This window comes from Paenibacillus sp. RUD330 (assembly GCF_002243345.2).
Classification (GTDB): domain Bacteria; phylum Bacillota; class Bacilli; order Paenibacillales; family Paenibacillaceae; genus Paenibacillus_O.
In genome coordinates this window covers 999,122-1,056,792 of record NZ_CP022655.2, presented here as the reverse complement: position 1 = coordinate 1,056,792, position 57,671 = coordinate 999,122, and the positions used below count along the sequence as shown (strand labels likewise).

Annotated in this window: 45 protein-coding genes, 1 riboswitch and 1 other annotated feature (1 of these 47 cut by a window edge); of the genes, 16 read left to right on the top strand and 29 right to left on the bottom strand. The window is 58.5% G+C overall.

Going from position 1 to position 57,671, the window contains the following annotated elements:
• On the top strand, positions 1-894 hold the 3' portion of the coding sequence (gene tdh / locus CIC07_RS04665) for an L-threonine 3-dehydrogenase (protein ID WP_076358756.1). 153 nt of this gene lie to the left of the window's left edge; only the last 894 of its 1,047 coding nucleotides appear in the window; its start codon lies beyond the left edge, outside the window; it ends in the stop codon at positions 892-894.
• A 134-nt stretch (positions 895-1,028) separates the two neighbouring features.
• Complete coding sequence (locus CIC07_RS04660; protein WP_076358755.1) at positions 1,029-2,207, top strand: glycine C-acetyltransferase; 1,179 nt, start codon at positions 1,029-1,031, stop codon at positions 2,205-2,207.
• Between the two features lie 927 nt (positions 2,208-3,134).
• Here CIC07_RS04660 and CIC07_RS04655 read toward each other — a convergent pair.
• The 4 genes from CIC07_RS04655 to CIC07_RS04640 form a co-directional block, all read right to left on the bottom strand.
• Positions 3,135-4,430, bottom strand: coding sequence for a glycoside hydrolase 5 family protein (locus CIC07_RS04655; RefSeq protein ID WP_076358754.1), 1,296 nt, complete (start codon positions 4,428-4,430; stop codon positions 3,135-3,137).
• Positions 4,431-4,933: 503 nt separating this feature from the next.
• Entirely contained in the window at positions 4,934-5,404 is a 471-nt protein-coding gene (locus tag CIC07_RS04650; protein WP_157742016.1) for a GNAT family N-acetyltransferase, read from the bottom strand.
• A 44-nt stretch (positions 5,405-5,448) separates the two neighbouring features.
• Positions 5,449-6,087, bottom strand: a complete 639-nt coding sequence (locus CIC07_RS04645) for a hypothetical protein (protein WP_076358753.1) — start codon at positions 6,085-6,087, stop codon at positions 5,449-5,451.
• A gap of 219 nt (positions 6,088-6,306) precedes the next feature.
• On the bottom strand, positions 6,307-7,407 hold the full coding sequence (locus CIC07_RS04640; protein WP_076358752.1) for a LacI family DNA-binding transcriptional regulator: 1,101 nt from the start codon (positions 7,405-7,407) through the stop codon (positions 6,307-6,309).
• 251 nt (positions 7,408-7,658) lie between these two features.
• Here CIC07_RS04640 and CIC07_RS04635 point away from each other — a divergent pair, with 251 nt between their 5' ends.
• Positions 7,659-8,162 carry a hypothetical protein gene (locus CIC07_RS04635; protein WP_076358751.1) on the top strand — a complete coding sequence of 168 codons (504 nt, stop codon included), beginning with the start codon at positions 7,659-7,661 and terminating at the stop codon, positions 8,160-8,162.
• 156 nt (positions 8,163-8,318) lie between these two features.
• Here the strand turns inward: CIC07_RS04635 and tyrS are convergent, their stop codons facing one another.
• The 5 genes from tyrS to CIC07_RS04610 form a co-directional block, all read right to left on the bottom strand.
• Positions 8,319-9,608 (bottom strand): tyrosine--tRNA ligase, encoded by a 1,290-nt coding sequence (tyrS, locus tag CIC07_RS04630; protein ID WP_076358750.1) that lies wholly within the window; start codon positions 9,606-9,608, stop codon positions 8,319-8,321.
• A 105-nt stretch (positions 9,609-9,713) separates the two neighbouring features.
• Positions 9,714-9,943: a binding site (T-box leader), on the bottom strand.
• A 283-nt stretch (positions 9,944-10,226) separates the two neighbouring features.
• Positions 10,227-10,982, bottom strand: coding sequence for a class I SAM-dependent methyltransferase (locus CIC07_RS04625; RefSeq protein WP_076358749.1), 756 nt, complete (start codon positions 10,980-10,982; stop codon positions 10,227-10,229).
• Positions 10,983-11,094: 112 nt separating this feature from the next.
• Positions 11,095-12,117, bottom strand: a complete 1,023-nt coding sequence (locus CIC07_RS04620; protein WP_083688571.1) for a GNAT family N-acetyltransferase — start codon at positions 12,115-12,117, stop codon at positions 11,095-11,097.
• A 137-nt stretch (positions 12,118-12,254) separates the two neighbouring features.
• Positions 12,255-12,626 carry a glyoxalase superfamily protein gene (locus CIC07_RS04615; RefSeq protein ID WP_076358747.1) on the bottom strand — a complete coding sequence of 124 codons (372 nt, stop codon included), beginning with the start codon at positions 12,624-12,626 and terminating at the stop codon, positions 12,255-12,257.
• A gap of 39 nt (positions 12,627-12,665) precedes the next feature.
• Complete coding sequence (locus CIC07_RS04610; RefSeq protein WP_139334450.1) at positions 12,666-12,911, bottom strand: hypothetical protein; 246 nt, start codon at positions 12,909-12,911, stop codon at positions 12,666-12,668.
• On the opposite strand from CIC07_RS04610, the gene CIC07_RS04605 reads away from it, so the two are divergent.
• Positions 12,819-13,049 (top strand): MBL fold metallo-hydrolase, encoded by a 231-nt coding sequence (locus CIC07_RS04605; RefSeq protein WP_121235026.1) that lies wholly within the window; start codon positions 12,819-12,821, stop codon positions 13,047-13,049. The two genes, CIC07_RS04610 and CIC07_RS04605, sit on opposite strands and share 93 nt — an antisense overlap.
• 617 nt (positions 13,050-13,666) lie before the next feature.
• On the opposite strand, the gene CIC07_RS04600 is transcribed toward CIC07_RS04605, so the two are convergent.
• A complete protein-coding gene (locus CIC07_RS04600; protein WP_165895295.1) occupies positions 13,667-18,880 on the bottom strand; it encodes an S-layer homology domain-containing protein in 5,214 nt (1,737 codons plus the stop codon).
• 247 nt (positions 18,881-19,127) lie between these two features.
• Complete coding sequence (locus CIC07_RS04595) at positions 19,128-19,643, bottom strand: DUF6886 family protein (protein ID WP_076358745.1); 516 nt, start codon at positions 19,641-19,643, stop codon at positions 19,128-19,130.
• Between the two features lie 72 nt (positions 19,644-19,715).
• Here CIC07_RS04595 and CIC07_RS04590 point away from each other — a divergent pair, with 72 nt between their 5' ends.
• Positions 19,716-20,198: a hypothetical protein gene (locus CIC07_RS04590; protein ID WP_076358744.1), complete on the top strand. Its 483-nt coding sequence runs from the start codon at positions 19,716-19,718 to the stop codon at positions 20,196-20,198.
• Here the strand turns inward: CIC07_RS04590 and CIC07_RS04585 are convergent.
• From CIC07_RS04585 to CIC07_RS04570, 4 genes are all read right to left on the bottom strand, one after another.
• Positions 20,162-21,433, bottom strand: a complete 1,272-nt coding sequence (locus CIC07_RS04585; protein ID WP_076358743.1) for an ATP-binding protein — start codon at positions 21,431-21,433, stop codon at positions 20,162-20,164. The genes CIC07_RS04590 and CIC07_RS04585 overlap by 37 nt on opposite strands.
• 24 nt (positions 21,434-21,457) lie before the next feature.
• A complete protein-coding gene (locus tag CIC07_RS04580) occupies positions 21,458-23,101 on the bottom strand; it encodes a hydroxysqualene dehydroxylase (RefSeq protein WP_234993036.1) in 1,644 nt (547 codons plus the stop codon).
• Between the two features lie 323 nt (positions 23,102-23,424).
• A complete protein-coding gene (locus CIC07_RS04575) occupies positions 23,425-24,366 on the bottom strand; it encodes a DNA-3-methyladenine glycosylase family protein (RefSeq protein ID WP_076358742.1) in 942 nt (313 codons plus the stop codon).
• A 64-nt stretch (positions 24,367-24,430) separates the two neighbouring features.
• On the bottom strand, positions 24,431-26,533 hold the full coding sequence (locus CIC07_RS04570; RefSeq protein WP_076358741.1) for a beta-galactosidase: 2,103 nt from the start codon (positions 26,531-26,533) through the stop codon (positions 24,431-24,433).
• A 133-nt stretch (positions 26,534-26,666) separates the two neighbouring features.
• Between CIC07_RS04570 and CIC07_RS04565 the strand changes: the two genes are divergently transcribed.
• From CIC07_RS04565 to CIC07_RS04540, 6 genes are all read left to right on the top strand, one after another.
• Entirely contained in the window at positions 26,667-27,503 is an 837-nt protein-coding gene (locus CIC07_RS04565) for an AraC family transcriptional regulator (RefSeq protein WP_048745749.1), read from the top strand.
• 80 nt (positions 27,504-27,583) lie between these two features.
• Positions 27,584-27,904 (top strand): hypothetical protein, encoded by a 321-nt coding sequence (locus CIC07_RS04560; protein WP_076358740.1) that lies wholly within the window; start codon positions 27,584-27,586, stop codon positions 27,902-27,904.
• A gap of 103 nt (positions 27,905-28,007) precedes the next feature.
• Positions 28,008-28,400, top strand: coding sequence for a MerR family transcriptional regulator (locus CIC07_RS04555; RefSeq protein WP_076358739.1), 393 nt, complete (start codon positions 28,008-28,010; stop codon positions 28,398-28,400).
• Positions 28,401-28,495: 95 nt separating this feature from the next.
• The gene (locus CIC07_RS04550; RefSeq protein WP_076358738.1) at positions 28,496-28,987 is read left to right on the top strand and encodes a DinB family protein; all 492 of its coding nucleotides are present in this window, start codon (positions 28,496-28,498) and stop codon (positions 28,985-28,987) included.
• Between the two features lie 7 nt (positions 28,988-28,994).
• Positions 28,995-30,053: a helix-turn-helix transcriptional regulator gene (locus tag CIC07_RS04545; RefSeq protein ID WP_327205399.1), complete on the top strand. Its 1,059-nt coding sequence runs from the start codon at positions 28,995-28,997 to the stop codon at positions 30,051-30,053.
• Positions 30,050-30,352 (top strand): putative quinol monooxygenase, encoded by a 303-nt coding sequence (locus CIC07_RS04540; protein WP_076358737.1) that lies wholly within the window; start codon positions 30,050-30,052, stop codon positions 30,350-30,352. Before CIC07_RS04545 ends, CIC07_RS04540 begins: the two co-directional genes overlap by 4 nt.
• A gap of 395 nt (positions 30,353-30,747) precedes the next feature.
• Here CIC07_RS04540 and CIC07_RS04535 read toward each other — a convergent pair whose 3' ends face one another.
• The 5 genes from CIC07_RS04535 to CIC07_RS04515 form a co-directional block, all read right to left on the bottom strand.
• Positions 30,748-31,332 carry a YdeI/OmpD-associated family protein gene (locus tag CIC07_RS04535; RefSeq protein ID WP_076358736.1) on the bottom strand — a complete coding sequence of 195 codons (585 nt, stop codon included), beginning with the start codon at positions 31,330-31,332 and terminating at the stop codon, positions 30,748-30,750.
• Positions 31,333-31,594: 262 nt separating this feature from the next.
• On the bottom strand, positions 31,595-32,344 hold the full coding sequence (locus CIC07_RS04530) for an amino acid ABC transporter ATP-binding protein (protein WP_076358735.1): 750 nt from the start codon (positions 32,342-32,344) through the stop codon (positions 31,595-31,597).
• Positions 32,345-32,364: 20 nt separating this feature from the next.
• Positions 32,365-33,084 carry an amino acid ABC transporter permease gene (locus tag CIC07_RS04525; protein ID WP_076358734.1) on the bottom strand — a complete coding sequence of 240 codons (720 nt, stop codon included), beginning with the start codon at positions 33,082-33,084 and terminating at the stop codon, positions 32,365-32,367.
• A gap of 66 nt (positions 33,085-33,150) precedes the next feature.
• Entirely contained in the window at positions 33,151-33,981 is an 831-nt protein-coding gene (locus CIC07_RS04520; RefSeq protein ID WP_076358733.1) for a transporter substrate-binding domain-containing protein, read from the bottom strand.
• 101 nt (positions 33,982-34,082) lie between these two features.
• Positions 34,083-34,265: riboswitch (Lysine riboswitch) on the bottom strand.
• Between the two features lie 324 nt (positions 34,266-34,589).
• A complete protein-coding gene (locus CIC07_RS04515) occupies positions 34,590-36,047 on the bottom strand; it encodes a DHA2 family efflux MFS transporter permease subunit (protein ID WP_076358732.1) in 1,458 nt (485 codons plus the stop codon).
• Between the two features lie 159 nt (positions 36,048-36,206).
• Here CIC07_RS04515 and CIC07_RS04510 point away from each other — a divergent pair, with 159 nt between their 5' ends.
• A complete protein-coding gene (locus CIC07_RS04510) occupies positions 36,207-36,905 on the top strand; it encodes a TetR/AcrR family transcriptional regulator (RefSeq protein ID WP_076358731.1) in 699 nt (232 codons plus the stop codon).
• 99 nt (positions 36,906-37,004) lie between these two features.
• Here the strand turns inward: CIC07_RS04510 and CIC07_RS04505 are convergent, their stop codons facing one another.
• Positions 37,005-37,421 carry a GNAT family N-acetyltransferase gene (locus CIC07_RS04505; RefSeq protein ID WP_076358730.1) on the bottom strand — a complete coding sequence of 139 codons (417 nt, stop codon included), beginning with the start codon at positions 37,419-37,421 and terminating at the stop codon, positions 37,005-37,007.
• 66 nt (positions 37,422-37,487) lie between these two features.
• Here CIC07_RS04505 and CIC07_RS04500 point away from each other — a divergent pair, with 66 nt between their 5' ends.
• On the top strand, positions 37,488-38,912 hold the full coding sequence (locus tag CIC07_RS04500) for an aminotransferase-like domain-containing protein (RefSeq protein WP_083688542.1): 1,425 nt from the start codon (positions 37,488-37,490) through the stop codon (positions 38,910-38,912).
• A gap of 78 nt (positions 38,913-38,990) precedes the next feature.
• On the opposite strand, the gene CIC07_RS04495 is transcribed toward CIC07_RS04500, so the two are convergent.
• From CIC07_RS04495 to CIC07_RS04475, 5 genes are all read right to left on the bottom strand, one after another.
• Positions 38,991-43,607, bottom strand: a complete 4,617-nt coding sequence (locus CIC07_RS04495; protein ID WP_234993048.1) for an InlB B-repeat-containing protein — start codon at positions 43,605-43,607, stop codon at positions 38,991-38,993.
• A gap of 311 nt (positions 43,608-43,918) precedes the next feature.
• Positions 43,919-45,562, bottom strand: coding sequence for an extracellular solute-binding protein (locus CIC07_RS04490; protein ID WP_076358727.1), 1,644 nt, complete (start codon positions 45,560-45,562; stop codon positions 43,919-43,921).
• 762 nt (positions 45,563-46,324) lie between these two features.
• A complete protein-coding gene (locus CIC07_RS04485; protein ID WP_076358725.1) occupies positions 46,325-47,212 on the bottom strand; it encodes a carbohydrate ABC transporter permease in 888 nt (295 codons plus the stop codon).
• 12 nt (positions 47,213-47,224) lie between these two features.
• A complete protein-coding gene (locus CIC07_RS04480; RefSeq protein ID WP_076358724.1) occupies positions 47,225-48,139 on the bottom strand; it encodes an ABC transporter permease in 915 nt (304 codons plus the stop codon).
• Between the two features lie 15 nt (positions 48,140-48,154).
• Positions 48,155-49,201 carry a LacI family DNA-binding transcriptional regulator gene (locus CIC07_RS04475; protein ID WP_076358866.1) on the bottom strand — a complete coding sequence of 349 codons (1,047 nt, stop codon included), beginning with the start codon at positions 49,199-49,201 and terminating at the stop codon, positions 48,155-48,157.
• 307 nt (positions 49,202-49,508) lie between these two features.
• Between CIC07_RS04475 and CIC07_RS04470 the strand changes: the two genes are divergently transcribed.
• On the top strand, positions 49,509-50,525 hold the full coding sequence (locus CIC07_RS04470) for a LacI family DNA-binding transcriptional regulator (protein ID WP_076358723.1): 1,017 nt from the start codon (positions 49,509-49,511) through the stop codon (positions 50,523-50,525).
• Between the two features lie 245 nt (positions 50,526-50,770).
• The gene (locus CIC07_RS04465) at positions 50,771-52,276 is read left to right on the top strand and encodes a glycoside hydrolase family 30 protein (protein WP_076358722.1); all 1,506 of its coding nucleotides are present in this window, start codon (positions 50,771-50,773) and stop codon (positions 52,274-52,276) included.
• 119 nt (positions 52,277-52,395) lie between these two features.
• Here CIC07_RS04465 and CIC07_RS04460 read toward each other — a convergent pair whose 3' ends face one another.
• The gene (locus tag CIC07_RS04460) at positions 52,396-53,172 is read right to left on the bottom strand and encodes a DUF4362 domain-containing protein (RefSeq protein WP_076358721.1); all 777 of its coding nucleotides are present in this window, start codon (positions 53,170-53,172) and stop codon (positions 52,396-52,398) included.
• 610 nt (positions 53,173-53,782) lie between these two features.
• Between CIC07_RS04460 and hflX the strand changes: the two genes are divergently transcribed.
• A complete protein-coding gene (gene hflX / locus CIC07_RS04455; RefSeq protein ID WP_076358720.1) occupies positions 53,783-55,069 on the top strand; it encodes a GTPase HflX in 1,287 nt (428 codons plus the stop codon).
• A 170-nt stretch (positions 55,070-55,239) separates the two neighbouring features.
• Here the strand turns inward: hflX and CIC07_RS04450 are convergent, their stop codons facing one another.
• Both CIC07_RS04450 and CIC07_RS04445 read right to left on the bottom strand, forming a co-directional pair.
• Positions 55,240-56,172: a manganese-dependent inorganic pyrophosphatase gene (locus tag CIC07_RS04450; RefSeq protein ID WP_076358719.1), complete on the bottom strand. Its 933-nt coding sequence runs from the start codon at positions 56,170-56,172 to the stop codon at positions 55,240-55,242.
• Between the two features lie 175 nt (positions 56,173-56,347).
• Positions 56,348-57,508: an MFS transporter gene (locus CIC07_RS04445; protein WP_076358718.1), complete on the bottom strand. Its 1,161-nt coding sequence runs from the start codon at positions 57,506-57,508 to the stop codon at positions 56,348-56,350.
• Positions 57,509-57,671 lie beyond the last annotated feature (163 nt).

Sequence of the window (57,671 nt, the reverse complement as noted above, 5' to 3'; positions counted from 1 at the left end):
GATGAATGGGCGGAGCAGAATGTCGTGACTCCGAATGTGTTCGGCCACGAATTCTCCGGCATCGTCGAATCGGTCGGAAGCGCTGTCACGAATGTCGCCGTCGGCGACCATGTGTCGGCCGAGGGCCATATCGTCTGCGGCACCTGCAAGCAATGCCGCTCCGGCAACGCGCATGTATGCCCGAATACGCGCAGCTTCGGCATCAGCGCTCCGGGCTGTTTCGCGGAATACGCCGTGACCAAGGCGGTCAACATCATCCACAACGATCCTTCGCTGCCGCATGAGCTGGCCTGCCTCCAGGATCCGCTCGGCAACGCGGTCCACACCGTCATGGCGGGAGACATCGTCGGCAAGTCCGTCGCCGTCATCGGCTGCGGCCCGATCGGCCTTATGGCGATCCAGGTCGCCAAAGCCGTCGGCGCGGGCAGGATCATCGCCGTCGACCTGCATGACTACCGGCTCGGCATGGCGGCCAAGCTCGGCGCGGACGCCTGCATCAAGTCGGAGCCGGGCAAGGATGTCGCGGCGGAGCTGCGCGGCCTGACGGACGGCGCAGGCGTCGAGGTCGGCCTCGAGATGTCGGGCAACGGCCACGCGATCAACAGCCTGCTCGAAGCGATGGCGAACGCCGGACGCGTCTCGCTGCTCGGCATTCCGTCCAAGGCGGTGCCGATCGACCTGGCCCGCCACATCATTTTCAAGGGCTTGCAGGTATACGGAATCACGGGCCGAAGAATGTACCAAACCTGGCATCAGATCAAGGGCCTACTCGACGCGGGCCGGATCGACCTGCGGCCGCTCGTCGACCATACGTTCACGCTGGACCGCTTCGAGGAAGCGTTCGAGCTGATGGGCTCCGGGCAATGCGCCAAGATCGTGTTCAAGCACGAGTAGATTTTTCCGCCGCATTTGATCATGAAACGCTATCCCAGCAACCAGCGTCAACCCTGGTAACCAGCGTCAACCCGTGACCACCAGGGACAACTAAAGGGCCGACGCGGCCCCGTTCAAAAAGGAGAGATCCGCCAATGGCTGGACTAGACGGACTGAAGGACGAACTGGAGGAGCTGAAGCGGCAGGGGCGCTATCGCCTGCCCGCCGTTTGGGAGAGCGGCTCCGGCCCGTGGATGGAGATGGGCGGCCGCCGCATTCTGCAGATGGCCTCCAACAACTACCTGGGCCTGACCGATCATCCCCGGATGAAGCAGGCCGCGATCGAGGCGATCGAGAAGTACGGCGTCGGCAGCGGCTCCGTCCGCACGATCTCGGGCACGCTCGACATCCATGACCAGCTGGAGCGGGAGCTCGCCGAATTCAAGGGAACGGAGGCCGCGCTGGTGTTCCAGTCCGGCTTCACGACCAACCAGGGCGTGTTCGGCACGCTGCTGCAGGCTGAGGACGTCGTCATCAGCGACGAGCTCAACCATGCCAGCATCATCGACGGCATCCGCCTGACCAAGGCGGCCCGCCGCATCTTCAAGCACAAGGACATGAACCAGCTGGAGGAAATCCTGAAGGAATCCGGCTCGTTCAGCCGCCGCTACATCGTCACCGACGGCGTCTTCAGCATGGACGGCGACATCGCTCCGCTGCCGGACATCGTCGAGCTGGCCGAGCGTTACGACGCGATCGTCTGCGTCGACGACGCCCATGCGAGCGGCGTGCTCGGCAAGAACGGCAAGGGCACGACCGACCACTTCGGCCTGAACGGCCGCGTGCACATCCAGATCGGCACGCTGTCCAAGGCCGTCGGCGTCGTCGGCGGCTACGCGGCAGGCAGCCTCGCGCTCAAGGAGTACCTTATCCACAAGGCGCGGCCGTTCCTGTTCAGCACGTCGCAGACTCCGGCCGTCGCAGCCAGCTGCCTCGAGGCGATCCGCGTCCTGCGCAGCAGCCCCGAGCTGGGCGAGCGCATGTGGGCGTCGGCGAACTCGTTCCGCTCGCAGCTGCAGGGCGACGGCTTCGACACCGGCGCCAGCGAGACGCCGATCATCCCGATCGTCATCGGCGATGCGGCCCGCACGATGGAATTCTCGGCTCGCCTGCTCGAGGAGGGCGTATTCGCTCCGGCGATCGTGTATCCGACCGTAGCGGCCGACAAGGGCCGCGTCCGCTTCATCATCACGGCGTCCCACTCGGCCGAGGATCTCGAGTTCGCCCGCCAGGCGCTGCTCAAGGTCGGCCGCGAGTTCGGCCTGCTGGGCTGATCGTTTCGGTATTGAAAAAGCTGTCCCCCGTCCTTCGACGGCAGGGACAGCTTTTTTTGGGCTATCGGACATAGGTTCCGCTATTTCCCTATTTTCAGGCATTAAAAAAAATTTAACGGACATCAGATCCGCTAATTGAGGCTTTAAGTGACCAAAAAGTCCATTTTGATCTAAATAACGGATCTGATGTCCGATAGAAAGCCTTTTCCAGCAAAACAGGCGAAATAACGGATCTGATGTCCGATAGCACACAGCAGCCCAAAGATTAGTTGGTTGGTGCGGTCCGAAATGATGTTCGAGGGGTGGATAGATTCCCTTGAAAAAGATGTTGCTGATTTTAGGTGATTATGCGTAGTTCAGGGAAAGCTCAGCGGCCTCTCTGCACCCTAGCTGGCTGACTAGTCCGTTTCAGGCTTGGTTTCTCACTGCCATGGAGGACTTCATTTGTTGCTGACCGTGAGCACAGCATGATCACATAGCCGCTTATGCCTGTTCCCGGCGTTGCATTAAGAAATGGCTGTTGGTTCCAATTCATGTGGAGCTGGTTGGTTTCAATTCATGTGGAGCTGGTTGGTTTCAATTCATTTGCGGCTGGTTGGCTCCATGCATGTGGAATTAGAGAAGGCTGGCTCCTGCTCTTTGACGTCAACGTCGCTCACTCTTCCCCATCCATTTTCCGGCGTGGACTCTCCGACTCTTATATGGACTCTCATATGGACTCTCCGACTCTCATACGGACTCTCCGACTCTTACATGGACTCTCCGACTCTTACATGGACTCTCCGACTCTCATACGGACTCTCCGACTCTTACATGGACTCTCCGACTCTCATACGGACTCTCCGACTCTCATACGGACTCTCCGACTCCTATATGGACTCTCCGACTCTCATATGGACTCTCCGACGCGAGAGCCTCCACTCCACCCTACCCGCTCTCCGGCGTAAAAGCCTCCGACTCAAAGACCAGCGAGCAAGCTCCCGGCCGACCGTCCGGCGCATGAGCCTTGACGCGGTACCACGCCTTGGCGGAATGAGCCCGCAGCGGGTCGCGCCAAGGCATGTCATTATCGGCCGGCCGGGCTGCGAATACCGTCTGCCACGGCCCATCGGCTCCGCGGCTGGAGCGCTCGAGCGTGTACATCGCCGCACCGGTGACGCCGCGGAATGCGATCCGCTCCTTGGCCGCCAAGATGGCCGGCGCCTCCGGAATCGGATGCTCCGGGACGTCCCTGCCGCTCATCCGGAAGGCATGCTCCCGCAATCGCAGCACGCGCCTGCCGATCTCTTCGTTGACGCCAGTGCCGGGATAATGAAGCGAGAACCCATCGTAATGCGGCACGTATCCGCCCTTGTCGCCGAGCCCGAACAGCGACCAGAACAGAGTTCCCGCCACTCTCTCATCCTCTTCGGCATGGCGGAGAAAGCCTTCCAGATCGCCATCCGGCCATCCGAACTCCCCGGCGATATACACCTTGCCGGCCTCTGCGGTAGCAGCGGCATCAGCAGCAAGCTTGCCCGCATCGGCCGGGTAATAGTGGACGTCGATAATGTCCAGCTCTTCAATGCCGAGCTTGTCTCGGTCAAGCTCGAACTGCTTGCCGTGTGCGACCAGGTGGCGGCTGTCCTCGGACTTGATATGGCGGGCGATCTCCCGCACCCATTCGGCCGGAGCGCCGTTCAGCTCATTGCCCAGCTCCCAGGCCATGATCGTCGGATCCTCCTTGTAGGCCGTGCCCGTCAGGCTGTTCACTCTGTCCAGCACGAAGCTGATATACGACTTGAAGTCCTCGATGACGGACCGATCCCTATAGAACAGCTCGGGGTCATCGAGCCCTCTCCAGGAAGTGAAGGTTTCCCTCCCCCCATGGTAATAAGCCCAATTGCACACAAAAGGAACCAGCAGCCGGAGTCCCCGGCGGCCTGCCTCTGCGATGGCAAAGTCAACGCGGCGGAACGCTTCTTCATTGTACTCCCCGCGCTTTGGCGAGAGTGCCTTGGGACATCCCTGGGAAGCTGCCAGCGTGTGCGAGCGGACGACGGCGGCACCCATCTGAACCGCGGTATCCAGCGCGTCGAGCACCCGGAATTCGGTCGGCCAATCCACTCCGCCTACATTTTCGTCGAGCCCAAGCCAATAGATATTGGGTCCCCCGAACCGGAACGGCTTGCCGCCAAGCATCAGCCGGCTGCCTTCGCGGCTTATGAATTCCTTGCTCGTCATGGATGCATCCCTGCCTTTTCCTCAAGAAATGAGAGCGATTTCAAAGAAAAGCATACCATGAGCCACATTTTCATTCAACATAAATAAACTTTTTATTATATGTTAAAAATTGTTCACTTAGTTTGCATTTTCACTTCTCTTTCCTTTTTAGTTTTGGAACGATGGATTCGGTGATATCCGGAGGAGTCCGCCGTATCCTTGTCGGCCGTCAGCGCGAACGATTGCGCCGAGTTGGACAATACTTCCGATCGGGTCCTGGAATTCCGGGAGACCAATCCCCCGATTGTATCCGCAACAGCGCACAGCGGCAGGAGCCGGGCCGTTATCGACTTTGGCTCCGGCTTGCCATACTATCATTTCATAGAAACAGGCATAGAAAGGAGACAGCGCCGAAGCGCTGTCCCCCGTCGCAGACCAATCAGAGCTTGGAAACCTGCTTCCCTTCCGAGTTCATTGACCGTCCATCGAGTCTCCCATCCCGTGTGTGAAGGGGCCGGTTCTGCTCAAAGCTCGAGCTCCCACAGCTCCTCCGCGAGCTCGCGGCCGGAATGAACCGCAACCCTCGTTTCCTTCAGGGCAAATCCAAAGGACGCATACAGCGCCCTCGCCCGGAACAGATCCCGATTCGTCCAGAGAATGATTCGGGCATAGCCGTGGTCCCTGCAAAATTCCAACGCCGTGCGGATGAGCTCCCGTCCGTATCCTCCGCCCCTTGCGTCAGGATGAATCAGGAACAATCCCAGCTGGGCGCTTGCCTCATCCGCTTTGTTGATGCAGATCGAGCCGAGATGCCGCCCGCCGGATTCCAGAACCCAGATCCCTTCATGCGAATCTTTGCGCTCCGCGATCCCTCTTACTCTCTCGTCGACGAACTCCCGAAACGACTCGTCATAACCGTGCTCCTGCCCGTATAGCTCGGCGTGGGCATCGACGATGGCCCGGGCATCCTCGTCCTTATATGCTCTCAGGTCCACTTTCCGCATCTTCTCCAACCAGCTTTCCTTCAATTACATGCACCTCAGCTTTCCTTCAAATACATGCCGACCGCAGAAACGATCTCCCGAAGAATATCCAGCGACTGCCCGACATCCGGCAGCTCCAGTGCATGGTCGCCTCCGTCGATCGCCAGCAGCCGGACCCCATTGCCCGCCGCTGTGCGCCGCATGTCCTCCGGACCGAACACCGGGTCCGCTGTCCCGACTGCAACCAGACCTCCATCCCGCAGCATGGAGGGAATAGCCGGACCGATCGGGGTCAGGAAGATGTGGCGGAATTCCTTGCCTCTCAAATCTTCCGCAAGAGCCTCCCGCGTATGGCTGGAGACGACGGTTCCCACGCTTTTGCCGATGAAGGCAAGGCGGTCATAGCGCTCCAGCAGCGGCCTGAGGACGGCTGCGCAATCGGCGCTTGCCGCGGCGATCGCATCCTCGAAGGGACCGGGCTCCCGGCGCGCCGCCTGATAGCCGTATTCCAGCAGCAGAAGATCGTCCCCCTCCTGCATCGCCGACTTGCCGGCATAGTGCAACAGCGGCATTTCGCAGGAATAGCCTTGCCCTGGAAACAAGACAGCCAAGGAGATGGCGCCCTCCCTCCGAATCCAGCGGCAGCGGATGTCCGTTCCCCAGGCGGAGGGGGAATGAATCCAGCTCATAGGCATGCCGAAGCCCTCCTTGTTCTTCCATATTATCCTTACTATTCTATTATATGTGTTCAGAAAACTGTCTGCATCCCCTGCAGCAGCAGGCTGACGGCATCAAAAATAGACAGGGCTGAATGTACCGACCCTGTCTTCCTGTTTTCCTGTTTTCCTGTCTTCCTGTCTTCCTGTCTTCCCCGACTTGCCCGGCCCTTGCCGGACTTCTTCCTGGCCTGCCCGCTACGCTTCGGCCGTCTCCGTCTCGCCCGCTGCGGCAACGGCCGCCCCGGCCGGCGGAGCTGTCGACTCCCTCTTGATCAGCGACGTCGACAGCATGACGAGCTCCGGCAGCCGCTCGGGCTCTCCGATTCTCCCCAGCACGAGCTGGGCCGCCCTCGCACCGATCTCTTCCTTGGGCACGCTGACGGTCGTCAGCTTGGGCTGGTTGAGCTCGGCGAGCGTAAGGTCGTCGAAGCCGACGACGGACAGATCGCGCGGACAGGACAGCCCCATCTTGCCGATCAGGTTGAGCGCGTCGAAGGCGATGAGATCGTTGGCGCAGAAAAGCGCCGTAAGCCTGCGCTCCGCGTGCAGCTCGGCGCCCAGCTCGGCGGCGAACGCCGGCTGGGTATACATGCCGCTGCCGCTGACGCCCATGCCCTCGATCATGACGGCCTCGGCCTGGTCGGCCGGCTGGCGGCGGTTGTGCACGGCGATCGCTTCCGCGAAGCCCCGCTGGCGCTCCGAGAAGCTCCAGGTCGTAAAAGCGTCTCCGGCAAAGCCAAGCCTGCGGTGGCCCTCCGCCAGCAGCGCCTGCACGGCCTGGTAAGCACCCAGGTAGTTGTTCGCAAGCACCTGGTCCATGTCGGGATGCTGCGCGTCCGGATCGACCAGCACGAACGGAAGCTTGCGCTTGGTCAACTGATCGGTGTAGGCTTCCGGCAGCTGGCCCAGCACGATGACCCCGTCGACCTTGCGCTCGGTGATGGCGGCGGGCATGCCGTCCTTCACCCGCATCGTCACGTCGATGCTGGAGAGCACCATGCTGTACGTCTGCTTGGCGAGCTCGGCGTCGATGCCCTTGATGATCTTGCCCCAATACTCAGGGTCGTCCAAATAGGCGCGGGGCATGAGAACCGCGAGATTGCCCGTCAGGGAGGAGCTGCCGAGCCGCTTGCTCCCCTTGATCCGGTAGCCCTCCTCCTCGGCCGTTTTCCAGATGATCTCGCGCGTCACCTCGTTGACGGCGCTGTCTCCGGAGAGCGCCTTGGACACCAAGGCTTTGGAGACGCTCAATTTATCGGCAATCATTTGCAGCGTGACCTTTTTGATAATGCCCACCCCTTAGGTTTACGACCCTATCCGGTTCGTCTTCATTCCTTTAAGTGTAAGGGTTCCTTCAACTTTTTTCAAATTTTTTCAGACGCTTTTCCCACCCCCATCTCTTATAGGTTAAACATTCGGCAGCAAGAAATCGCAACCATTCCTATTCGGCCGCCGTAAACATGGGATAAAATGGAATATAATTTCAAGAGGGGCATCGGAATCGCAGTTCTTCGGTACGTTTCAATTCAAATCGGGGAGGACATCCAATGAAAACGAAACGCATCCTGCTGGTCTTGGGCCTGACTGCAGCTCTATTGACCGCCTGCTCCGGAGCTCGGTCAGATGAAGCGGAAGCCATATCCGTCCTGGATAAGGCCATTCACATTCAGTACGGCGTCAAGCATGGCGATATTCCGGAAATTGATTATTCGATGATTAAAGAACGAGGCAGCCTGCTCAAGCCTCTTGTCACCGGGGAGCTGCTCAAAAAGCTGGAGGCCAACATGGATACGGCTATGCCTGTCCGGATTGCAGCCTATAACAAAGCCGATCTGGAAGCAAAGGTCACACAGATGAAGATCGAAGCGGTCAAGGATGCGAAAGACTCCTACGACCTGAACTATACCGTTGTTGTAAAGGTGGCCGAAGACAGCGGAAAGGTCCAGTCCTGCAACGTCCCCGGAGAAGCGACCGCCGTCCGGACAGCGGAGGGCTGGGTTCTGAGCCGCCTCTGGTCCGATTACCGCGAGATGGCTAAGCTGTATCCTTGACCGGGCCGGCAGCCCGGCTTCACGCAGCAAGGCATTCGGCGAGCTTCGCGAGGCGGAGGAGAAGTCTGCACCCGAGAGCCGCCTTTTGCCGAAAGCGGATTTTGGGACATGGAAAAAGCCCGCCCCGGCTGAATGCCGGTGCGGGCTGAAGCCGTTCTATTCGAACTTCACGAGGTAGTAATTCTTCTTGCCGCGGCGAAGCACGACGTAACGTCCGTGCAGGCGCTGATCCGACGTCAGCATCGTGTCGATGCCCGTCTGCTTGACGCCGTTCACGTAGACGGCGCCGCTCTCGATGTCCTGCTTGGCCTGGCGGCGGGAAGGAGCGGCCTTCGCCTCGACGAGCAGGTCGATCAGCCCCGTTTCGGCGGCCTCGCCCATTACGGTCGTCGGCATGTCCTGCAGCGCCTCGACCAGCTCGTCCTCGCTGAGCTGCGTGACGTCGCCCGAGAACAGCGCAGCCGTGATCTTCTCAGCGCTTTCGACGGCATCCGCTCCGTGCACGAGTCTGGTCACCTGGCGGGCGAGCTCGCGCTGGGCCTCGCGCTTCTCCGGCTGCGACGCGACGGCCTGCTCCAGAGCGGCGATCTCCTCGCGGGAGAGGAAGGTGAAGTACTTCAGGAAGCGGATGACGTCGCTGTCATCCGTGTTGATCCAGAACTGGTAGAACTGGTACGCGCTCGTCTTGTTCCGGTCCAGCCATACGGCTCCGGATTCGGACTTGCCGAATTTCTTGCCGTCGCTCTTCGTGACGAGCGGCATCGTGATGCCGTAAGCGTCGCCTCCGCCCATTTTGCCGATCAGGTCCAGGCCTGCGGTGATGTTGCCCCACTGGTCGCTTCCGCCCAGCTGCAGATTGACGCCGTGGTCGCGGTTCAGCTTGAAGAAGTCGTAAGCCTGCAGGATCATGTAGCTGAACTCCGTGAAGGAAATGCCGTTCGCGAGGCGCGAGTCGACGGAGTCCTTGGCCAGCATGTAGTTGACCGTGAAGTTCTTGCCGATGTCGCGCAGGAACGTGATGATGTCGAGCGGCGCGAGCCAGTCGTAGTTGCTGACGAGCTTCGCCGGATTGCCCGCGGCTTCGAAGTCGAGGAAGCGCGACAGCTGGTTTTTTAGGCTCTCGGTCCAGTTCGCGACCGTGTCGTCCGTGTTGAGCGAGCGCTCGGTGGAGCGGCCGCTCGGATCGCCGATGAGGCCGGTGCCGCCGCCAACGAGGGCGATGGAGTTATGGCCCGCCAGCTGGAAGCGGCGCAGCATCAGGATCGGCAGCAGGCTGCCGATATGCAGGCTGTCTGCCGTCGGGTCGAAGCCGCAGTACAGCGTGACGCGGCCTTCGCTCATCTTTTTGCTCAGTTCCTCGCGGTTCGTCACCTGGTACACCAGGCCCCGGTATTCCAATTCCTCCAGCAATTCCGGATTGACGGCCGCAGCTTGCTCTTGTGCCATGTCTGTTCCCTCCACTTGATTGAATGATCGTTGCAGCCGAACCTGTCGCTTCAGCTTTATCGGCCCGTATCTCAGGACAAAAAGAAAGACCCCTCCCTGTCCAAAGACAGGGACGAGTCATCGCGGTACCACCCTATGTTGAGCTTCCCGTACGGGAACGCTCCACTCTGCCGGGTAACGGCCGGCTGCCGTCCGGGCCCTTCTGCCTCAGGCAGTTGCGGACGCGGATGCTCCAGGATGTAATTCGCAGCCCGATCCCGCACCGGCTTGCACCAACCGCCGGCTCTCTGGAGCGATGTCGCTCGGGCGCTACTGTTTCCCTTCAACGCACTTTATCGCTATCACTTTAGCGAATCCCGGCGGATATGTCAACTTCCTTCCAGGCGGAGCACATGCCGAAAGGAGCGCATCCGCTTCTCAGCCGGCTCGTCCGGTTCCAGGCTTCGGCTAAAAGAGCCTGTCTCTTCCGTCTCGCAGCCGAAGCCGTCTTAGGAGCCCGCTGCACACTTGCGGCCGGCAGCCGAAACCTGCTAAAGGAGCCCGCTGTACACTTCCGTCTCGCAGTCAAAGCTGGCTAAAAAAGTCCGCTGTACACTTCCGTCTCGCAGTCAAAGCTGACTAAAGAAGTCCGCTGTACACTTCCGTCTCGTAGTCAAAGCTGACCGTTCCGTCCTGCTGCGTCTCGTCGAAGATCTGCCGCAGCTCATCCAGCATCTCCGAGTGACCGGGCTGTCCCTCTGCGGGAGCGTAGGAGGAAGACAGCAGGCGGCCCTTCACGCCGTCGTAATCAAAGATCTGCCGATTAGGGAAGGTCTGCAGCTCCATCGTTCCCTCGCTGAAGAAAGCCTGCAGCGCTTCCGGAGAGACGTTGCGGTGGTTTACGGTCGCATAGTCCGTTCCGTACTTATGCAGCAGCGCCTCGTACCGTTCCAGGAAAGGCGTGCCCGCAAGCACGCGCGAGTTCCAGATCAGGAACGCGCGTCCTTCCGGCTTCAGGATGCGGCGGAATTCCGCCTGAGCGGCAGCCTGGTCGAACCAGTGGAACGCCTGCGCGCTAACGATCGCATCGACGGAAGCTGCGGCCATCCCCGTATCCTCCGCAGGCGACAGCATCAGGCCGAACCGCTCGTCGGGACCGAGCTTGGCCCAGGCCGCCTTGGCCATATCCGGATTGGGCTCCACGGCCATGACCCGGAGCTGCCGCTCCAGCAGCAGCCCGGAGAAGATGCCCGTTCCGGCGCCGATATCGGCTACCGGAGAATCCTCCTTGAGCCCGCCACGGCTGATGATGTAGTCTACCGCTTGCGCCGGGTAGCTCGGCCGGTATTTCTCATAGTTGTCCACACGGCTGGAAAACCGCTCCTTGCTGTCCATCGATCATCCCTCCAGATCTCGTCCATGAGGCCAGGGTCCGCCGTTCGAACCAGCCGATGCCGGCGCGCACCCTGGCTTCTCTGCATGCTTAACCGTACCAGACAAGGGTCGCTCAGGCAACCGGAGGCTTGCAATAAATGATTTCGGGATCGCCTTCGTCCAGATTGTCCACGACACCGCTGCGGACGTAGCCCATCGCCTCGCACAGCAGCCGCATCGGCTTGTTGGATTCGTTGGTCGAGGTGAACAGCTTCTCTCCAGGGAACCCGGCCTCCCAAGCCGCCATTAGACTGCGGCCGACTCCGCTCCTGCGGTCGTCCGGATCGACCATGATCAGCTGCAGCAACCGTTGCCCGAAAAAGGAGCGGTCATGCGCGGCGAAGCCCGCAAGGCTGCCCTCTCGGAGAGAAACGAGGCAGCAGCCGCTGCGCACATGCTTCTCGAGCTCGGCGAGCCGTCCGCCATGGCCGATTGCCTTGGCATCCAGAGCGGCTATGGCCGGCAAGTCGGCCATGGATGCCTTGCGGACGCCGGTAAAGCAGGCAATGGCATTGCCTGGCGTTTCCGTTCTTTCGGACACTCCCCCGGCAGGTTTGGCTGCCGATGAGAAGAGGAACAGCTTGCTGCAGCCGAAGTGCTCCAGCTCCAGATCCTCCTCCGTGTATCCGTCTTCCCCCGCATGGCGGGCCAGCGACTTCCGCCAAAAAGCGATGGAGCCCCGGTTGCGCTCGCCCGGCGTCGTGAACAGCGACCAGCTTCCGGGATGCCGCCGGAACAGCTCGCCAGCCGCCGCTTCACCGATGCCTTTGCCTCGGTATGGCCTGAGGATGAAGAACTCGTTCACCATATAATCGCTGCCGGATTCGGTGTACGGCCCGGAAGCGATGAGCGCGAAGCCGGCCGGAAGTCCGTCCGCGAGGATCAGATAGGGGAACAAAAGGCCTTCCTTTTCCCACCAGATGTCGAATCCGCCCTGCTGCTCCTGCAGGGTCCGGATGCCGTCATCCTCTTCAAAGACACCGCAGCGGTTCGGCAAGACTTCCCGGATCCCGGCCAGATCATGCAGATACAGCGGATACAGATTCATCAGGATATATTTGCGGTCCAGGCCGCACGGCTCTACGGATATGTTCATGCTCATGGCTCTCTCCCTCGTTTTATCCTGCACTTACTATACTTGCGGCCGAGGCGGGAGGATATGGAAAGAACGGTTATAGCCGAAGAAACAGATGGACCTGGTCTGAACCGCTGACCGTCGCATCCCTTCTATTCTTAGACTCCGCCTGCTTCATAGAAAGTGATCCGGTTCCCGAACGGATCCGTCACGATGACTTCGCAGCCGCCCCAAGGGGGCTTTTCCAATCCCGGCCTGGCATACCGGTAGCCGCTGTCCAAAAGGGCCTTGTGATAGTCCGTCAGGCTTGCCGTCTCGATCCGGATGTTGGCGCCGGGACTTCCATCTCCATGATGCTCCGATAGATGCAGCTCGCAGCCTCCCAGCTTTATGGCCATATAGAGAGGCAGCGGCTCCTCGAATCGATGCTCCCAGAGCCGTTCAGCCCCCAGAAAATCCAGGTAGAATTCCTTCGCCTTGCCGACGTCGAACATGCGCATAATGGGGACCACTCGATTGAATTCAGGCATAATTTCATCCCTCCTGAAGATAGGCTTGCCGTCGTTTTATCAGGATTTTCCAAAGGCTTCCGCAGCGAACTCGACAAACCGCTGCGCCGCCGGAGGAAGGTAACCGGCCTTTCTTGTCATCATTCCTATTCGGCAGACGCAGCCCTCATCCTCCAGCGGCGGCGAACGGCTTGAGCGCTTCGGCGGCTTTGCATCATCGCCACTCCCGGCCATACGCAGGGCCATATCAGCATCTACCTGCACCGCCAACGCATGCTCATTGCGGGAGATGCGCTGATCATTCACGACGGCAGGCTTTGTGGGCCGGACAACAATGTGGATGATCTTCTGGCTCGCAAATCCATTGCCGCCGATGAAATCCCGCCGAAAGGATCTTACAGGCTGCCGGTCAAGTCCAGCAAGGCTTGCCGGGAATCGCCCTGATAGAGCCCTCCATGGTAGCAAAGGATTGAGTCGATGTCGAAGGGGAGGAAGCTTCTATCGGACATCATGCAACCCTTGTCGATTTCGCGACCATTTCGTAGTTCTTTCGGACTTCATCCAACCCCTGCTTATTTCACGACCAATTGTAGTTTGATCGGACTTCATCCAATTCCTGCCTAAGGTTCGCGACCCATTGAGGGTTCTACTCGAAAATATCAGACCTGCCGCCTATGGTTCGCGACTAATTCGGAGTTCTATCGGACATCAGATCCGTTATTTGGTCATTTCAACCCCATTTTGGATTTTATCGGACATCAGATCCGTTATTTCCTCAAAAACCTGACACCAAAGACGATTTTCACGAAAATAACGGATCGTATGTCCGTTAAATTGCGAAATCGTCCCCAATCGGCTGAATAACGGATCGTATGTCAGATTAGGTTGGCGACGCCGTCTTCGCCACGATCAGCAGGAACTTAAAGGCACAATCACGCCATGAAGCTGCCGGTCGCCAAAGAAGGCTTGATGGCCGCTCGGCAAAATACAATTTTGAGCTCGACAAAGAAGGCCGCTCCCTCATCTCCAGATGACGGGAAGCGGCCTTTCTCTATCGTTCTTTATTCAAGCAGCTTCAGCATCCGCTGCAGCACAACCGCTGCCTGGGCGCGGGTAGCCTTGCCCTTCGGCGCGAAGCCGTCTGCTCCGGCGCCGTTCATGACTCCGAGGGCAGCCAGCTGCGCGACCGACGATCGGGCATAACCCGCTATTTGGCCGCGGTCCTTGAAGCCCGCGAGCTCCGCATTCACGTCGGCGGACATGAGACGGTTCAGATGCTTGAGAGCATTCGCGGCCATGACCGCCATTTCCTCGCGTGTGATCGCTCGGTTCGGCTCGAATTTGCCGGCACCGGTGCCGCCAGCAATGCCCAGCCTGGCAGCAGCCGCCACCGCCTCGGCATACCAAGCATCGGGCTTCACGTCGCTGAAGGCTCTCATCGGTTTCACATCGCTGAGTCCTCCCGCCGTTTCGGCGGCATCCAACCGGAACGCCCGGAACAAGGCTGTAATGAATTCAGCGCGTGTAAGAGGTTTGTCCGGAGCGAACTTGTCGCCCCCTACTCCCAGCATGATTCCTTTGGCCGCCATCTCTTCGATGGCGGAACGCGCCCAATCGGTCCCGCCCAAATCGCCAAAGGAGGGAACTGGCTTCGTGCTCGGCGACGGCTTCAGACTTGGAGCAGGTATGGCGCTGGGAGCAGGTGTGGCGCTAGTAGGCGATGGCGTCTCGCTAGGCATTGGTGTCCAAGCTCCTCCAGGCGTCGGTGTCGCTTCCCCACCTGGCGTCGGCGTCGCCTCTCCTCCAGGCGTTGGCGTCGCTTCCCCACCTGGCGTCGGCGTTGCCCCTCCACCTGGCGTCGGCGTTGCCCCTCCACCTGGCGTCGGCGTCGCTTCCCCACCTGGCGTCGGCGTTGCCCCTCCTCCAGGCGTCGGCGTCGCCTCTCCACCTGGCGTCGGCGTTGCCCCTCCTCCAGGCGTCGGCGTCGCCCCTCCTCCAGGCGTCGGCGTCGCTCCTCCTCCAGGCGTCGGCGTTGGCGTCGCCCCTCCTCCAGGCAGGTCCGCCGTCTTGATCAGCGAGACGTCGTCCACCTTGATCCAGTTGCCCCCGCTGTCCTGGGAATGGAAGCCGACGGCCAGCTTGCCGTCCCGCACCTCGAGCCCCGACAGCTTGACGGATGCCCATGAGCTCTCACCTTGCGGAATCGCCGCTTTCCGCACGGCTCCCTGATCGCCCGTCGCCGTCATTTCGGCGGTTATCTGGCCGCCCTTGGACTTCGTCCAGGCTTTCAGCTCGTAGATGCCGGGCTCGAGGCCATCGGCCTCCTGCGAAGTCGTGACTTCGTAGGCTTGGTCGTTCCAGTGGACGAGAGCATATTGATCGCTGCGCGCCCCGCCCTCCAGCTTGACGATGCCGCTCGTCATCTCGGCGCCCTCGGCGTCTTTGCTGGACCAGTGCTTCGGCAGCACAGGCCATGCGCCCGCATCGACGGCTTCCTCGAAGCCCGGATTGAGCAGCCGGTTGTTCGCCGCAGGCGCCGTGCCGTCATCATAAGGATTGCCCGGCACATTCACGTTCAACGCCGCCGTGCTGCTGTGAAGGACGGTCCCGTCGAACAGCTCGATGGCAGCCGTCGCCTCCTTCATGCCGTTGGCGATTTTGGAAGTCGTATACGACCAGGTTCCGTCCGGCTTCACCGGAGCATGGAACGTCTGCTTGCCGACCTGGATGCGCACGAATTCCGCTCCGCTGGCCGTGCCGCTGAGGGTGTATGGCAGCGTTCCGATGACGGCTCCGCTGTCCCGGATGGCTATGGAAGCCGCGTTGAGCCTGTCGGTAAAGTCCGCTCCCTGGATATCGTCGACATACAGCGTCCCGGAAGAGGACAGCGAATCCGGCGATCCGCCGAGATACAGGGAGAACGTCTTGATCTGCCGGCTCGGGTCCGGACGGTCGCCGGGATCGCCGCCATACCAGCTCGGGTAGCGGAAGGCGCTGAATGGAACGTACATCAAGCGCGGATCGCTGCCGCGGAAGACCGCCTTCGTCTCCCAGAACTTCCCGGCGTCGTCGGAAAACTGGATGGCCAGCTCATTGTTCGACCCGTCCGGCTGCAGCCAGAAGCTGAAGCCGTCATAACCGTCCAGCTTCAGGTAATCGGGGCTGAAGCTGCCGCCCGCGTATCCCGGACCGCTGAAGTCGTAGTCCATCCGCAAGCCGTAATCGCCCTCGGATTTGCGGGAGCCGTCCAGCGATACATCCAGCGCTCCGCCGCCGGTGTTGCGCGCGAATGCTTTCTGCACCAGGGCATTGTAGCCGCCATAACCTTCGAAATTGTCCAGCTTGGAGGCATTGGCCATCCGCACGTCGTCCACGACGATCGTGCCCGCTGCGGGGGAAGCTCCATCCGTCTTGCCTACATACAGGCCGAATCCGGTCACGTCGGACAGATCGATCGGTCCTCGGCCGACATCGCCTGCCGCAAGCGTGAAGTCCGCAAGCTTGACCTCCAGCGTGCGCGCCGCCGTGCCGCCGAGCGTAGCCGCCGCTTCCCATATCCGTCCATCTCCCGTGAAGAGCCGGAAGCCGAGCCTATTGCCGCTGCCGTCCGGCTTCACCCAAGCATGCAGGGCATCAAAGGAAGACAGGTCGGCATGGCCGATCGGCCTGCTCAAGCCCGCAAACGAAGCGGAGCCGAGCTCGTAGCGGAGTTTCGCGCCGTAGCTGCCGCGATTCTTCGCGGCGGCATCGAGGGCAATCGAGGCCTCGCCGCCATCCTGGTCCCGCTCGTAACGGGCTGCGATGCTGTCATCCTTGCCGTAATCGTATTCGCCGTCCTCGAGGACGTTCGCGGGCGGAGCTTCCGTAAGCGGAATCAGAGCCGCTCCGAACCCGATATCGGCTTTGGCGAGAGCCGGCGACTCCGGGCTTCCGCCTGCCGGATAGGCGGCCTTGATGTAACGGGTTCCCGCCGGCAGCTCGAAGCCCGCATAGACTTGGCGGCTCCATCCGTCCGCCGTCTCCTTGCGGGTCACCGCCGGCTGCAGCGGCTGGTAATTCAAGCCGTCGATGGAAGCCGACAGCTGCAGCTCCTCTCCTCCTTTCACATACGAGGTGAACCGGTAGGAGTTCATGTCGCCTGCAGCTGCATACACAAGCTCCGCATGCTCTCCGTCCAGGCGGCTGAGGACCGGCAGCCCTTCCGTGCCGGCGGAAGCCCCGCGAACGGCCAGATTGCCCGATGCCGAGTCCGGCTGTCCGTCGAAGCTGCGGTCTACGATCAACCCGCTGCGCACCGGCGCCGGGACGGGCCGATAGCCTTGGCCGGCATAGGCGTACTCCAGCTCGACACGGTCGACCAGAACGGAGCTGCCGCCGTCGATGGCCAGCTTCACATACCGGGTTTCTGCCGGAAGCCCGTCTGCCGTCCACAGCCCGTCCGCCAGCCTCGGCTGGATTTCGGCATACTTTCCGTTGACCGAGGAGACGAACAGCCGCACCTTGCCGCTGCCCTCGGCCTTTATGCGCACCGCCTCCAGCGGAACAGGCGCCGCATAGGTAAGCGTGCCCGGCAACGCGCCGGCGACATAGGCTTTGAAGCCTTGGCCGAGCTCGTTCCAGTTGTCCGCCTTGTTCAGCACATTGGAGGACTGGTCATAGGCATACGTCTGGCGATTCTCCTTGGGATTCTGCATGAGGCTCATTTCATCCGCGATGAGATGTCTAGCCGTCGTGCTCACGACGTTGGACCACGCCGATGCGCCGGACTCGTTGACTCCGCGTACCCTGTACTGATACAACGTGCCGGTGATGGCCTGCTCGTCGTGGAAAGCCTTCGTTCCGGCGCGTCCTCCGTCGGAGGCGTCGGCTGCGACCGTCTCCCAATTCATTCCGTCGGCGGAGCGCTGCACCTCGTAGCCGGATGCTCCGACAACCCCCTGCCACCTGATGTCCGCGACCGAATCGATCGGGAACAGTTTCGGAGCTCCTTCCGGCGCCGCAATCGCGGGAACCGCGGAGGTCTTGCCTTTATCCAGCGCATTCATGTAATGAGCGTAGTTGTACACCGTCCGGATAATATCCGTCTCGCCGTAATAATCGCCCGAGGCGAAGCCCGGCCAGTGATACGACGCCCAGTTGCCCGGATCTTCGTCATGCCAGTAGAAGCCGCCGTCCTCCTTATGCGGCCTCAGCGACCAGATCATGATGCCGGAGGTGCCGTTTTGCAGCGCCGCGTTGTACAGGGCTTCAACCGGCTCCTTGGTCGTGTAGAGCCCGAACTCGCCCAGAATGTAAGGTTTCTTGCCTGCGGCCAAGGCTGCGTCGGCATTGATCTTGTCGATGAAATTGCCGGTGTAGAAATGATTGCCGACGATGTCGATATGATCGTCCGTCAGCGATCCGGCGTTGATCGAGAAGCGCCCGTCGAGCAGCAGCTGCTTGGGCTGCTCCTCCTCCTTGATGTAGCGGGCGATTTCCGTCGTCCATGACTGCGGGAACTTGTCCTGGTTGTAGCCGCCCAGCTCGTTGCCCGTCTCCCAGGCAAGGATCGCCTTGTCGTCCTTGTATTTCACTCCCGTAATCGTGTTGATGCGGTTCATCATGTAATGGACGACCTGCTTGAACAGACCGATGACCTTAGGGTCGGTGTAGAACATCCAGCCGTCCGGATCCGTCGCCGCATCCCCCGTTATCGTGCCGGGATAGACGAAGTTGACGTAGCTTTCAATGCCGCCGACCCACTGCCATTGATCGACGAACGGGATGATGACCCGGACGCCGGTCTGATTGGCGAGAGCGAGCATGCGGTCCATCTTGGCGAAGCCTTCCTCGCTGAACTGCATCCTGCCGCTGGAATCCGGTCCGAGGATGAAGGCCGAGTCCTTGTTGGAACCGTCATAACGGAGAACGGACGGCACATAGGAGCGGGTCGCTTTCCCGCCCATCGCCTTGATCGTGCGAAGAGCGTCGTCCTGGGAGAATGCCGGGTCCCCCAGCGCCCCGGGATAGTTGAGGCTGGCAAAGCGGTATTCCCTGCCGTCCTCCATCAGCTTGCCTCCTTCTGCGGCAATGTAGGAGGAGAACAAGGTATTCCCTCCGTATACCTGATCCGGAACGCCTCCGTATGCGGATTCCGTCACGCTCCCTTCTTCCGATGCTCCCGTTGGAGAAGCACCGGCCGCCGACCCGAAGGCAGGCGTCATCAGACCGAATGCCAGCACCCACGATAAAAGCGCTTTCAATAATGGCTGTCTCGAACATCTGGAGCTGGACAATTCCATTCCTCCCGTCATGAATAGGGTTGACGCTTCCTTGCTGCCCTGTCAGAGCCTCTTTCTTTCTCTCTCTCGACTTGCTTCTTGATTTCATTCCTGTTTTGTTTGGTCAAACAAGGAACGAAAACATAATTTCAACGAAATTATAGATTTACCTTAAACTTATGTCAACTATTTTCAAATTATTTATACCTTCCAGTCCTTGAAAATAGGAAAAAAGACCCTTCAGCCAAACGGCTGAAGAGTCTCATCTCGCGTTGTGGAACCGAATGATGGAAAACTGGCGCAGCGACGATTGCATAATCGCGTCCCTGGCGGGAAAGAGGCTTGGCGTTACGCGCAGCTCCGCGCCGGAGCGCGCGATTTCACCTAGGAGATCAGGCATGCGATCGACCGATCGGGGGACAACCGTCTCATCCGAAACATAGTAGCCCGCGCTATCGTCCTCCATCTGGAATGTATCGGCAGGCATCTCATACCGGTACAAAGCCGCAGCCCGAATCCGCTCCAGCCATCGGCTCTCGACCAGAATGATCCGCGAGGCGCCGGACATGCCGAAGAGCAGCCGCTCCTCCCGCCCATCAAGCCCGGGCTGGCGATTGTAGATGATCCGCGGACATTCCCGCGGAAAGAAATAATTCACGCTATGCTCTTCGTCGACAGCCCATACCGCGGCAGGCAGATCGTCGCGTCCGGGCCTTGGCCGAGGGACAAAGCGGCTGATGGCGGACTCCTCGCTGAAGTGGTGAAGAAGAGGCTCCAAGGCGTCGTTCTCCTTTCGGCTCCTGCATAAGATAGCTGGGAAGACAGAATACAAAGCGGAAGAAGGCATCCCATGACTTGCGCAACCTCCGCCGGCCGTTCCGGCGGGAACGACGGCATCATTCAATTCACCGGCTGCAGGCTGGATTCGGCCGATGCGCCGCAGCCTGGGCTGGCGTTCAGCAAAAGCTGCCCGGCCCGGCATCCGGCCTTATCGCTGAGCTCATCCGGCGCGATCCGGATCAAAGCGGGCGGAATCTATCTGGCCGGTATCTCCATAACAGGCGGCAGTTCCATTCTTCCCGCGCTTGCGGTCAACGGAACTCCCCTCACGGGCGCCCTGCACGGTCCGTGCGGCAAAGAAGCGCGAACCGCCTATCAGCTGCTCGCGCTCCAACGCAGCGACCTGCTGACGCTGCTTGATCTGTCCGCCCCGCTGAACAGGCTGCTCCGGCCGCCTTGCGGCCATGCCGGGCCGGAGGACGCCGCTTGGACATTGACGCTCCGCCGGCTGGAGGATCAAGAGGAAGCCGGATTCGGGGCCAGCGGCAAATGAACCTCGCAGATCGTCCCCTGATTCGGCTTGCTGCGGTAATACGTCCGGCCGCCCATCGCCTTGATCAGGTTGGTCACGACCATGAGTCCGAGTCCGGTTCCCTTGTCCTTGGTCGTATAGAACGGCATCCCGATGCGCTTCAGCTGCTGCTCGTTCATCCCCACTCCCGTATCCCGGATGAAGATCAGGGCCTTGTCGTTCTCCTGCCTCGTGCTGATGGTAAGGACGCCGCCTTCCGGCATCGACTCGATCCCGTTCTTCATGATATTCAGCAGGCATTGCTGGAATTTCTTCGAGTCCCCGACAATGATGAGCGGCTCTTCCGTCGAATGGCTCGTCACGAACTCGATGCCCGACATGACGCATAGAGGCTTGACCCACTGCTCGACGCTGCTGAGCTCCTGCCGGATATCGAGCGGCTTCGGCTCGTCGACGGAGGGCTTGGAATAATTGAGGTAATCGGTAATGATGGCATTGGCTCCGTCGATGCCTTCAAGGGCATGGTTGCGGTATCGATCCATCGCCTGCTGATCCAGTCCCGGCTTGCCCATCAGCTGGAGGAAACCTCTGGCCGTCGTCAGCGGGTTGCGCACCTCATGCGAGATGGAGGCCGTCAGTTGCCCGATGAGATGGTATTTCTCCGCGTTGAACAGCTCCTCGGTCATCCTCTCCTGATGCTTCACCAAATAGTAGGTGTAGGATACTAGCGGAGCGGAGAGGAGGGATCCCGCTGTGATCAGCAGCACTTCCGTCAGGTTGAAATCGATCCCCTGTTCGGCCATGAAGCCGTAACTGATTCCGATATGAACGAACGTCAAGAGAATATGGAGCAGGATCATGAGCCGGATCGACTCCGACAGCTTGATCCGGTAATGGAAGATGATGCCCAGCACGGTCACGACGGCGCATGCTATGGTGGGCGGAAGCCAGTCGTTGCCCGCAATGAAGACATTGCCCCATACGAATGCCGCCGCGGTCGCCGTCCCTGGTATCCACCCTTCGAACAGGGCGACCATGGCGACGCACACCGGCGTCAGATGGAGCGCGTAGACCAAGGGATCGATCTCTTCATAGGCCAGGTAGAAGTAGCTCTGGACGATGAGGATGAGAACGAACAGGATTTTGCGGCCATGGCGTATGAACGACACTCTGGGCGTAATGATCAAGAAGAGCAGGCACGCGGTCAGATAATACATCAGCCCTTGGAATTCGCGTGCAATTATATTTTCAATCACGGCAGGAAATCCTTCCTATCCACTCTAGCCGACGATTCTGCCGTTCCAGGGCAGCCCGTTTTCCCACCGGGATTTGTCCCTGCTCCGGTTCAAGATCAGCCAATCGTATTGGTACATATCCCATATCTTGCATTTGTCGGCCTTGAGATCATATTGATCGATGATGGCGTTGACGGCTCTGCGTGCGGCCTCGTTCGCGCCCTCCATCGTGGCGAGATCCGTATTGGTGCGCACGTAATCGGAAGCCAGGAACAGATTCGGCACGGCCGTATAGGCATTGGGCCTCAAATCCCATGTATGCACCCTGTTGACGAGCAGCGGCTCCATGTTGGTCACGGAATTCGGATTGGGGAACTGGATGTCCTCGTCGAGGAACCAATGCTCCAGCTGCTCGTCGCGCAGCAGCTCCGTCCCATGGTTGAAGCTTTTCTTGAGCTGGGCCCACACCTCGTTCTTGATCTCCTCGGCCGAGCATTGCATGGCGGGACGGCCGTAAAGGATGCCTTTCTCCTGCCAATCCGAGATATCGACCGATATGACTCCCCGTACCCGCCCGTTGCCGTATTGGGTCAGATCGGTGCCGGGCCAGAACTGCTTCTGCGAGACGAGGGTCAGCGCCCAAGGGCTGTCCATGCAGATGACGTGGCCGTGGATGAGCTCGACGTCCTCATTGAGATAGAACTGGATGCCGTTCATCCACTCGACGGATTCGCTGAGCGTCCTGAGCTTGCCGAGGAGAGGATCGGCCTTGGCAAGCTCAGGCGTGACGAATCCCGCCATGACTTCAACGGGCAATGCAGATATGTAGGCGTCCGCCACAACCGTCCGCTCCTCGCCGTCGACGACGACGGAGACGCCGGTCACCGCGCCGTTCTCGCAGGCGATCGACCTGACCGGGGCATTCCGATGGAACTCGACCCCGAGCGAGAGCAGATAGTCCTGCCACGGTCTCAGCCAGGCTTCGTTCGTCGGGGCGTTCAGCAGCCTGTCGGCGCTGCCTCCCGGGGTGATCATATCCATCATCAAGGTCGCTCCCACCGTGCCGATCGTGCAGGCGTTCGCCTCCTTCGCCTTGGCCGCGACTAGAATGCGGGACAGCCCTGCGAGAATGCGCTGGAACTGCTGGGATTGCTTGTCCGCTTCGATGAAATCCCACCAGGAGACACGCTGGTATTCCAGGTATCGGCGAAGGTCGCTGCTGGAGGCGAGCTGATAGAGCTTGCCCGCATAGTGCTCGGCTTCCGCCCGGGTCAGGCCCAGATCGTTGCCGAAAATGGATTCCAGCAGCACTTTCCAGTCGGAGGAGTTCGCCGGGAACTCCGTTACGAACGGCTGCATCGGCCGGTCGTCGAACGCGACGCCGAGCCGAGAGCCCTCCACCAGATTATCGAAGACGCCGCGCTTGTTGCCCGGGAAGGGAATCCGCTTCATCGTGTCGGGAAGATGCTTGTAGAACTTAGGAAAGAAGCGGAAGCCATGCTCTCCGGGAAGATCCTTTCTCCCCTCGGTTCCGCTTCCCTTCACATCCATGCTGCGGGCTTTGCCTCCCGGTATGGACCTTGCCTCGTAGACGGAAACGTTGAAGCCTCTCTCCGCGAGCTCATGGGCAGCGCTCATTCCTGCTACGCCCCCGCCCAAAATGACAATTTTCGGCATGACCTTATTCAAATCGCCATCTCCTTCTCTAGCATCCATTATTTGTGCGCCAACACCAATAGGCCGATATACACATAAACTCTTCCCACATAGTACCATCGAACTAATGTCTTTTACTGTCGAATTTTATCAATAAATGAAATAAATTTCCGTGGCAGGCGTCCATCCCTCCCATTGGGCGCGAACAGGCATTCGCTTCCCCTCCCGGCAAACGCTTCCAGCGGCAGTCGGGGAGCAAAAAGTCAAAAAAAGAAGGCGTCCCCTGGCGGAGACGCCTTCTGCCTGCTGCGATTCGGGTCCGATCGTCCTGCTCGATCACGCTTGCTTCCCCTCGATCAATACAACGTTCTCCATAGATAAAAAGTCGCATAGGCTTCCCAGCCCTTCCATGGCTTGGCCAGCTCTCTGGCTTCGTCCGCCGTCGGCCTGCGCTCCATGCCGCCGGCCGCCTTGATCGCGTTCAGCAGCCCGACATCGGCGGCCGGCAGCGCCTCCGGCATGCGCAGGCAGCGCATCATGACATAATGGGCTGTCCACAAGCCGATGCCGCGAATAGCGACCAGCTTGCTTTCCGCTCCTTCCCAGCCCGCCTGGAGCAGCGACTGCTTGTCCAGCGAGCCGTCCGCGACCAGACGTGCGGCGCCGATCAGATATTCGGACTTGCGTCCGGTCATCTGCAGCGCCATGATGTCGGCCGGCTCCAGCGAAGCGACCGCAGCCGGCTCCGGGAAAGCCCAATAATCGCGTCCGTTCCACCTCACGGAGCGGCCGAACGTCTCGGTGAACCTTTTTTTGAGCGTGTAAGCGAACGCCAGATTGATCTGCTGCCCGATGATCGCCCAGCAGACCGCCTCGAACAGATCCGGGATGCCGATCATCCGCAGTCCTCGGAAGGTCCGGCCGGCCTCCCGCAGCAGATCGCTGCTTTCCGTGAGGACATAAAACGGCTCCAGATCCCGGTCCAGATCGAACCATTCCAGCATGTAGGCTTCAATATGCCTCCTCATCGCCGGAGAAGGGGCGTCTCCCATCGGGAATGCGGCGACGAGACGGCGGACAGCGGTCGAGCCGCCGCTCCCGTCCTCCTCGTAGTCCACCTGGACCAGAATCTCTTCGCCTCCCCGAGCGAACAGCTTGACCAGGGAATCCCCCTCCACCGCATAGAGCGCTTCATCGCTGGAGCGGCTCAAATATGCCAAGGCGGCAGGGTAATTGAAAGGTTCGGGCACAGGCAAGACAATGGGCGCGGCGTCCGCATGAGGCTTAATTCCGTTCATCGGCAGATCCTCCCTCGTATGGCGGGGGCTTCCCGCCCTCCAAGGACTATTTTAGCATAATCGCTTATGAAATCCGGCCGGATTGTACGATCCGCACGCCTCTTCCCGGTACGGAGACACGGCCGCCGACGGTCGCTCCGGTCAGCAGATCGACGCCCCCGCCTGCCGGAAGCGACGCCCATCCCTCCTCCGCCCCATGGTTGAGCAGGAACAGGTACCGCTTTCCGTCTTTGACGCGGACGGCGGCTTCCAGCTCCGCGGACGCCTCTTCCACAAGCGCTTCGATGCCGCGCCCGCTGCACAGGCTTCCGAGGAAGTCCCGGAGAAAAGCCGGCTCCGGGCTGGAGGCGACGTACCACGCTTCTCCCTCGCCGAACCTGTTCACGGTCAGGGCCGGCATGCCCCGGTAGAAGTCGTCGCCGTAGACCGCCTTCACCTCCGCTCCTTCGCTGTGGATCAAGTCGCAGAGCAGGCCGCACTCATACTCGGAACGCATGCCGGGAACGGCGCCCGGGCCGCCGCTCCGGCCGCTGCCGCCTGGAGCGTCCGACCCGCCCGCGAGCTCTCCGGATGCCGTCATGACGATCACGTTGCGCTGCTCCGGCAGAAGCGCGTCGATCTCCTCCGACCAGATGCCGAGCAGCCTGCGCAGCTCGCCTGGATAACCGCCGGTCCGGACGAGGTCGTGCTGGTCGACGATGCCGCTGAAAAAGGTCGTGACGAACGCTCCTCCGGCCGCAGCGAAGGCTTCCGCCTTGTCTGCGAACCCGGGCTTCACCATGTACATCACTGGCGCGATGACGAGCTCGTAGCGGGAGAAATCCTCCTCGACGCCGATGATGTCCGCCTGGATATGCTGGCTGTACAGCGCATCGTAATACTTGTGGACTTCCTGCGCATAGTTCAGCGCCACCGTCGGACCGCTGCTCAGCTCCGTCGCCCAGCGGTTCTCCCAGTCGAAGACGATGCCGACCTTGGAGTCCGCCCTTGCGTCCAGCAGCGTATCGCCGAGCTGCCGCAGCTCCCGCCCGAGCTCCGCGACCTCGCGGAATACCCGCGTATGCTCGTGACCGGAATGCTCGATGACGGCTCCGTGGTACTTCTCGCAGGCTCCGACGGAGCGCCGCAGCTGGAAGAACATGACCGTGTCCGCTCCTCTGGCCACCGCCTGCCAGCTCCACAGCCGCATGACGCCGGGACGCTTCAGCGAGTTGTACGCCTGCCAGTTCTGCTGGCTCGGGGTCTGCTCCATCAGCATGAACGGCTGGCCGCCGCGCAGCCCCCGCATGAGATCATGCGCCATCGCCGTGAAGCTCGGCGGCGTATCGATCGACGGGTAGTTGTCCCAGGAGACGATGTCCATCTCCTTGCCCCATTTGAAGTAATCCAGCTCCGGATAAAAGCCCATCAGGTTCGTCGTCACCTGGATATCGGGCGTCAGCGCCTTGACGGCATCGCGCTCCAGCTTGAAGCATTCCAGCAGACTGTCCGACTGGAAGCGGCGATAGTCCAGCGAGATGCCCTGGAAGTTGGTGCGGCTGCCGCCCCATTCCTCGCTGAGCGCGTTCGGCGGCACGATCTCCTCCCAGTCGTAGAAGGTATGGCCCCAGAAGCGGGTATTCCAGACGCGGTTCAGCTCCTGCAGCGAGCCGTACCGCTGCCTGAGCCAGCCGCGGAAGGCCGCCGCGCAGTTGCCGCAATAGCAGTAGCCGCCGTATTCGTTGCTGATATGCCAGACGAGCAGAGCCGGATGCCGGCCGTAGCGCTCCGCCAGCTTGCCTGCCAGCGCCGTAGAGAAGCGGCGGTAGACCGGACTGTTCGGGCAGGAATTGTGGCGCCCGCCGAAGCGGCGCTTGCGGCCTTCCCAATCCACCCGCAGCACCTCGGGATGGCGCTTCGCCATCCAGGCCGGATGGGCTCCCGTGCCGGTCGCCAGACAGATGCCGATGCCTTGCCCGTGGAGCAGCGCGAACTGCTCGTCGAGCCAGGCGAAGTCGTACGTATGTTCGTCCGGTTGATCGAGAGCCCAGGAGAACACGTTGATCGTGGCGACGTCGATGCCCGCCAGCTTGAACATCCGGTGATCCTCCGTCCAGGTGTCCCCGTCCCACTGCTCGGGATTGTAATCGCCTCCATACCAAATCTTGGGCAGCTTCGAATTTATCATGATCAGGCACCTCTTCCAGGTGTAATATAAGGATATCTCCATTTTAAAAAAGGAACGATCTCCTTAAAATCCAATCTTATGGCTGACATATATAAGAATATGGAACTACGTTGAGCTTAGGAGGCGCATAACGATGAACATCGCCGGACATCGACGGGTCGTTCCCGTCCAGCTGCAGGACAGGCCTCTGCCGGTCCAGCTGGAGAGCATCGGCTTCAACCCGGACCAGGAGCCGTTCCATCGCGGAGACGGCTACCCGGTCTACCACTGGCTGCAGACGCTCGCCGGCGAAGGGCGCGTCTCCTGGAACGGCCATGCGGAGACGCTGCCGCCCGGCAGCGGACTGCTCCTGCCGCCGCGGGAAGCCCATAGCTACCGCAGCGGCGGCGGCGTCTGGCAGACGGCCTACCTGACCTTTGCCGGACCCGAGCTGCCGGGCCTCATGGCGTCGCTGGCGCTGTCCAGTCCGGCGCTCTACCGCTGGGAGCCCGGATCTCCTCTGGACAGTCTGCTGCTGAACAGCCTGGAGCTGCTGGAAGGCCAAGCCGATCCGCTCGGGCTGGAATCGTCCCAGCAGGCGTACCGGTTCCTGCTGGCGCTGCGCACTTACTCCAGCACCGACGAAGCCGCCGGCGTGTCGCAGCGGCTGCGCCAGCTCGAGCCTCTGCTGTCCTGGCTGGAGGCCAATCTCCACCAGCCGGCGATCGGGCTCGGGGATCTGGCCGCAGCCGCAGGCCTCTCCGGCCGCCGGCTCAATACGCTGTTCCGCAGCCTGTTCGGCCTGTCTCCCTACGCCTACCTCGTGCGGCTGCGCATCCGCCGGGCCCGCGAGCTGCTGCTCAGCCGTCCGGGCGAGCCGCTGCGAGTCATTGCGGGCCAGACCGGCTTCCGCGACGTCAGCCACTTCATCGCAACCTTTCGCCGCCTGACCGGCGATACGCCGGACCGATTCCGAAGCGGGCGGGCATGAGAACGTCATACCCAAGCTGATCGGGTCCGGCCTTCACCTGGAATGGGACAATTCACCTTGCGAATAGGATGGTCCATACCATGTTTCCTTTGCAAGGAGGCCAGGCTGTGACCGTCCCCATTCCGTTCGTCCGCAAGAGCCAGTTCATTTTCATCCTGCCCAAGCATGCCTTCCATCAGATGGTATGGCTCGACTTCGCCGCGGGATCCGCCACCGCCTGGCTGATGGAGGAGGGGCATCTGGCCAAAGTCCTCATCTTTGCCGGCAGCGGCTTCGTCCCCTATGTGCTGAAGAAAAGCGTGAATTCCAGCCTCAGTCCGCTTCAGCCGCGCCTGGTCCGGTACCACTGCTCCCTTTGGTCGAAGAGGGCGAAAAGCAGCCCGATCTGGACCCGGAACTGACAAGATGAAGCTTCGAGACATCCATTCATGCCCTTTTATACCGTGACATGGATATTTTCTTCGTCTAGGATAGAAGAGACCATGCTTTGGAAAGGGAGTTCACATGAAATTAGGCACCTATTCGAATTTAATCGCAAGCGCCGTCCTTGGCGCCTCCTTCATCGGCGGCTGCCTGATTGTCGCCTCAAGCAAGGACGCCGTCCCGACGGCGGCGGTTCAACCGGCCGTCTCCAGCCCGGCCGTCTATGAATCTCCTTGGGACAAACCGCTGCTTACGGTCGATGCTGCAGCCGGATACCTCGGCATTCCCCAGGGCCAGCTGGAAAAAATCCTTGATGCGGAAAGGGCATTAAGATTGAGCTCCGGCGAAACGAACACCTTGCCGCACATCATTGTGGACGGAAGAATCTACATCAGCAGAACGGCTCTCGACACGTGGGTGCTTGAGGCTTCGATGGCAGGGCGTACATACGTCAACGGAAAAATCGTGAAGTAAGCCGTCCCATCCCTGACCGCATCTGTCAGGGATCGTCCGTTATGCTTGTTCGGTAACGGAATCGGCGGCAGGACCGCCCAGTGGAGGGATGCTTGATGTTTGCGTCTATCGAGGATTTTGAAAAGGAATGGAAAGCGGAAGCGGAGCTGACCGCAAGCGTACTGGACGCCCTGACCGATGAATCGCTCGCCCGGCCGGCAGCGGCGAACCGCCGCACGCTCGGAGCCATCGCCTGGCATCTGGCGGAGTCGATCGGTTACATGGCTTCAATGGGATTGGACTTCACGACAGCGGATGCCGGACAGAGCGGCTCCGCAGCCGGAATCGCCTCCGAATACAGGCGCGTCAGCCGCGGTATTGCCGATGCCGTCCGCTCCGCATGGAGCGATGAGGCTTTGCTCCAGAAGCAGGAAATCGGCGGCGAGCTCTGGGCGAACGGAGCTTCGCTCCGCTTCACCGTCATGCACCAGGCCCATCACCGGGGGCAGATGACGGTGCTGATGAGGCAGGCGGGCCTGCGCGTTCCGGATGTATACGGCCCGAGTTATGAAACCTGGGTGGAGAAGGGAATGGCGCCTCTGCCCTGAATGACAGATGAAGCGGCGGATCGTCGAGAAGGGAATGAGGACACTGGCCAAAGCGGACAATATGCTCTCGATTTTGTGGCTGCTGCGGTCCGGCCGCAAGATGACCGCCGGACAGCTGGCGGAGTCGCTTGAGGTGCATGTGCGCACGATCTACCGCTGCATCGACTCCCTTTGCGCCAGCGGCGTTCCGATCCTGGCCGATTCCGGTCCGAACGGCGGTTACCGGATTCTGGAGTCGTTCAGCGAGTCGCCGCTGTTCTTCGACCCGGATGAACAGCGCGCGCTCGTCCAAGCCTCCGTATTCGCCCGGGAAGCAGGCTATCCGTACAGCGGCGACCTTGCCCGTGCGCTGGACAAGCTCATGCGGTACGCCACGGACGAACAGCGGAGCCGGCTGAACAGGCACGCAGACGGGCTGGAGGTCGTCCATTCCCCGACCGGCCCGCTGGAGCAGGAGGCTCTCCGGGAGCTGGAGAAGGCTGCCGCCTCGGGCGAGACGGTGATCATGGAGTACGACAAGGGTTACGGAAAATCCGGTGCGAGCATCGCTTCAAGCCGCCGGGAATTCGATCCGTACGGAATCGTCCATTGGAAGGGGGCGTGGTATACGGTTGGATTCTGCAGGCTTCGCGGAGAGCTGCGGAGCTTCCGCGCCGACCGCATCCGAAGCATCGAGACCAGCAGCCTCCGGTTCGAGAAGCCGGAGGGCTTCTCCGCCAAGGAGCATCTGCTGAACAGTCTGATGCCTGGCGCGCTGGAGCAGGAGCAGCTCGTCGACGTCATCCTCGAAGGAGCGCCGCTTGCGCTCGGAGAGCTCTGCCGCCACTGGCTGTTCGGACATTCCGTCGCGGAGCGTCTTCCGGAGCGGCTGCATCTCCGGCTCGGCGCGGACTCCCTCCGAACCTTCGTTCCTTACTTCCTCCTTCCTTACGGACGCTCCCTGACGATCATCGAGCCGGCCGTCCTCATCGAGCGGATGGTGCAGGCAAGCTCGGAAGCGGCTGCCCATTATACGGATATGCTGAAACGACATTCAATATCAACGAAAGGCAGGTTGAAACCATGAGCAAATATGCGATGTTCGGTAAATTGAAAGCCCATCCGGGAAAGCGTGCCGAGCTGCTCGACCTTCTGCTCGGAGCCGCCAAGACCCTCGACGAAATGGAGGGCTGCGAGCACTACATCCTCCACGAAGCGGCCGATGACGAAGACTTGATCTGGATTACCGAGCTGTGGCAGAACGAGGAAGCTCATGCCGCTTCATTGCGCAACGAGCGGGTGCTTGCCGTCATCGGCCAGGCTCGCCCGCTCATCGCCGCGATCGAGCCGATCCGCGTCCGTCCGGTCGGCGGCGTCGGATTATAAGCTGCCGAAAAGGCGACAAGCATGTCCCCGCCAGGCGCTGATGCGGCGAGGCGGGGACATGCTTGGTGGCGATGCCTTGCTAAGCGGCATTAAGAACGATTCCTTTCCTCCATCTTTTTCAATACTTTCTGAAGAGAAATATGGATGGCTCTAAGATAACTTATGATGCATATGAATCCAATTGCCACTATAATGCCCATGATTATTTGCTCCTTCTATTCATGAAATGAGCCAACCGATTCCGGTAAACAACACAACGAGGCTGCCTTAAAATCTGCGGCAGCCTTGTTGTGTTGTTTTATTGAGCCTCGTTTCCCTATCTACCAACAGAATCGGGGTTTGGCTATGGTTGAAGCCTGCCCGATGATTGTGAGTTCTCTCAGCCCCAACATGCCCTAATCATTCAATCCCTTGCCCTCGAGAATGGCCTGCGTATATTTCTCCACCCTCGACGCTCGAGTTTTGGATTGCTTGGGGGCCGAAAAATAAAGAAGGTAAGCTCTCTGCCTTCCGGGCGTCAAGGCTTCAAAAGCAGCCTTCAAGGCAGGCATCTCATCGAGTTTCGTTTGAAATTCTTCCGAAATGACGTATTCGGTATTCTTTTTAAATTCCACTTCCAAACCGGCTTTTTCCACTTCAATGGCTTGATTGATATAGGCTTTCAAGATCGTTTCCTTATCAACGATCTCTTGGAGATTGGCGAACCGGATCTGGCGCGCCGCCTGTACATTTTCCGTTTGCTGGATGAGAATGCCATGGGCATCCTTCAACAAGGCGCCCTTGTGGAACAGGAGCGCGCAATAGTCTTTGAATCCGTGGATGATCACGATGTTTTTGTTCTCGAACGTATAACAAGGATGCATCCATTTGAAGTCTTCGGTCAGCCCGCAGTCAAGAACGATCGTTCTCAGCTTCTCGTATTCAGCCTTCCACTTTTTCGATTTCCGAATAAATCCATCTACCTTTGGATTCGTTGTCATGATTAAAAACACTCCGATTTCATATTAGGTTGGATGGACAGGAAATGAGTCTGTGTACAATTGCCCTGTGTTTTCGGTTCCAACTACTCGTTTATCATGGTTGGCTTTTCCGTTCTACCTTAGCTGCTGGTTTCATCTTAGCATACCTGAAGCGCAGCCGCTTCCGACGGCCAATGACAGCAAGGACTTTCCCCTAGTTGCGGGAAAGCCCAAGATAAAATCAAATTTAGCTCCCGCATTCCGTTCATGGTCGCCGTCGAGGTCAAGCCCGATCATGCTGGACGAATGTCCTCTTCAGGAATTCCCTCGTGCGTTCTTGCTTCGGTCGGCCAAACATTTCCTCCGGCGTCCCTTCTTCGGCGATGACGCCTTTATCCATGAACACCACCCGATCCGACACTTCCCTTGCAAAATCCATTTCATGCGTGACGATGAGCATCGTCAGGCCGGAATGGGCCAGCTCCTTCATGACCTTGAGCACCTCGCCTACCATCTCGGGATCGAGGGCGGATGTAGGCTCATCGAACAACAGGACATCCGGCTCCATGGACAACGCTCGGGCGATCGCCACGCGCTGCTTCTGGCCGCCCGACAATTGCTTGGGCCTGGCGTTGATATATGCCTCCATGCCTACTACCTTCAAATATTTCCGAGCCGTCTGTTCCGCTTCCGCCTTGGAGCGCTTCAACACTTTGATCTGGCCGACCATGCAATTGCTCAGCACATCATGATTTTCAAACAGATTGAATTGCTGGAACACCATCCCCAGCTTTTTGCGGTAGGAGGGAATATGGTGGCTGCCATCCAGGATATTCCGGCCCCGATAAAGGATTTCCCCGCCGCTCGGAATCTCCAGAAGGTTGATGCAGCGGAGCAGCGTCGACTTCCCCGAGCCCGAGGAGCCGATAATCGTGACCACTTCGCCATGATGGACGGAAAAGCCGATGTTTTTCAGCACTTCATTCATGCCATAGCTTTTATGGAGATGTTGGATTTCAATGACTTTTTCCATAGGTTTCTGTCTCCTCTTGCTTATCTCGCGGGTTCCATCTCGTAGCTTTTGGAACCCTCCAGCCTTTTTTCGAAATAGCGCAAAATTCTCGTGACGGTAAAGGTCATGACAAAGTAAATCACGCACGCGACGAAGAAGGATTCAAAATACCGGAAGTTGTTGCCCGCAACCGATTTCGTCAGGAAATACAGCTCCGAGACGGAAATCACGTTAAGGACCGAGGTGTCTTTGATATTGATCACGAATTGGTTGCCTGTCGCCGGCAAAATATTGCGGATGACCTGCGGCAAAATAATGTTGGCCATCATCTGCATGTGATTCATGCCGATCGCATGAGCGGCTTCGAACTGTCCTTTATCGACAGACAGGATTCCGCCCCGGACAATCTCCGCCATATAGGCCCCCGTATTGACGGACACGACGATGAAAGCCGCGGTGAGCACATTCATGTTGAAGTCGAAAGCCAATGCCGAGCCGAAATAGATGACCACAGCCTGCACAATCATAGGTGTGCCGCGGAACACTTCAATATATACCGTCAAAAGAAAGTTCGCGCTCTTGAGCAGGACTCGCTGGGCGGTACGCCCAGGCGCCGGTATCGTTCTTATCACGCCCGCCAATAAACCGATGACGGCGCCGATCACGGTTCCCACCAAGGAGATCAAGAGCGTCATCCCTGCCCCTCGCAGGAACATCTGCCAGTTTTCTTCGACAATTTTCACGATCCATTCCAAGCTCATGCCGATGCCTCCCATTCATTCATTACAAAACCGACTGTATGGCATACAGCCGGTTCTCCGTTGGCATTATTTGGCTGCAGGCTGATTTTTTATCGCTGCATCCATGATGCTTGTGCGCTGCTCTTCCGAAATTCCTTTCAGAATATCGTTGATTTTCGCTGTGTATTCGCTGCCCTTCTTGAGGCCGACCGCAATCGCCGTGTCATCCTCCGAGGTTTGGAAGCCGTCCTTGAATTCGACCATGGCGAGGTTGCCGTTGGCTGCGGAAGCGCTCACCGCCTCCGGGCGCTCCGAAACGTAACCGTCGATCATTCCGGACTCAAGCGCTACTCTCATCACCGGGAAGTTGTCCATCGCCGTCTGCTTGGATACGCCCGAAATTTGGTCAATGACCGAGTAGTGGAAGGTGTTTAGTTGAGCCGTCACTTTCGCCCCGTTAAAATCCTGGATGGAAGTGGCGCCTTCGTATTTCCCGCCTTTTTTCACGACCATCACCAAATTGGACTTGTAGTAGCTGTCGGAGAAATCAATCGTCTCCTTGCGCTCTGCGGTTGGGGACATGCCGGCAATGATCGCGTCGATCTTGCCCGAAGTCAAAGCAGGGACAAGCCCGTCCCACTCCGTCTTCACAATCTCAAGCTTCTTGCCCAAGCCGTCTGCGATCTTCTTCGCGACTTCCACGTCGTAGCCGCCTGCGAATTCAGAAGTTCCGGCGATGCTGAAGCCGCCATTGGAATCGTCTTTTTGAGTCCAGTTGAACGGTGCGTACCCCGCTTCCAGTCCAACCTTGAACGTATCTTCACTCGTCGATCCGGAATTTCCATTCGAACCGCAGCCCGCTATCGCAAGCAGGGCGGATAGCAGCAGGATCCCAAGTACCTTTGTCTTCATCTTCATTTTTTTCATCCTCCCGGAATCTCTTTTTCAAAAACAAAAAAGCGGCCTGAGATCAGCTCAGGCCGCACTATGCACTAGTACCTTACATGCCTCTGCTTCCCTGGGAAGATAGCTCAACTCAATGAACGGGGAGGTCCATCGAGACAGTCCTGCAGCTCTTAACTGCAGACCCAGCAGGCAATACGGAGCGTATGACCCACTTCGGCGGCATTTCCTTCTTCATAGCCTCAACGCCTTCTCAAGCTCCGCTACAAACTGTTAAACACCGCGCCTCTACCTCACCATAACGTGAGGCAATATTCAGTTACAGTAACTATGCTATATGAAGAGGAAGATTGTCAATGTATATACACGGATTAATTGGTTAAAATATACCATTTCTAATTGTTGGAATGTGATTGCATTTCTAACCTATCGTGTATATTTATGCATACGCTTGATCTCTGGCACTGCCGCTTAAAATGTTCGACGCGCGGCCAGACGCAGACGGTGGCATTTGCCTTGCTTCTCCTCGTCGTGAACCATCACCAAGCCGGACTCTTTGACTGCGTATAAGGGCCACCCCATGCGGAATGGCCCCCAAGCGTGCTAATGATCGTCCTGCCTCATCAAATGCCCGCGTCCATCATGACAGCCGGCTCAGCCGCTTGCTCCTTGGCCGGCCGCTTGAGCGTGAGCGCCAGCAACAATCCTGCAGCCGCTAGGATGGCGATCAACAGATACGCATTATGAAACGCGTGCGACATCGCATCCGGAATAGGCGCCTCGCCTTGGCGCGAATAATGGTTGGTCCGGCTGACGAGCAGCGTCGTCAATCCCGCTATGGCGAACGATCCCAGCACCTGCTGGGCGGCGCTTGTCAACGAGGTCACCTTGCCGACCAATTCCTTGGGCGCCGTCTGGATGAGATGCGTATTCAAGGCGATGAAGGACAGTCCCGTTCCGAACCCGATCAGCGCGCGGGGAACCAGGAACAACCACGGGCTGTCGCTCGGATCGATGGTCGAGAGCAGATAAGCGCCGACCATAAGCAATGCCAACCCGCCGATTACGAGAGGGCGCGCGCCGATGCGGTCGAACAGCCGTCCGCTGAACGGCATCATGGCTGCGGATGCCAGCGCCTGAGGCAATGTCCATAATCCCGCCTCGAACGCGCTCATTCCCATCAGACGCTGCATGAAATAAGGAATGGCGAAAATCAGCCCGAACATGGAGAATTGCATCACCCACTGCACCACGATCCCGCGACTGAATTGCACGGAACGGAATACCTTCAGCTCCAGCAGAGGCTCGCTCTTGCGCCGAAGCTCGACGATGGCGAATAGAACCATCGCGACGGCGCCTACGGTCAGACCCGCAATCGTCCTTGGGGAAGACCACCCCTCCCCTGCTTCGCTCAGCCCGTAGGACAGCCCGCCGAAAGCGAACGGCGCAAGCGCGATTCCAGCGTAATCAAGCGGGGCTGAAGCTTTTTTCGGTAATTTCGGCAAGTACAGGACGCTCATGATCACTCCGACGATGCCAACAGGAATATTGATCAGAAAGATCCATTTCCAGTTCACGTAGTCGACTAGATACCCGGACACGACCGGACCGAGCGCAGGCGCAAGCAGCACCGGCACGCCCATCATCCCCATAATCTTTCCCACCGATTCGGGGGGGCTGATCCGGTAGGTCATCGCAAAGGCGATCGGCACGACCATCCCGCCGCCCAGGCCCTGCACGATGCGGAAGACGATCAGCTGCTCCGCCGTGCCGGCGAACGCGCAGAGAATCGAACCGGCGACGAATAAAATAATCGAGACGATGAAAATCGGCTTCGCTCCAAAGCGGTCGGAGAACCATCCCGCCATCGGAATCACGACGGCCTGAGCAAGCGAATAACCCGTGATCGTCCATTGAATGAGACTGAGCGGGCTATGCAGATCATCGGCAAGCACCGGAATGGCGACGTTGACCGCCGTCGTATCCAGGATGACCATGAACAATCCGACGATGATCGCAATCAGCGGCGCAAGGAGCGAACGGACGGGTAAAGGCGTGCCTACATGGGCTTCTGCTGACATGTGCATCTCCTCCAGGCTGATCATTTGCTTGCAACTAAAATAGCATATCGTTCTATACAAAGTAAACTAATTTTATAAAATAAGTTCAATTCGTATACGACGTTTATAAACCGTGAAAGATGCTCTATACTGAAGTTGGTCTACAGGAGGTGTTGCGAAATGTCGGAAACCCCATGCGATCCGTTATTCGATAAGCGGGAGAAGCTTATTATGCGCTTGATGCCCTATGTCCAAAAACACGGCTTCAGCCCTTTGAAAATGGACGATGCGGCCAAATGCATGGATATCAGCAAAGCGACGATGTATAAATACTTCGCTTCGAAAGACGAAATCGCGGAATGCATCATCGTCAAATTCGCGAGGTTCGTGTCCAATCAAATGTTGTCGGAGGCACCTCCGACGTTGTCCAAGGAGCCGCTCTCGCGGCCGTCCGCAGAAGAGCTGAAGTTCTACAACGAATCCTTCGCCCAAGCGTTCAAGCTCACCATCAAGCTGTCCTTCTACTTGACGGATGTCCTGCTTCTGGATCTGAAGGTCTCCTATCCGGATTTGTCGTCCAAGCTGGAGCAAGCCGTGGAGCTATGCAAAGACAAGCTCGCCGACTACTTCAACAGCGGCATTCAGCTTGGCGTGTTTTACCCGATGAATACGCGCATCTATCTCACCCAGGTCGATCTGGTCTTGCGCAAGCTGTGGGACCCAACATGGCTGATGCTGCAAAATCTCACGATGAAGCAGGCGCTGATGGATTTCTACAAAACGATGAAGCACCAGGTCTTCTACGAGAAATGGATGGTCGAGGACGACTCCGCAATCGGCCTCTATTTCGACAAATTGATCATGGGCATGCGTTCATAGGATTGATCCCGCGCGCCCTGCGATAGACACGTTGAAGAGCCTCCTTCGCTGCCGAAGGAGGCTCTTTGTTCCTATCGGTTTCCGCTGCAGGGGCAAGTATTATTGCGCTGCCCGGCGGACCATCATTTCCTGCCGCATGAAGCCGTACTTCTCATAGAGTCCATGCGCGTCGCGTGTATTGAGATAGATAGACGTATGGCTGATGGGAGGAAGCTCGACCGCAACAGCCATCATCCATTTGCCGAGACCCTGACCACGATGTTCAGGGTGTACGATCACGTCGCACAGCCAGGAAAAGGTCGCTCCATCCGTTATCACCCGCATGAAACCTACTTGGAGCCCGTCTGCGCTGTAAACGCCGAAACAAAGCGATTGCTCCCAGCTTTTTCTGAGCATTTCCTCCGACCGTTCCCCAGCCCAATAACTGCTCCTCAATAAGGCAATGACCACATCCGGCTGCAGCTCTTCCTTGCTGTCACTGATTCTGTACGGCAGACCATCATGAATCCGTTCCATCTGTATGCCTCCTAGGTTCACGATATGTAATGAGCTTAGTATAATAGTGACAGTTGGAGGGTGGAAATGAATAATTCCACATCTATACCCGTACAGAATGGAGTGGAACTCATTAAATACGAGCATGTGAGGGACGATCTGAAACAACGGATCCGCAGCGGATCGATCAAGCCCGGCGGTAAATTGCCTTCGATCCGAGAGCTTAGCGCCCAATGGGCCTGCAGCAAAAACACGGTCATTCGAGCCATTGAAGAGCTGCAAAAAGAACATCTGATTTATTCCATACCGAAGAGCGGGCATTACGCGATTGTCCGCACCTCCAAATCCGAAGAGCGGTCGGAAGGGCGGATTGATTTTGCCGCGGCTGCACCGGATCCCGGCATTATCCCCTACGAAGAAATTCAGCACGGGCTGAACCGGGCGGTGCAGCTTTACGGGGATCACCTTTTTACCTACGGCGATCCTCTCGGAATTCCCTCTCTGCGGAAAGCCATATCTCAGCATCTGGCGTTCTCGCAAATTTTTGCCGAACCCGAACGGATCAGCGTTGTCTCCGGCTCCCAACAAGCGCTTCACCTGCTTGCCTCCATGCCCTTTCCGAATGGGAAATCGGCGATTCTGGTCGAACAGCCCTGCTATTCCGGAATGTTGAAAATCATGAACCTCCTCGGGGCAACCGCAATCGGAATGGCCAGAACGGAATCGGGCCTCGATCTTGACGAACTGGAACGGCATTTCCGGAACAATTCCATCAAGTTTTTTTATACGGTTCCTCGATACCACAATCCGCTCGGAACCAGCTTGTCCCGCCGGGAGAAAGAAGCAATCGCATCGATGGCGGAGAAATATGACGTGTATATCGTGGAGGACGACTATCTCGCAGACTTGGAAACGGACAGCAAATCCGATCCGATCTGCAGCTATGATCGATCCGGCCGCGTCATCTACATCCGAAGCTTCTCCAAAATCATGCTGCCCGGCCTGCGGCTCGGTGTCGCTGTGCTTCCCGAAGCTTTGGTCCCTTTGTTCCGATTGTACAAATCGTCGAGCGATTTGAGCACAGCCACTCTTTCCCAAGCCGTTTTGGAGATTCATCTGGGCAGCGGATTGTTTCAGCGCCACGCCGCCTTGATGCGGGAGCGTTATGGAAATCGGATGCAGGCTCTGCGGGAGGCTTGCAGCCGGTATCTGAACGAGGGTTTCCGTCTTAGCCGACCTGCCGGCGGCATATTTGCCCGCCTGGAGCTGCCCGGTCATCTGGCGGCAGAGGAGCTGGCTGCGGCCCTTCGTCAGAAGGACGTACATGTGTTTCCTACGATGGTTTGCTACCTTCCCAGTGTGGACAGCGCGAACGGCTGGCGCCTCAGCATTATCCGCACGAATGAACAAGAGATTGAGGACGGCATCCGCATCATCCGCCAGACGGCCGACGAGCTCACGAGCCCAAGAAGGGCGAGCAAGCCCGGCCGGTCGGCCATTACTTGGATTTAGAAGCCGGCTGTCAACTACTTCCTCCTCATGAAACCAGGCTGCTTCGAGTTGGACTCGCAGCAGCCTGTTCCGTTTCCTTTACTTGCTCATTTGCGCCAGCATGTTCAACAGCATCGTTACCGCCTCTGCTCTGGTCGCTTTGCCTCCAGGAACAAATTCGTTTGCGCCTTTGCCTTTGATCATGCCCCGCTGCTTCATTTCCGCCACCGCGCCTTTCGCCCAGTCCGGAATGTCTTTATCATCTGCGAAGCCGGATGCCGCAGCCGCTTCGTCCGTCTGGCCCAGCGCCTTTGCGATCGCCACGGCCATTTCGGCACGAGTAATTTCGGCATTCGGGCGGAAGGTGCCGTCTTCGTAGCCATTGACAACACCCGCTTGCACGGCCTGCATGATCGATTTCTGCGCCCAGGAGCCGATCTTCGCCTTGTCGGCGAACGCCAGCGGCGCCGCTCCGTCTCCTTGCGGTTTGAGCGCATTCATCAGCATGACGGCGAATTCCGCGCGCGTTACGGTACGACCCGGCTTGAACGTGCCGTCGGGATAACCGCTGACGATGCCGGCGCTCACCGCTTGCTTGATGCCGGCTTCCGCCCAGTGTGCGCCGATATCGCTGAAGCCCGCTTTCGTCGCGGATCCGTCCGTTGCCGGCGGAGCGGCATCGGCTGCCGCAAATACAGCGTATTTTGTGAAATGATCGACATCTGCGGCGATGGTGCTGCCGCTCACGATGCCGCCGACCTTCACCCATTCCCTCTTCGCTTCGTCATAGTAGAAGACGGCCGGCTTCTCCTTGCCCTTCAAGCCGCTTGCATCAAACTTGAAAGAGAGCGTAACCGGCTTGTCGAAGTTCTCCTTGAAATTTTTCAGAAGTTCGAATACCGGACTGAGCAGAACGTCCTTGCTCCCAATCAACGTCTGGAGGTCGGAGACCTTCTCGATCGTGACGACCATATCCTTGCCGCTGGCATCAGCGGGAATGACGATCGTGATGTCATCGCCGAGGCTGACTTCTCCCGCTTTGCCGGCAGGAAGCGTCAAACGGCCGTTTGTGGAGATGATTTTGGAGTCGCTCGCAGGCGGTGTAGAGGAGCCGCCGCCGCTCGGCGGCGGGGTCGACGTGCCCGTGTCGCCGCCAACGCCGCTTGTTGCGACCGTTATGCTTTCGCTCCCAGACGAGCTATTGCCCAGCATATCAACAGCCTTGACAGTATAGGCATATGTCCTCGAAGCGGCAAGGCCGGCATCGACATAAATGCTCTCCGGCGTTTCCGCAATGAGCGTCCCATCGCGGAAAATCCGATAGCTGGATATGCCCGAATCGTCGTGCGCCGAGAGATGGAGCGTAATGGAGCCTGTCGTGACGGCACCCGCCGCGACCGTCACCTGATCCGGCGCGGTCGTATCCGCAAGCACCCCATAGATGGAGAAATGGCTGACCGACGCCTTGATTCCGTTGTCCGACACTCGAGAAGGCTGATAGTCCCACTTGCCCGTCCGTTCGTTGTAGTAGAAGATCGCGAGTTTGCCGCGATCTGAATTCTCGTCATACCCGAGTGTGATCTCTACAGGCTGATCGATGGTCAGGCCTGCAAATTGGAAATCGATCACTTGTCCGGCTTTGGCCAGCTTGACCGGATCAGTCGGAGCGGCGTTTGAATTCCGCACCGTCAATGTCGCCCCTTCGGGAATGGCCAGTCCGTCAGGCAGCTTGATCGTAAGCCCGCCAGGGAAAGTCAGCGTACGGACCGAAGGGTCTAGTTTCATCGGCTCTCCCATGACATCTTTGCGGATGACGGTAACCACATAGGCTGTGTTCGCCCCGTCTTCAGCCGTCACCGTAATCCCAATGGGGTTCGGCCCGACGGCCAAGCCCGAAGCGTCGTAGGCGTACACATGCTCCGTTACGGAACGGTAAGTCGCCCCCGCAACCGTCAGGGCTTGGGCAGGATCCCCTTTGCTCAGGAACAGGTCGACGCTCGTAACCGAATTCGCCACCTCTACAGCATATTTCGTCTGCGACGGTGAAAAATCGAGCGTTCCTTGATCCACGGACAAGCCGGACAACAACGTATTCGCCGACAGCCATTGCGCATACAAGGTGACGGGCTGCATGCCCATCCTAAGTGCGGCTCCTGCGGCATAATCCGTTCCGGTTCCATCCGCCGCGGTATTCCAGCCTGCGAACGTGAAGCCTGTTTTCACCAGATTTCCGTTGTTGCCATATACCTGCACAGCGGCGCCTTGCTCATACGAGCCGCCGTCGGCCGGCACGCTTCCTCCTGTGCTGCCGTTGCCGTCATACGTCACCGTGTAGGTCGGGTTCAAGGTCCACTTCGCATACAGGATCACATCGGATGATCCTAAAATGAAGTCGGCGCCCGCAGCATAATCCGTTCCGGTTCCGTCCGCCGCGGCATTCCAGCCTGCGAACGTGAAGCCTGTTTTCACCAGATTTCCGTTGTTGCCATATACCGACGCCGCAACGCCTTGCTCATACGAGCCGCCGTCGGTCGGCACGCTTCCTCCTGTACTGCCGTTGCCGTCATACGTCACCGTGTAGGTCGGATTCAAGGCCCACTTCGCATACAGGATCACATCGGACGAGCCCATGCTGAACGCAGACCCTGCGGCATAATCCTTTCCGCTTCCATCCGCCGCTGCATTCCACCCTGCGAACGTGTAGTGCGTCTTGGCTAAAGTGACCGGCTGGCCGTATACGTTGACCGTTACTCCTTGCGAGTACCACTTGCTGTCGGCCGGCGCGATCCCGTCCGTGTTTCCGTTCCCGTCATAGGCCACAAATTTTTGAAACGCCTGCAGGTAGGGATATCCGTTATGGCGGGACGAACTCATTCCCCATACGGTTGCGAAGTCCCAGCTTGAATCTGCATACCTGCTTTGCGTCTTCATCTCCTCGGTCGTCAGGCCGACGCCTTTGCCCGCATCCGATTGTCCCGTCGTATCCGAGTCGTAGAAGCTGTCTTTGACCGTTCCATTATTGATGCCTGTCAGTCCGCCTGCATTGGAGCCGTTTCCTGCTACCGCTCCTGCCGCATAGCTGGTGCGGATCTCTCCATTGTTGGCGCCCGTCAGGCCGCCTGCATTGGAGCCGTTGCCTGTTACATCTCCTGCCGCATAGCTGCTGCTGATCATCCCGACATTGTTGCCGATCAAGCCGCCCGCATTGGAGCCGCTGCCGACTACATTTCCTGTGGCGAAGCTGCTGCTGATCGTTCCAAGATTGTAGCCGATCAAACCGCCTGCGCTGGAGCCGCCACCCGTTACGCTTCCTGTGGCGAAGCTGTTGCTGATCGTTCCGGAAAAGTAATTGTAGCCGATTAATCCGCCCACGTTGGAGCTTTTCCCTGTTACGCTCCCTGATGCGTAGCTGTTGCTGATCGTTCCGCCAAAGTTGCGGCCTACCAAGCCGCCTACATCTTGTCGGCCGGTAACATTTGCATTTTCCAGCTTCATATCGGTGATGCTCGAATTATTGCTTAGATAACCAAACAGCCCTACATAGTTTTCGTTCGGTCTATTGATCGTCAAGCCAGTAATCCTGTGTCCATTGCCGTCTATATTTCCCGGAAAGGGTTGAATAGAATCCCCGATCGGCATCCATCCTTGGCTGTAGCTGCTCAGATCGATATCCGCCGTCAGCTTGAAATAAAGTCCCGGAATCAAATAATTCCTGATCGTATCCAGCTCTTCCCCGGACGCAATCTGATAAGGATCGCTTGCAGTGCCTGTTCCAACGTTTAAAAGCTTCGTCCACTTCGCGTACAGCTTCACATCGGACGAGATGGTGCCCTCGGCTCCTGGCGCATAATAAGTCCCCTGTCCATCCGCCTGCGTGTTCCAGCCTCCGAACGTGTACCCCGTCCTCGCCAGATTGCCGTCGTTGCCGGACACCGACACCTTCGTGCCCTTATACGAGCCGCTGTTGGCCGGCACATCACCTCCGGTGCTGCCGTTGCCGTCATAGGTCGCTGTATACCTGGCATGCACGGTATAAGGAATGACGGACGAATTGGCCGGATGGTTGTCGTCTCCGGAGAAGACAGCGGCAATGGAGTGCGTGCCGATCGCCAGCTTGGATGTCTTGAAGCTCGCGCTGGCCGAAGGGCTCAGAAGCTCCTCCCATCCGATCGTGATCGTCATGTTGTCTTGGCCCCAGAAGGTGAAGGTCCGGGCTGCGGAATCCATCGTAATCTGCGATAAATAACGCGCTCCTCCCTTTTCCCATTGCCGGACCATATTGCCGGAGGAATCGTAAGCGACAATGTTCAACGCAAGGCGATTATCCCAATAGCTGTAAGCCCGATAGGAGTATTCCCCCCATTGAATAATGGGACAAGCAGACATGCAGCCCGTTGTCGTTCCACCGGAAGGAGGAGTGACTCTAGTCGTCGCTGCCGCTATCATCGGTTCAGCCGCAGATAATGCGACCGTACTCAGGACTTGATCGCCGTCCTTGAAGGTGACGGATCCTTCCGGTGTCGTCCCGCCGTCGGCTTGATCGAATAAAGTGGAGGTGAAGGTCACCTCCTCCCCTACAGTTGTCGTAGCGGAACTGGCTTCGATCTTCGATGTGGCCGTACCCTCGGCCGCGATGATCCCTGAAAACATCATTGCGGATAAGGCCAATGCAAGGACAACCGTGATCATCTTCTTTTGTTTTGCTATCCCGAACATGTTGTGCACCTCTATTTCTCCTTTGCCTTAATAGTAGGAAATCAAAATCCCTGTTCCTCCATCCACATAAGAATTGAGCTGGTCTGCGAGTAAAGATCTACCGGCAGGCGAGACTATTGCACAATCTGTATTGTATCGGACAGAGTTCTCCAGCAAACTGAAAAGAAAGCGCTTCCTGTCAGGTTTTGATCGTATTTGAAGAGAAAATAATCAACCGCGGCATCGAACAGAAAAACGGCCCCAAGGAGTTCATCTCCAAGGGACCGCGGGAACTATCTTTATGTCGATTTCAATTGCAAGGGGAATATCTCCTACTGAATGCCCTTCTCGTCATAATACTTGTTGGCTTGTTCCTTCACGTAATCCATCACTTGATCGACACCGGCAGCCTTGAGCTGCTTGCGGTACGTTTCAAGCGCTTTGTCCACATTCGGCACCAGACCCATCATGAGCGGCATGCCGTACTGCTGAATGACTTGGTTGACCGCGGCCTGCTGCGATTTCACCGGCTTGTAGTCCATGATGATCGGAGAGAAGATGTTCGGCTTGCTTTCAGCCTTGAATTCCTCGAGCAGCGTCGGGAACTGCTTCCATCCCCCGGCTTGCTCTTCTTTGATCAGGCTTTCGACACGCCAGCCCCAGCTTGTAATGCCGTAGTTCTTGAAGGTTTTGTCGTTTTCCTTGCCCTTTGGAGGCGTGATGACCAGCTTGCCGTCTTCGCTGAGATTGTAGTCCAAGTCCTTGATGCCGTAGGTGAGCAGGTCGAAATACTTCTCGTCCGTCCGGATTTTTTCCAGCGCCATCAGCGAGCGCTCCGGATTTTTCGAGCTTTTTGGTATCGCCATCGCGTTGTTGACCGACAGCGTCGGCATCGCGTAGTTGTGGAAGCGCGTGAACGGGAAGTACCCGTACTCAGCCGCGCCTTTGTTCGCCTTCTCGGCATCGACGATGAATCCGCCGGCGCCGGGAGCGTTGCGCCAGTAGGCTCCGCCCGTGCCCGCCTTGAGGGCATCGCCGGCTTCCTTCTGCGAGGAAAGCGTATCCGAGGTCCAGAAGCCTTTTTCCGACCATGTCTTCATGCGCTTGACGAACTGCTCGAACTCCGGCGTCTCGGCATAGTTGATCAGATCGCGCGGCGCATCATAAGATTTGGCCACGATGACCCCGCTGTCTCCGCCGATCTGCTCGTAGCCTTCATAGGCTTTGAACAGCGTGAATACTTCGTTCCAGGCCTTGCCGTTGATCGGCGTGACCTTTTTCTGCGTTTTGACGGCTTCCAGATAGGCTTCGATCGAATCGAGATCCTTGATTTCCGGCACGTTCAGCTCCTTGCGCCAGTCCTCGCGGTAGACGAGCCCGTCGGGCGTGTACTCCGGATATGTGCTCGGTACGGCAAAGATCTTTCCTTGAACCGTCGCTTCCGTCCAGTCCTGCTTCGGTACGGTTTTCCACGTTTCCGGCATATACGTCGGGATCAGGTCCGTCAGATCCTTGAACGCGCCTTGATCGGCGAACTTGTAGTAGTCGGCCCAGGTGGAGGCGAACACCATGTCGACCTTCTCACCGGACGTCAGCAGCAGATTGTATTTCGTCTGCCAGTCGTTCCAGGTCGTGAAGTTCAGCTTGATCGTGGCGTTGATGTCCTTCTCCAGCATTTTGTTGATCTCTTCCTGTACCTGCGGGCTGTCCTTGTGGCTGTCCCCGAGCACGTACCAGACGAGCTCCACCTTCTTGGACGTATCGATCTTGGCCGGATCTGCCGACGGGGCGGCTCCGTTGTCCGCGGCAGCTCCGTTATTGGCTGCAGCTCCGGCATTTTCGGCGCTGCCGTTGTTTCCGTTGTTTCCGTTGTTTCCGTTGTTTCCGTTGTTTCCGCTGTTTCCGCTGCAGGCTGTCAGCACTCCTGCCAGCAGCACCGTCGTCATCGCCAGGCCGACTGTTTTCTTTTTGTTCATGATAGACTCCTCCTAGTTAGGTTCAAAATGGCAGCCCGATCGTTCTCGTTCTTTGCTCTCGTTCTTTGCTCTCGTTCTCTGCTCTCGTTCTCTGCTCTCGTTCTCTGCTCTCGTTCTCTGCTCTCGTTCTTGCATGCCTCTCTTATCATCGCTTCTGCTTGCCTGACTGGCAGAAAGAGCCATTCGGCTTGCAGAAGCGACCGCTGACGCTTCTCCATGAGCGAGCCCATGTCGTAAGCGCTTTCCAACTTGCCTTTCAGCCGCCTCATCACTGTCGGCTGCGCCCTTTTCTTCTAAAGGCTCGGGAGCGGAGCGAGTTCGCGGCTCCCTGCAACTTCAGCGCAAGGGCGGAGCGAATTGCGCTTCCCTGCTCCTTCAGCGCAAGGGCGGAGCGAGTTCGCGCCTTCCTTCTGCGCGGAGGGCGGAGCGAGCCGCGCCTCCCTGCTCCTTCAGCGCAAGGGCGGAGCGAATTGCGCTTCCTTCCGCCTAGCGTGAGAGCGGAGCGAGTTCACGCAATCGGAGGGGTGATCATCCGCGAGGGGATGGAGCGGGCGGAATAGCTCTGGAAAAGCGTCAGCGGTCGCCTTTGAAGCCGGATTTCCACAGCCGGATGGCTTAGTGGATCGAAGAAATCCGGGTTCAACAGCGATTGGAAGGGCTATCCGCCTGTGGAATCCCTGAGCGTGCTCCGGAGCATCCCCGCGGAATCCCTGAGCGTGCTCCGGTTCATCCTCATCCCACGCCTGCGGAAAAGGCAAGCCATCAGCCCTTCACCGCCCCGATGGTCAGCCCCTTCACAAAGAAGCGCTGCACGAAAGGATACAAGAAAATGATCGGGCCCGTTACAATGACAGCGGCAGCCATCTTGAGCGTCTCGGCCGGCGGCTTGAAGTCCGGCGACAGATTGCCCGCGATGCTCGTCTTGAGCACGGCTGCGCTGGCGAGAATCTTGTAGAGCAGAAACTGCAGCGGATACTTCGACTCCGTCGTGATGAACAGATTGGCCGTGAACCAATCATTCCAGTAGGCCAGCGCCATGAACAGTCCGATCGTCGCCAAGCCTGGAGCCGACAGCGGCAGGATCAGCTTGCGGTAGATGGTGAAGTCGCCGGCGCCGTCGATCTTGGCCGATTCGGAGATCGACTCCGGAATCGACTTCATGAAATTTTTCATGAGAATGATGTTCCAAGCGCTGAGCAGTCCCGGAAGCAGCAGCGCCAAGTAGTTGTCCTTGAGCTGCAGATGGTTGACGATGAGGATGTACCAGGGAATCAGGCCGCCGCTGAACAGCGTCGTGAAGTAGATGAAGAACGCCAGATTGCCCCGGTATTTGAAATCCTGGCGGGACAGGACGTATCCCGCCATCGAGGTCAGGAACAGCCCCAGCGCCGTCCCGCATATCGTGAGCAGGATGGATACCCGGTAGGCGTTGAAGATCTGCGTCGGATCGCTGAAGACGGCGCGGTAGGCATCCACGGAAAATTGATCGGGGACGAGCTTGAAGCCCTCGGTGATGATCTCGTTCTCCGAGGAGAACGAGCCCGACACGATGAGCAGGAACGGCAGCAGGCAGAGCAGGGCGAAGAGCGTCATCAAGACGTATCCGATCGCGTTGAACACATGGGTCGATTTCTCCGTGCGGATTTTCATGAGCGGCTCCTCCTAGAACAACGCGTAGTCTTTATGCGTTTTGCGAATGATGTAGTTCACCGCAACGACCAGCACCAGTCCGAAGAAGCTCTGGTACAGTCCCGCTGCCGTGCCCATGCCGATATCGAAGTTGACGGCAAGCGAGCGGTAGACGTAGGTGTCGATGATGTCCGTCGAGTTGTAAAGGACGCCGTTGCTGCCGATGATCTGGTAGAACAGGTCGAACTGCCCTTTCAAAATGCCTCCCAGACTGAGCAGGATCAGCAGGATGAAGGTCGGAACGAGCATCGGAAGCGTGATGTAGCGGATCCGCTTGAAAATGTTCGCTCCGTCGATCTTCGCGGCTTCATGGTATTCGTCGCTGATGCTCATGATCGCGGCCAGATAGATGATCGTGCCGTAGCCGAGCCCTTTCCAGATGTTGAAGAAGATGATGATGTACTTCCACGGTGCGGTGTGCAGGTAGAAATCATACGGCTGCAGGCCGAGCTGGACCAGCACCGTGTTGATGACGCCGTTGCTGGAGTTGAAAAGGTTGAACACAAAGGCTCCGACCAGAACGAACGAGACGAAGAAGGGGAGGAACATGATGGATTGCGTCAGCTTGCGGAACCATTTGCCCGGCAGCTCGCTGAGGAAGATCGCGCAGAGCAGCTGGAGCGCGTTGCCCAGCAGGATGAAGGCCAGATTGTAGAGGACGGTGTTTTTGGTCAGGTTCCACAGCACGCCCGAATCGTAGAGAAACTTGAAGTTCTGCATGCCGACGAACTCGCTGCCGAACAGCCCGCCCTCGAAGTCGAAGTTCGTGAAGGCGTAGTAGACCCCGACCATGGGGATATAAGAAAAGACAACGAAAAAGATCAGGGCAGGCAGGATCATGAGAAACATGATTCGGTTGCGGGACAGCTCTTGGAGAAAGCCTTTCATTGGATTACCTCCGGCTTAATCGGATGATGGTTGCTGTAATCGATTTCTTTTTGCCTCGAAAAGGGAGGATTGCCGGACAAGCAGCTTGGATCTCACCTGGAACGATCTTGTGTCACCGTACTGGTTGCCGCCGAGCTGATCGATCAGCTTCTCGGCGAGCAGAGCGCCCATGCTGTACTTGGGCTGGTCCACCGTGCTCAGCGTCGGCGTGATATACTTGCTGACCCGGTTGTTGTCGACGCCGATGACCGCCATGTCCTCCGGAATCGACAGGCCTCTCTCGGAGCAGGCCCGATAGATGCCCAGCGCCATCTCGTCGTTGGCTGCAAACACCGCAGTGAACGGATGGCCTTTGTCCATGAGGCGGTGGAACGCATCATAGCCGCCATTCTCGCTGAAGCCGCCGTTCTCGATCAGCTCCGGCACGAACGGCAGTCCCGCCAGCCGAAGCGCTTTCATATACCCCTCCAGCCGCTCGTAGCTGTCGGTCGCATCCGCGAATCCGCTCAGGAACGCCAGCCGTTCATGCCCCTGCAACGTCAGATGGCTGACCGCCTCCTGGGCTGCTCCTACATTGTCGGTGTACACGCAAGGAATGAGCGGATGGTCGATCGATCTGCCGATCAGCCCGACCGCATAGCCTTTCTCCGCATAGGCTGCCAGCTCGGCATCCGTCAGCTTGGGCGTAATGAGAATGATGCCGTCCACCGTCCGGTTCATGACGAGCGTCATGTAGTCGGATTCCTTCTCCTTCTGGTTCTGGGCGTCGCAGATGATGATCTTGTAGTGCAGCGCATTGGCCGTATTCTCGATTCCCTTGATGATTTCCGCGTAGTAAGAGACCAGGATGTCCGAGACGATGACCCCGATCGTCATCGTGCGCAGCGCCCGCAGGCTTTTGGCGGAAGCGTTCGGCATGAAGCTCAGCTCCCGGATCGCCTCTTCGACGCGCAATCTCGTCTTGGCGCTTACCGCCCCGCTTTCGTTGAGCACCCGGGACACCGTCGCGACCGATACGCGGGCCGCCTTGGCCACGTCGCTGATCGTGCTGTCTGCTTTCATGTCTTTCAACTCATTCACATTCTCTCTTGCTACAACTTGGCCATAATGTTATCGATTACATTTTGCATGAAAAAAATGGATCCGTCATGAAGAAAGACGGTTTCCCTCCATTTTCCATTCCATTTCTGTCCAGCGGTTACATTTCGGAGTATAGCAAGGTCGGAAAACGATTACAAGAACTTTTTTAGGTTGTGCCCTCCGGGTTGGATCGTCTAAAATGAAAGCAATGCTGAAAACGATTACAGTTCCCTTTGCTTCCTGCTTCCAACGATCGGAACTAGTCCTACTATAAAGGTTGATGTCTATCATGGATGTGAAGATTGTCGATGTCGCCCATCGGGCCGGCGTCTCTACCGCCACCGTGTCCAGGGTGCTGAACGACAGCTCCGGCGTCACGGCCAAAACCAAAGAGAAAGTGCTTCAGGCGATCAAGGAGATGGGGTATTACCCCAACGCAGTCGCCAAAAACCTGCGCGTGCAGAAGACGAAGACCATCGCGGTCATCGTGCAGGACATCAACGTGTCCTATTTCACGGAGATTATTAAGGGCATGGAGAACATGGCTTACGTGAAGCATTACAAGGTGCTGATCTGCGATGCCGAGAACCAGCCGTCCAAGGAGCTGGAATACCTCACGCTCCTCATGAACCGCACCGTGGACGCCGCGATTCTGGTCGCTCCCGCGATCCCCGATTCCGACATCCTCGACATTGCCGGCAGAGGCTACGCCATCGGCATCGTCGGCCGCCACATCGAGCATGAAGGCGTGCCCTGCATCTATACCGACAACGTCAAATTCTCCACCGAGGTCGTGAGCCACCTCGTCGAGATGGGCCATACGAACATCGCCTTCCTCAGCGGTTATGCGGAATCGATCGACAGCTACGAGCGGCTCGAAGGATACATGAAGGCGCTCAAGGAGCATCGCCTTCCCTTCCGTCCCGAGCTGATCGAGAACGGAAACTTCAGCGAGGCGGGCGGCTACGAGGCGATGGAGCGGCTGCTGTCGCGCTCCGGCGGCTTCACCGCCGTCTATGCCGCCAACGACGAGATGGCGCTCGGCATCTACAAGAGCTGCAGGGAGCGCGGCATCCGCATCCCCGAGGACCTCGCTGTCGTAGGCGTCGACAACAACCGCATCAGCAAGTACATCACGCCGACGCTCAGCACGGTCAACCAGCCGAAGTACACGATGGGAGCCCTTATCGTCGAGAAGCTGATCGATTCTATGAACGAAGACCAGTTCAGCGACAGGCGCGTTTTCAAGGTCGATTCCGAGCTGCTCGTGCGGAGTTCATCCTCCTTCCAGCGGAACTCTTCATGAAGGCTGCGGACCCGAAATTTTCGGCCTTGATTTTTGGATAACGATCCCTTACGATATTTCCACCCGGTAAACGCTTCCAAAAGAGCGGGAATCCGGGTTTGTCTCCGAAGTTTTGTAATCGATTACAGATTGGGAGGTGCTACTTGGTATCCCCGCTGGAAACTGGATTTCATTATTTCCCCAGCGGCTCTACGAAGGCATAGGCAACCTTGAATCCCTTATCCCCGAAAGGAGAATGATTGACGATGGCATGGAAGAAGAAAACCGCCTCTGTCGTGCTGGCCGCGGCGCTTGTCGCCGCAGGAGGCTCCTACGCCCCTCAGCCGGCCAAGGCCGCAGGCGAGCAGGTCGAAGTCTGGATCTCCACCTCCGACCCGAACTCCGAGCCGGCTGTCGGCCTCAGTCCGAGCGCCCGCCTGACGCGGATCGGCGACAAGAACTTCAGCGGCAGCGCGGGCAGCGCCGATTATACGATTACGGTCAACGAGGGCACGACCTACCAGCAGATGGACGGCTTCGGCGTATCCCTCACCGATTCCTCCGCCTGGCTGCTGAACTACAAGCTCGACGCGAACAAGCGGGCCGAGGTCATGGAGAAGCTGTTCGGCAATACGGGCATCGGCCTCAGCGTCCTGCGGCAGCCGATGGGCAGCTCGGACTTCACCTGGAGCGCTTATACGTATGCGGACACAGCGGGCGATACGGCCCTCAACAGCTTCAGCATCAGCCGCGACCAGTCCTACATCATTCCGATGATCAAGGCCGCCCAGGCCAAAAATCCCGGCATCAAAGTATTCGCTTCCCCCTGGAGCGCCCCGGCCTGGATGAAATACTCCGGGACGCTGAACGGCGGCAAGCTCAAGGCCGAATACTACGGCACCTATGCCGAATATTTCAAGAAATACATTCAAGCCTATCAGGGCCAAGGAATTCCGATCTACGCGGTCACCGTTCAGAACGAGCCGCTGTATGAGCCGACCCACTACCCCTCAATGGGGATGAACACCCAGGATGAGATCGGCTTCATCGGCGACTATCTCGGCCCGACGCTGAAAAACGCCGGCATCAACACGAAAATCATCGCCTTCGACCACAACTATCTGGATTGGAGCTTCCCGAATACCGTCATCACCAGCCTCAAGAATGCAGGCAAGGGCGGTTATGTGTCCGGCAGCGCCTTCCACCATTACGACAGCGGCGACGGCTCGCAGATGACCTCGATGCACAATGCCCATCCGGACAAGGATGTCTGGTTCACCGAGGGCGGCTTCGGCAACTGGAACGATCCGCAGAACGGCACGTCGCAGGGCTTCGATACGATGATGAACGAGTTCATCAACATCACGCGCAACTGGTCCAAGTCGATCATCCTCTGGAATGCGGCGCTTGACCAGAAGGACGGTCCTTCGCTGCTCGGCGACAACAACAGCAACAAAGGCATGATCACGATCCAGAACTCCGACAACAACAACAGCAGGCCGGAAAATACCGTCACGTACAAAAAGCAGTACTACCTGCTCGGGCACTTCAGCAAATTCGTCGTTCCCGGCGCGTACCGGATCTCGACGAACACGGGCAGCGAGATCAAGGACGTCGCCTTCAAAAACCCGGACGGCTCCAAAGTCGTCGTCGCCTACAACTCCTCGGCCTCTGCCCGCAACGTGAAGATCCAATGGGGCAGCCAGAGCTTCAACGTGACGATTCCGGCCAAATCCGCCATGACGTACAAGTGGTACGGCACGGCTTCCTGACGGATTCCCTCCCCGCCCTCAGCTTCGTGCATGGCGGCGATGACAGACGAACAAGCAGCCTGCCCGGCTGCTTGTTTTTGTTTCGTTCGGCCCGCTGCGACGGACAGCTTTTGTCGGCCTCACCGCTGGTCCAGATACAGGCTGAACCTCCCTGCCTCGGCGCTGCCCTCTCCGCAGGAAGATAGAACGTACTCCGTCCCGTCATCCTTCTTCTTCCCCTCGATCGATCGGCAAAAATCGACCGTCTTCCCAGGGGATCCGAACGCGTCATGCGTACTGTCGTACCTGTGCATGATCGTAGTTCCATCAAAGGACAGATTATCGAAGACAGGGTCGCCTTCAAACGTATAGCGGACAATCTGGAGCTCGTCCTGGACGCCAGCCTCCACATTGGCGATAAATGTCTCCCATTGATCCCGGTTCCTCGCCAAGCCGAAGGCATTCACCAGATCCCCGTTGGCCTCCGCTTGATCCGGCCCGTACTTCAGCCCCCAGATCAGATCGTACACTTGGCGGGTCGATGCCTCCGTCAGCGTGTAGCCCGTCCCCGTGTCGGATACATACGCATACATGCCTCGCTTCGACCGGGCATCGAGCCATAGGTGGATTTCCTTCCGCTTGCCGTCTTCCGTGACCACGACGTCGTAATCCGGCTGGGCCACGTCGAGAATGCCTTCGATTTTCGTGGCGGATCGGATCGCCTTGTCGAAGGCTTTGATCTGCCCGTTTTCCGCAAAGCTGCCGTAAGGAGCCGCATTGACTTGGCCGAAGCGGAGCGAGCGGCTCACCGCGACCCCGTCGGCAGCCGGCTCCGCGATAGTTCCGGAACTGGCGGAAGGCGGCGATGCGCCGCCTTCCCCTTGTCCAGCCCCGCAGCCGCCTGCGCATGCAAGCATGGCCGCAGCTGCTATTAAGACGATTGCTTTCCGCAGAAGTAACACCTCCACATTCCCTGACGTCAATAGCCGGCAAATGGTTGTCGCCCCTCTCCCATATCTTTCTTCCGCCCTCTCTTCCTCTTGCCCGGCTCCTTCATCCGGAGCTTGACTGCCCTTGACCAGGCCAATCCAATGCCTCGGTTGCGTTTTCCTGGAATCCTATGGTACACTCAAACCACTTTGAATTTGAACGGAGGGTTACGTGTGATTAACTACATCCGAGTTCGCACGGTGCGTCGCTAATTGAATAGCGCCCATGTTCTGCCTTGAGCAGGGAACTCAGATGTGGTCTGTCCACGTACATAGCTCTAGCTGCCTCCATTTCGGCCTATCCCCCATCCGGTGCGGGAAGGCCGCCGTGGCGGCTCTATATGACGCTATGCCTGGATAAGGAAGGATCGGCGGCCAGCACGGCCTCCCCCTTCCTGCCGCCGCCATATCCAGCAGACCTACGAAGGACACGGGCTTTTTATGCCCGTGTCCTTTTTGCTGCTTCCCGAATCAGGGTATCCTATAGGTAACCAGGCGGCTGCAATGCCACTCGCACATCGAAAGGAAGATCAACCTTATGACCATAGCGCCAAAAGAACAAGCCATCCTCGTGGGCGTCCACGAGCAGAACAACCATCAATTCGCCTACTCCATGGAGGAGCTGCGCAATCTGGCGGAAGCCTGCAACGTCGAGACCGTCACGGAGCTGACGCAGAAGGCGGAGCGGATCCACAAGACCCATTATCTCGGCTCCGGAAAAATCGAGGAGCTCGCCGCGCTGGTGGAGCAGTTCGACCAGCCGACCGTCATCTGCAACAACGAGCTGTCCCCTTCCCAGATCCGCAACCTGGAAGCGGAGCTCAAAACCAAGGTCATCGACCGCACGATTCTCATTCTCGACATCTTTGCCGAGCGGGCACAGACGAGAGAAGCGCAGCTGCAGGTCGAAGTCGCCCGGCTGAGCTACATGCTGCCCCGTCTGGTCGGCCTCCGTGAATCGCTGGGCCGCCAGGGCGGAGGGGGCGGATCGGGCCTCGCCAACCGCGGCGCCGGAGAGACCAAGCTCGAGCTGGACCGCAGGCGGATCGAGGAGCGCATCCACGGGCTCGAGACCGAGCTGGAAAAGCTTGTCGCCCAGCGGCAGATCCAGCGGCAGCGCCGCAAGAAGAACGAAATCCCCGTCGTCTGCCTCGTCGGCTACACGAATGCGGGCAAATCGACGCTGCTCAACGCCATGGTCGACACCTTCCATCCGGACTCGGGCAAAGGCGTGCTGGCGAAGGATATGCTCTTCGCCACACTGGAGACGTCCGTGCGCAGCATCGAGCTGCCGGACCGCAAGTCGTTCCTGCTGACCGATACGGTCGGATTCGTCAGCGGGCTTCCCCATCATCTCATCAAGGCATTCCGCTCCACGCTGGAGGAAGTATCCGAAGCCGACCTGCTCGTGCATGTCGTCGATACGTCCAATCCCGAGTACGCACAGCAGATCCGGGTGACGGAAGAGACGCTGAAGGAGCTCCGCGCCGATCATATTCCGATGCTGTATGCCTACAACAAGTCTGATCTGGCGGAAGTCACTTATCCGCGCGTGGAGGACAGCCGCGTCTACCTGTCCGCTTACCGCCGCGAAGGCGTCGACGAGCTGGTCGACTCGATCCGCGAGAGCATTTTCACCGACTATGTCGAAACCGAGATTGTCGTGCCTTACGACAAGGGCAGCTGGGTCTCCTTCTTCAACGGCAACGCCCATATTCTCGAAACCGAATACGAGGAAGGCGGAACAAGGCTCAAGCTGGAATGCCGCGAGGCGGACTTGAACCGGTTCAAGAGCGAGGTCGGCGAGACCGCCAGCGGGTCCTGAGCCGCTGCATTCATTCTCTCCACGATCCGCAAATCCAACCGGAGGAGTGCGCTCATCCGTGCTCAGGCGCAGGGCGCGCTGCTCCCGCCGGTATCCAAGCCGGAAAACTGGTCTCGTCACGAAAAAAAGCCTCTTTCCCTTTGGGGGAAAGAGGTTTTTTCGCATGGCTGTTATTTCTTCGCCAGGATTTCCGTCAGAACCGGAACGACCTGCGATTTGCGGGACACGATGCCCTTCAGCGTCGCCTTGTTGTCGTCCAGCTTCACGCCGAACGCTTCCTCGAAGGCGGCCGTGTGCTTGCCTAGAGCGATCGCGACGGAGTCGTTGTTGATGATGTCCGTCGTGACGAACACGAACAGATCCAAGCCTTTGGAAGCGATGATCGCGTCCAATGCCGCTTCGACTTCCGCCTGGCGGGAGAGCACGTCGTTCAGGTCAACGGCGTTGACCTGAGCGATCTCCACCTTGGCTGCGCCCATGGAGAATTCCTTGGAGTCGAGGCTGATCAGGTCGGCGACCGTCTTGTCGCTGAGGTCTGCTCCGGCCTTCAGCATGCTCAGGCCGTAGCTGTCGGCGTCGACGCCGGCGATCTCAGCGAGCTCGCGCGCCGCTGCGACGTCCTGCTCCGTGCAGGTCGGGGACTTGAACAGCAGGGAGTCGGAGATGATGGCGGACAGCATGAGGCCGGCGATTTCCTTGCGCGGCGACAGGCCGTTCTCCTTGAAGATCTTCAGCAGGATCGTAGCCGTGCATCCGACCGGCTCGGCGCGGTAGTACAGCGGCGCCTTCGTCTCGAAGTTCGCGATGCGGTGATGGTCGATGACCTCGATGACCGTCACTTCGTCAATATCGGACGCGCTCTGCTGGCGCTCGTTGTGGTCGACGAGAATAACCTGCTTCGCCTCCGCTGCGACAGCCTCGACGAGGCGCGGTGCGCCGACGCCGAACTGGTCGAGAGCGTATTGGGTTTCTCCGCTCACCGTTCCGAGGCGGATCGCCTCGGCGTTCCAGCCGAGCTGGTTTTTCAGGTCCGCGTAAGCGATCGCGGAGCAAATGGTATCCGTATCGGGATTCTTATGGCCAAAAACAAGTACTTTTTCCATCATCGTACTCCTTCGTCAATGAATTCATAAGCTCGTCCCCGATTATACCGTAAATCTCCGGGTCTCACCATACCTGCGCAGCGAAAAACCGACCATTCCGATCATCTTTAGCCCCAGGCCTCCGGGGAGAGCCGCCCGATTCCGTTGCGTACGAGCTTTCCCATGCTGATATCAATTACGACCGGGCTTGAGCCGCATCCTCACGCGAGGAAGCCCGGTACAGCCCGATTCCGAACAGCAGGCCGACCAAGGACAAGCCGGATATCGTCAGGTACAGCGTTTGGCCGCCAAGGCGGTCATACAGCCACCCTCCTCCGTACGAAGCGACGATGCCCGATACGCCGAAGAAGAGCAGAGCAAGCACCGTCTGCCCCGTCGCGCGCCATTCCTCCGGAACGATCCGGTACAGATACTGGATCGCAGCCGAGTAGAAGATCGGGAAGGTGACGATCTGAAGCAGCTGAATCGCAACAAGGCCGTAAGGCTCCGTGATCCACGCGGACAGGAAGAAGCGGATGAAGTAGAAGAAGCCGGCGATGGAAATGAGCAGCATTTCCTTGCCGCGGCGGAGCCACCAGAAGCTCAGCGCGAAGACGACGATCTCGCTGCCGGCGGCCAGGAACCAGGCTTGGCCGACCAGCTCGGGCTTGCCGCCCAGCTCCCGGATGTAGACGCCGAGGAAGGTGTCGTTGATCCGCTGCGGCACGGCGCTGATGAAGATGAGCAAAAGGAACAGCTGCGTCCTCCGATTGGAGAGGAACACCCGCAGGCTGGCGACCGTGACGGGCTTGCCCGACACTTCGGCATCTGGCAGCATGAGCGCGACCAGCAGGCTGACAAGGCCCGCGCCCGCGAACAGCCAGGACAGGCTGCCTGCTCCGAGATAAGACATGACGTAGCCGACCGCAAGCGACATGACGGCGTAACCGAGCGCTCCGTAGGTGCGGATGGAGCCGTAGCTCGTCCCCAGCCGCTCCGCCGTCCGGAAGTTCAGGCTCTCGATGAGCGGATCGACCGGCATCAGGAAGAAGTACATGAGCATGGCGAGCAGCAGCAGCATGCCGAAGCTCGAGGAGTCGTACAGGAAGTAGCCGATGATGGACGAGCAGGCCACGAGCAGGAGCAGCACCTTCTGCACGGTGCGCATCCGGTCGCTGATCATGCCCCAGAGCGGCTGGGCGATGAGCGTGATGAAGCCGCCCGTTCCCGTGATGAGGCCGATGCGGGCCGGATTCAGTCCTTGATCGCTCAGGTAGACGGGCATGAACGAGACGAACATGGCCAGCAGGGCGAAAAAGAGAAAATTAAATGCTTTGATCGGAGCCGTTCCACGCATTAGCGCATACCTCTTTCTTTCCAGGTTTCCATTCTATCCACCAGAGCCCGATTTTTTCCTGGAGCCCAAAAGACATTACGCCAGTGTAGCACAAAAAAGGCCGCTCCGCACCCTGAAAATCAGGATGGGAAGCGGCCTTCGGCCCGAACGTATCCTTGTGCCC

Excerpts from the sequence above, each read along its gene's own strand:
- CIC07_RS04480 (WP_076358724.1), bottom strand. The coding sequence starts at position 48,139 with ATGAAAGGCTTTCTCCAAGAGCTGTCCCGCAACCGAATCATGTTTCTC.
- CIC07_RS04445 (WP_076358718.1), bottom strand. The coding sequence starts at position 57,508 with ATGCGTGGAACGGCTCCGATCAAAGCATTTAATTTTCTCTTTTTCGCC.
- CIC07_RS04660 (WP_076358755.1), top strand. The coding sequence starts at position 1,029 with ATGGCTGGACTAGACGGACTGAAGGACGAACTGGAGGAGCTGAAGCGG.
- CIC07_RS04570 (WP_076358741.1), bottom strand. The coding sequence starts at position 26,533 with ATGATAAATTCGAAGCTGCCCAAGATTTGGTATGGAGGCGATTACAAT.
- CIC07_RS04535 (WP_076358736.1), bottom strand. The coding sequence starts at position 31,332 with ATGACAACGAATCCAAAGGTAGATGGATTTATTCGGAAATCGAAAAAG.
- CIC07_RS04470 (WP_076358723.1), top strand. The coding sequence starts at position 49,509 with ATGGATGTGAAGATTGTCGATGTCGCCCATCGGGCCGGCGTCTCTACC.
- CIC07_RS04510 (WP_076358731.1), top strand. The coding sequence starts at position 36,207 with ATGTCGGAAACCCCATGCGATCCGTTATTCGATAAGCGGGAGAAGCTT.
- CIC07_RS04475 (WP_076358866.1), bottom strand. The coding sequence starts at position 49,201 with ATGAAAGCAGACAGCACGATCAGCGACGTGGCCAAGGCGGCCCGCGTA.
- CIC07_RS04635 (WP_076358751.1), top strand. The coding sequence starts at position 7,659 with ATGAAAACGAAACGCATCCTGCTGGTCTTGGGCCTGACTGCAGCTCTA.
- hflX (WP_076358720.1), top strand. The coding sequence starts at position 53,783 with ATGACCATAGCGCCAAAAGAACAAGCCATCCTCGTGGGCGTCCACGAG.
- tyrS (WP_076358750.1), bottom strand. The coding sequence starts at position 9,608 with ATGGCACAAGAGCAAGCTGCGGCCGTCAATCCGGAATTGCTGGAGGAA.
- CIC07_RS04450 (WP_076358719.1), bottom strand. The coding sequence starts at position 56,172 with ATGGAAAAAGTACTTGTTTTTGGCCATAAGAATCCCGATACGGATACC.
- CIC07_RS04590 (WP_076358744.1), top strand. The coding sequence starts at position 19,716 with ATGACTTGCGCAACCTCCGCCGGCCGTTCCGGCGGGAACGACGGCATC.
- CIC07_RS04490 (WP_076358727.1), bottom strand. The coding sequence starts at position 45,562 with ATGAACAAAAAGAAAACAGTCGGCCTGGCGATGACGACGGTGCTGCTG.
- CIC07_RS04625 (WP_076358749.1), bottom strand. The coding sequence starts at position 10,982 with ATGGACAGCAAGGAGCGGTTTTCCAGCCGTGTGGACAACTATGAGAAA.
- CIC07_RS04460 (WP_076358721.1), bottom strand. The coding sequence starts at position 53,172 with ATGCTTGCATGCGCAGGCGGCTGCGGGGCTGGACAAGGGGAAGGCGGC.
- CIC07_RS04655 (WP_076358754.1), bottom strand. The coding sequence starts at position 4,430 with ATGACGAGCAAGGAATTCATAAGCCGCGAAGGCAGCCGGCTGATGCTT.
- CIC07_RS04645 (WP_076358753.1), bottom strand. The coding sequence starts at position 6,087 with ATGCCTATGAGCTGGATTCATTCCCCCTCCGCCTGGGGAACGGACATC.
- CIC07_RS04545 (WP_327205399.1), top strand. The coding sequence starts at position 28,995 with ATGAAGCGGCGGATCGTCGAGAAGGGAATGAGGACACTGGCCAAAGCG.
- CIC07_RS04620 (WP_083688571.1), bottom strand. The coding sequence starts at position 12,117 with ATGAACATATCCGTAGAGCCGTGCGGCCTGGACCGCAAATATATCCTG.
- CIC07_RS04540 (WP_076358737.1), top strand. The coding sequence starts at position 30,050 with ATGAGCAAATATGCGATGTTCGGTAAATTGAAAGCCCATCCGGGAAAG.
- CIC07_RS04520 (WP_076358733.1), bottom strand. The coding sequence starts at position 33,981 with ATGAAGATGAAGACAAAGGTACTTGGGATCCTGCTGCTATCCGCCCTG.
- CIC07_RS04485 (WP_076358725.1), bottom strand. The coding sequence starts at position 47,212 with ATGAAAATCCGCACGGAGAAATCGACCCATGTGTTCAACGCGATCGGA.
- CIC07_RS04515 (WP_076358732.1), bottom strand. The coding sequence starts at position 36,047 with ATGTCAGCAGAAGCCCATGTAGGCACGCCTTTACCCGTCCGTTCGCTC.
- CIC07_RS04575 (WP_076358742.1), bottom strand. The coding sequence starts at position 24,366 with ATGAACGGAATTAAGCCTCATGCGGACGCCGCGCCCATTGTCTTGCCT.
- CIC07_RS04530 (WP_076358735.1), bottom strand. The coding sequence starts at position 32,344 with ATGGAAAAAGTCATTGAAATCCAACATCTCCATAAAAGCTATGGCATG.
- CIC07_RS04500 (WP_083688542.1), top strand. The coding sequence starts at position 37,488 with ATGAATAATTCCACATCTATACCCGTACAGAATGGAGTGGAACTCATT.
- CIC07_RS04560 (WP_076358740.1), top strand. The coding sequence starts at position 27,584 with ATGTTTCCTTTGCAAGGAGGCCAGGCTGTGACCGTCCCCATTCCGTTC.
- CIC07_RS04555 (WP_076358739.1), top strand. The coding sequence starts at position 28,008 with ATGAAATTAGGCACCTATTCGAATTTAATCGCAAGCGCCGTCCTTGGC.
- CIC07_RS04495 (WP_234993048.1), bottom strand. The coding sequence starts at position 43,607 with ATGTTCGGGATAGCAAAACAAAAGAAGATGATCACGGTTGTCCTTGCA.
- CIC07_RS04525 (WP_076358734.1), bottom strand. The coding sequence starts at position 33,084 with ATGAGCTTGGAATGGATCGTGAAAATTGTCGAAGAAAACTGGCAGATG.
- CIC07_RS04565 (WP_048745749.1), top strand. The coding sequence starts at position 26,667 with ATGAACATCGCCGGACATCGACGGGTCGTTCCCGTCCAGCTGCAGGAC.
- CIC07_RS04615 (WP_076358747.1), bottom strand. The coding sequence starts at position 12,626 with ATGCCTGAATTCAATCGAGTGGTCCCCATTATGCGCATGTTCGACGTC.
- CIC07_RS04550 (WP_076358738.1), top strand. The coding sequence starts at position 28,496 with ATGTTTGCGTCTATCGAGGATTTTGAAAAGGAATGGAAAGCGGAAGCG.
- CIC07_RS04505 (WP_076358730.1), bottom strand. The coding sequence starts at position 37,421 with ATGGAACGGATTCATGATGGTCTGCCGTACAGAATCAGTGACAGCAAG.
- CIC07_RS04465 (WP_076358722.1), top strand. The coding sequence starts at position 50,771 with ATGGCATGGAAGAAGAAAACCGCCTCTGTCGTGCTGGCCGCGGCGCTT.